Annotated in this window: 54 protein-coding genes, 1 tRNA gene and 2 riboswitches (2 of these 57 cut by a window edge); of the genes, 35 read left to right on the top strand and 20 right to left on the bottom strand. The window is 66.3% G+C overall.

Annotated elements, in window-relative coordinates; all coding sequences use genetic code 11:
* Positions 1–565, top strand: partial view of a threonine/serine exporter family protein gene (locus tag J2X42_RS16970; protein WP_310167011.1) — the end only. The gene continues 923 nt to the left of window position 1, outside the view; only the last 565 of its 1,488 coding nucleotides appear in the window; the start codon falls outside the window, past its left edge; its stop codon occupies positions 563–565.
* A 24-nt stretch (positions 566–589) separates the two neighbouring features.
* On the opposite strand, the gene J2X42_RS16965 is transcribed toward J2X42_RS16970, so the two are convergent.
* Together J2X42_RS16965 and J2X42_RS16960 are read right to left on the bottom strand one after the other, a co-directional pair.
* The gene (locus tag J2X42_RS16965; RefSeq protein ID WP_310167010.1) at positions 590–1,432 is read right to left on the bottom strand and encodes a siderophore-interacting protein; all 843 of its coding nucleotides are present in this window, start codon (positions 1,430–1,432) and stop codon (positions 590–592) included.
* Positions 1,433–1,446: 14 nt separating this feature from the next.
* The gene (locus J2X42_RS16960; RefSeq protein WP_310167009.1) at positions 1,447–2,217 is read right to left on the bottom strand and encodes a uracil-DNA glycosylase; all 771 of its coding nucleotides are present in this window, start codon (positions 2,215–2,217) and stop codon (positions 1,447–1,449) included.
* Positions 2,218–2,352: 135 nt separating this feature from the next.
* Here J2X42_RS16960 and J2X42_RS16955 point away from each other — a divergent pair, with 135 nt between their 5' ends.
* The 5 genes from J2X42_RS16955 to groL all read left to right on the top strand — a co-directional run bounded on the left by J2X42_RS16955 (position 2,353) and on the right by groL (position 6,917).
* Entirely contained in the window at positions 2,353–2,682 is a 330-nt protein-coding gene (locus J2X42_RS16955) for a DUF3263 domain-containing protein (RefSeq protein ID WP_310167008.1), read from the top strand.
* 51 nt (positions 2,683–2,733) lie between these two features.
* Complete coding sequence (locus tag J2X42_RS16950; RefSeq protein WP_310167007.1) at positions 2,734–3,369, top strand: LytR C-terminal domain-containing protein; 636 nt, start codon at positions 2,734–2,736, stop codon at positions 3,367–3,369.
* A 157-nt stretch (positions 3,370–3,526) separates the two neighbouring features.
* Entirely contained in the window at positions 3,527–3,733 is a 207-nt protein-coding gene (locus J2X42_RS16945; protein WP_131134153.1) for a cold-shock protein, read from the top strand.
* Entirely contained in the window at positions 3,730–4,995 is a 1,266-nt protein-coding gene (locus J2X42_RS16940; protein ID WP_396134099.1) for an ABC transporter substrate-binding protein, read from the top strand. Before J2X42_RS16945 ends, J2X42_RS16940 begins: the two co-directional genes overlap by 4 nt.
* 293 nt (positions 4,996–5,288) lie before the next feature.
* Positions 5,289–6,917: a chaperonin GroEL gene (groL, locus tag J2X42_RS16935; RefSeq protein WP_131134151.1), complete on the top strand. Its 1,629-nt coding sequence runs from the start codon at positions 5,289–5,291 to the stop codon at positions 6,915–6,917.
* Positions 6,918–7,040: 123 nt separating this feature from the next.
* Here the strand turns inward: groL and J2X42_RS16930 are convergent, their stop codons facing one another.
* Complete coding sequence (locus J2X42_RS16930) at positions 7,041–8,351, bottom strand: extracellular solute-binding protein (protein WP_310167004.1); 1,311 nt, start codon at positions 8,349–8,351, stop codon at positions 7,041–7,043.
* 211 nt (positions 8,352–8,562) lie between these two features.
* On the opposite strand from J2X42_RS16930, the gene J2X42_RS16925 reads away from it, so the two are divergent.
* Positions 8,563–9,663, top strand: coding sequence for a ribonuclease HI family protein (locus J2X42_RS16925; RefSeq protein ID WP_310167002.1), 1,101 nt, complete (start codon positions 8,563–8,565; stop codon positions 9,661–9,663).
* An 82-nt stretch (positions 9,664–9,745) separates the two neighbouring features.
* On the opposite strand, the gene J2X42_RS16920 is transcribed toward J2X42_RS16925, so the two are convergent.
* From J2X42_RS16920 to J2X42_RS16890, 7 genes are all read right to left on the bottom strand, one after another.
* Entirely contained in the window at positions 9,746–10,033 is a 288-nt protein-coding gene (locus J2X42_RS16920) for a WXG100 family type VII secretion target (protein WP_310167000.1), read from the bottom strand.
* A gap of 107 nt (positions 10,034–10,140) precedes the next feature.
* The gene (locus J2X42_RS16915) at positions 10,141–11,703 is read right to left on the bottom strand and encodes a HAMP domain-containing sensor histidine kinase (protein WP_310166999.1); all 1,563 of its coding nucleotides are present in this window, start codon (positions 11,701–11,703) and stop codon (positions 10,141–10,143) included.
* Positions 11,704–11,705: 2 nt separating this feature from the next.
* Positions 11,706–12,419 carry a response regulator transcription factor gene (locus tag J2X42_RS16910; RefSeq protein ID WP_131134146.1) on the bottom strand — a complete coding sequence of 238 codons (714 nt, stop codon included), beginning with the start codon at positions 12,417–12,419 and terminating at the stop codon, positions 11,706–11,708.
* 76 nt (positions 12,420–12,495) lie between these two features.
* Positions 12,496–12,996 carry a DUF427 domain-containing protein gene (locus J2X42_RS16905; protein ID WP_310166998.1) on the bottom strand — a complete coding sequence of 167 codons (501 nt, stop codon included), beginning with the start codon at positions 12,994–12,996 and terminating at the stop codon, positions 12,496–12,498.
* A gap of 53 nt (positions 12,997–13,049) precedes the next feature.
* Positions 13,050–14,696, bottom strand: coding sequence for a DNA repair helicase XPB (locus J2X42_RS16900; protein WP_310166996.1), 1,647 nt, complete (start codon positions 14,694–14,696; stop codon positions 13,050–13,052).
* Positions 14,697–14,709: 13 nt separating this feature from the next.
* Positions 14,710–17,247 (bottom strand): helicase-associated domain-containing protein, encoded by a 2,538-nt coding sequence (locus tag J2X42_RS16895; protein ID WP_310166995.1) that lies wholly within the window; start codon positions 17,245–17,247, stop codon positions 14,710–14,712.
* A gap of 10 nt (positions 17,248–17,257) precedes the next feature.
* On the bottom strand, positions 17,258–17,491 hold the full coding sequence (locus J2X42_RS16890; RefSeq protein WP_310166994.1) for a hypothetical protein: 234 nt from the start codon (positions 17,489–17,491) through the stop codon (positions 17,258–17,260).
* Between the two features lie 193 nt (positions 17,492–17,684).
* Between J2X42_RS16890 and J2X42_RS16885 the strand changes: the two genes are divergently transcribed.
* Positions 17,685–18,068, top strand: coding sequence for a cold-shock protein (locus J2X42_RS16885; protein WP_108597270.1), 384 nt, complete (start codon positions 17,685–17,687; stop codon positions 18,066–18,068).
* An 8-nt stretch (positions 18,069–18,076) separates the two neighbouring features.
* Positions 18,077–18,676: a DUF3027 domain-containing protein gene (locus J2X42_RS16880; protein ID WP_310166993.1), complete on the top strand. Its 600-nt coding sequence runs from the start codon at positions 18,077–18,079 to the stop codon at positions 18,674–18,676.
* Positions 18,677–18,826: 150 nt separating this feature from the next.
* On the opposite strand, the gene serC is transcribed toward J2X42_RS16880, so the two are convergent.
* A complete protein-coding gene (serC, locus tag J2X42_RS16875; protein WP_310166991.1) occupies positions 18,827–19,957 on the bottom strand; it encodes a phosphoserine transaminase in 1,131 nt (376 codons plus the stop codon).
* Between the two features lie 278 nt (positions 19,958–20,235).
* Here serC and J2X42_RS16870 point away from each other — a divergent pair, with 278 nt between their 5' ends.
* From J2X42_RS16870 to J2X42_RS16820, 11 genes are all read left to right on the top strand, one after another.
* Complete coding sequence (locus J2X42_RS16870) at positions 20,236–20,931, top strand: metal-dependent transcriptional regulator (RefSeq protein WP_131134139.1); 696 nt, start codon at positions 20,236–20,238, stop codon at positions 20,929–20,931.
* Between the two features lie 129 nt (positions 20,932–21,060).
* Positions 21,061–21,304: riboswitch (cyclic di-AMP (ydaO/yuaA leader) on the top strand.
* A gap of 10 nt (positions 21,305–21,314) precedes the next feature.
* The gene (locus J2X42_RS16865; protein ID WP_131134220.1) at positions 21,315–22,133 is read left to right on the top strand and encodes a M23 family metallopeptidase; all 819 of its coding nucleotides are present in this window, start codon (positions 21,315–21,317) and stop codon (positions 22,131–22,133) included.
* 147 nt (positions 22,134–22,280) lie between these two features.
* Positions 22,281–22,443: riboswitch (cyclic di-AMP (ydaO/yuaA leader) on the top strand.
* Positions 22,444–22,513: 70 nt separating this feature from the next.
* On the top strand, positions 22,514–23,173 hold the full coding sequence (locus tag J2X42_RS16860; protein ID WP_310166985.1) for an NlpC/P60 family protein: 660 nt from the start codon (positions 22,514–22,516) through the stop codon (positions 23,171–23,173).
* A gap of 133 nt (positions 23,174–23,306) precedes the next feature.
* On the top strand, positions 23,307–24,053 hold the full coding sequence (locus tag J2X42_RS16855) for an NlpC/P60 family protein (protein ID WP_310166983.1): 747 nt from the start codon (positions 23,307–23,309) through the stop codon (positions 24,051–24,053).
* A 238-nt stretch (positions 24,054–24,291) separates the two neighbouring features.
* On the top strand, positions 24,292–24,792 hold the full coding sequence (locus J2X42_RS16850; protein WP_131134136.1) for an HNH endonuclease: 501 nt from the start codon (positions 24,292–24,294) through the stop codon (positions 24,790–24,792).
* A gap of 31 nt (positions 24,793–24,823) precedes the next feature.
* The gene (locus J2X42_RS16845) at positions 24,824–25,462 is read left to right on the top strand and encodes an NTP transferase domain-containing protein (protein WP_310166978.1); all 639 of its coding nucleotides are present in this window, start codon (positions 24,824–24,826) and stop codon (positions 25,460–25,462) included.
* Between the two features lie 15 nt (positions 25,463–25,477).
* The gene (locus J2X42_RS16840) at positions 25,478–25,771 is read left to right on the top strand and encodes a DUF6457 domain-containing protein (RefSeq protein ID WP_310166977.1); all 294 of its coding nucleotides are present in this window, start codon (positions 25,478–25,480) and stop codon (positions 25,769–25,771) included.
* The gene (locus J2X42_RS16835) at positions 25,768–27,159 is read left to right on the top strand and encodes a molybdopterin molybdotransferase MoeA (RefSeq protein ID WP_310166976.1); all 1,392 of its coding nucleotides are present in this window, start codon (positions 25,768–25,770) and stop codon (positions 27,157–27,159) included. Before J2X42_RS16840 ends, J2X42_RS16835 begins: the two co-directional genes overlap by 4 nt.
* 124 nt (positions 27,160–27,283) lie before the next feature.
* Positions 27,284–28,174, top strand: a complete 891-nt coding sequence (gene fdhD, locus J2X42_RS16830; RefSeq protein ID WP_310166975.1) for a formate dehydrogenase accessory sulfurtransferase FdhD — start codon at positions 27,284–27,286, stop codon at positions 28,172–28,174.
* 114 nt (positions 28,175–28,288) lie between these two features.
* The gene (locus J2X42_RS16825) at positions 28,289–31,321 is read left to right on the top strand and encodes a glycoside hydrolase family 38 C-terminal domain-containing protein (RefSeq protein ID WP_310166974.1); all 3,033 of its coding nucleotides are present in this window, start codon (positions 28,289–28,291) and stop codon (positions 31,319–31,321) included.
* 82 nt (positions 31,322–31,403) lie between these two features.
* Positions 31,404–32,504 carry an LLM class flavin-dependent oxidoreductase gene (locus J2X42_RS16820; protein WP_310166973.1) on the top strand — a complete coding sequence of 367 codons (1,101 nt, stop codon included), beginning with the start codon at positions 31,404–31,406 and terminating at the stop codon, positions 32,502–32,504.
* Between the two features lie 175 nt (positions 32,505–32,679).
* Here J2X42_RS16820 and J2X42_RS16815 read toward each other — a convergent pair whose 3' ends face one another.
* Together J2X42_RS16815 and J2X42_RS16810 are read right to left on the bottom strand one after the other, a co-directional pair.
* The gene (locus tag J2X42_RS16815) at positions 32,680–33,417 is read right to left on the bottom strand and encodes a hypothetical protein (protein ID WP_310166972.1); all 738 of its coding nucleotides are present in this window, start codon (positions 33,415–33,417) and stop codon (positions 32,680–32,682) included.
* Complete coding sequence (locus J2X42_RS16810) at positions 33,414–34,145, bottom strand: hypothetical protein (RefSeq protein WP_310166971.1); 732 nt, start codon at positions 34,143–34,145, stop codon at positions 33,414–33,416. Before J2X42_RS16810 ends, J2X42_RS16815 begins: the two co-directional genes overlap by 4 nt.
* 286 nt (positions 34,146–34,431) lie before the next feature.
* Here J2X42_RS16810 and J2X42_RS16805 point away from each other — a divergent pair, with 286 nt between their 5' ends.
* Both J2X42_RS16805 and J2X42_RS16800 read left to right on the top strand, forming a co-directional pair.
* Entirely contained in the window at positions 34,432–36,096 is a 1,665-nt protein-coding gene (locus J2X42_RS16805) for an ABC-F family ATP-binding cassette domain-containing protein (protein WP_310166969.1), read from the top strand.
* Positions 36,093–38,006: an ABC transporter ATP-binding protein gene (locus J2X42_RS16800; protein ID WP_310166968.1), complete on the top strand. Its 1,914-nt coding sequence runs from the start codon at positions 36,093–36,095 to the stop codon at positions 38,004–38,006. Before J2X42_RS16805 ends, J2X42_RS16800 begins: the two co-directional genes overlap by 4 nt.
* A 57-nt stretch (positions 38,007–38,063) precedes the next feature.
* On the opposite strand, the gene J2X42_RS16795 is transcribed toward J2X42_RS16800, so the two are convergent.
* The 3 genes from J2X42_RS16795 to J2X42_RS16785 form a co-directional block, all read right to left on the bottom strand.
* A complete protein-coding gene (locus tag J2X42_RS16795) occupies positions 38,064–38,483 on the bottom strand; it encodes an NUDIX domain-containing protein (RefSeq protein ID WP_310166967.1) in 420 nt (139 codons plus the stop codon).
* Positions 38,484–38,502: 19 nt separating this feature from the next.
* Complete coding sequence (locus tag J2X42_RS16790; RefSeq protein WP_310166964.1) at positions 38,503–38,985, bottom strand: DUF6314 family protein; 483 nt, start codon at positions 38,983–38,985, stop codon at positions 38,503–38,505.
* Between the two features lies 1 nt (position 38,986).
* Positions 38,987–39,059 (bottom strand) — tRNA-Arg (locus tag J2X42_RS16785).
* An 83-nt stretch (positions 39,060–39,142) separates the two neighbouring features.
* Between J2X42_RS16785 and J2X42_RS16780 the strand changes: the two genes are divergently transcribed.
* Positions 39,143–39,910 carry a DUF998 domain-containing protein gene (locus tag J2X42_RS16780; RefSeq protein WP_310166963.1) on the top strand — a complete coding sequence of 256 codons (768 nt, stop codon included), beginning with the start codon at positions 39,143–39,145 and terminating at the stop codon, positions 39,908–39,910.
* Here the strand turns inward: J2X42_RS16780 and J2X42_RS16775 are convergent.
* On the bottom strand, positions 39,888–40,532 hold the full coding sequence (locus tag J2X42_RS16775; protein WP_310166962.1) for a hypothetical protein: 645 nt from the start codon (positions 40,530–40,532) through the stop codon (positions 39,888–39,890). The two genes, J2X42_RS16780 and J2X42_RS16775, sit on opposite strands and share 23 nt — an antisense overlap.
* 32 nt (positions 40,533–40,564) lie before the next feature.
* Between J2X42_RS16775 and J2X42_RS16770 the strand changes: the two genes are divergently transcribed.
* From J2X42_RS16770 to sucD, 6 genes are all read left to right on the top strand, one after another.
* The gene (locus J2X42_RS16770) at positions 40,565–41,395 is read left to right on the top strand and encodes an inositol monophosphatase family protein (RefSeq protein ID WP_131134124.1); all 831 of its coding nucleotides are present in this window, start codon (positions 40,565–40,567) and stop codon (positions 41,393–41,395) included.
* A 104-nt stretch (positions 41,396–41,499) separates the two neighbouring features.
* Positions 41,500–43,989, top strand: a complete 2,490-nt coding sequence (pcrA, locus tag J2X42_RS16765) for a DNA helicase PcrA (RefSeq protein ID WP_396134103.1) — start codon at positions 41,500–41,502, stop codon at positions 43,987–43,989.
* Between the two features lie 78 nt (positions 43,990–44,067).
* On the top strand, positions 44,068–45,366 hold the full coding sequence (locus J2X42_RS16760) for a nucleotide disphospho-sugar-binding domain-containing protein (RefSeq protein ID WP_310166960.1): 1,299 nt from the start codon (positions 44,068–44,070) through the stop codon (positions 45,364–45,366).
* Between the two features lie 18 nt (positions 45,367–45,384).
* Complete coding sequence (locus tag J2X42_RS16755) at positions 45,385–46,092, top strand: hypothetical protein (protein WP_310166959.1); 708 nt, start codon at positions 45,385–45,387, stop codon at positions 46,090–46,092.
* A 222-nt stretch (positions 46,093–46,314) separates the two neighbouring features.
* Positions 46,315–47,484, top strand: coding sequence for an ADP-forming succinate--CoA ligase subunit beta (gene sucC / locus J2X42_RS16750; protein WP_310166958.1), 1,170 nt, complete (start codon positions 46,315–46,317; stop codon positions 47,482–47,484).
* Positions 47,485–47,495: 11 nt separating this feature from the next.
* Positions 47,496–48,398, top strand: a complete 903-nt coding sequence (gene sucD, locus J2X42_RS16745) for a succinate--CoA ligase subunit alpha (protein WP_306921137.1) — start codon at positions 47,496–47,498, stop codon at positions 48,396–48,398.
* A 144-nt stretch (positions 48,399–48,542) separates the two neighbouring features.
* On the opposite strand, the gene J2X42_RS16740 is transcribed toward sucD, so the two are convergent.
* The 3 genes from J2X42_RS16740 to J2X42_RS16730 form a co-directional block, all read right to left on the bottom strand.
* Positions 48,543–49,025 (bottom strand): SRPBCC family protein, encoded by a 483-nt coding sequence (locus J2X42_RS16740; protein ID WP_310166954.1) that lies wholly within the window; start codon positions 49,023–49,025, stop codon positions 48,543–48,545.
* Positions 49,022–49,384: a metalloregulator ArsR/SmtB family transcription factor gene (locus J2X42_RS16735; protein WP_310166950.1), complete on the bottom strand. Its 363-nt coding sequence runs from the start codon at positions 49,382–49,384 to the stop codon at positions 49,022–49,024. Before J2X42_RS16735 ends, J2X42_RS16740 begins: the two co-directional genes overlap by 4 nt.
* A gap of 104 nt (positions 49,385–49,488) precedes the next feature.
* Positions 49,489–49,938, bottom strand: a complete 450-nt coding sequence (locus J2X42_RS16730; protein WP_310166948.1) for a MarR family transcriptional regulator — start codon at positions 49,936–49,938, stop codon at positions 49,489–49,491.
* A gap of 172 nt (positions 49,939–50,110) precedes the next feature.
* Here J2X42_RS16730 and J2X42_RS16725 point away from each other — a divergent pair, with 172 nt between their 5' ends.
* The 6 genes from J2X42_RS16725 to J2X42_RS16700 form a co-directional block, all read left to right on the top strand.
* Positions 50,111–51,322: an MFS transporter gene (locus J2X42_RS16725; RefSeq protein WP_310166946.1), complete on the top strand. Its 1,212-nt coding sequence runs from the start codon at positions 50,111–50,113 to the stop codon at positions 51,320–51,322.
* A 216-nt stretch (positions 51,323–51,538) separates the two neighbouring features.
* On the top strand, positions 51,539–51,943 hold the full coding sequence (locus J2X42_RS16720) for a tautomerase family protein (protein WP_310166945.1): 405 nt from the start codon (positions 51,539–51,541) through the stop codon (positions 51,941–51,943).
* Between the two features lie 205 nt (positions 51,944–52,148).
* Positions 52,149–53,150, top strand: coding sequence for a 5-dehydro-2-deoxygluconokinase (gene iolC / locus J2X42_RS16715; protein WP_310166944.1), 1,002 nt, complete (start codon positions 52,149–52,151; stop codon positions 53,148–53,150).
* Positions 53,147–54,097, top strand: coding sequence for a deoxyribose-phosphate aldolase (locus tag J2X42_RS16710; protein WP_310166943.1), 951 nt, complete (start codon positions 53,147–53,149; stop codon positions 54,095–54,097). Before iolC ends, J2X42_RS16710 begins: the two co-directional genes overlap by 4 nt.
* 39 nt (positions 54,098–54,136) lie before the next feature.
* Entirely contained in the window at positions 54,137–56,065 is a 1,929-nt protein-coding gene (iolD, locus tag J2X42_RS16705) for a 3D-(3,5/4)-trihydroxycyclohexane-1,2-dione acylhydrolase (decyclizing) (protein WP_310166942.1), read from the top strand.
* Between the two features lie 47 nt (positions 56,066–56,112).
* Positions 56,113–57,111, top strand: partial view of a CoA-acylating methylmalonate-semialdehyde dehydrogenase gene (locus J2X42_RS16700; RefSeq protein WP_310166941.1) — the 5' portion only. 516 nt of this gene lie beyond the right edge of the window; 999 of the gene's 1,515 nt are visible here — the first part of the coding sequence; the start codon lies at positions 56,113–56,115; its stop codon lies off the right edge, out of view.

The raw sequence follows: 57,111 nt of genomic DNA, 5'->3' as shown, positions 1-57,111 counted from the left end.
GTTCGGCGCACTCGTTGCCGGCATCGCCGTCGCGTTTGTGGTGGGGTCCATGACGGGAATGCAGGAGATTGACGTCACGGAAACCTTCGCCCCCGCGTACGACCTGTGGGTGCTGGTGATTCTGACTGCCCTGGCGGTGATGGCCATCGGCGTGACCGAGCAGACCGCGTGGAAACTCCTCCTGCCCACTGCGGCCGTGGGCGTCGCCGGCTACCTGGTGTTGCTGGGTGCCGCTGCCCTGGGCATCGGCGACAGGTTCTCGCCGGCACTGTCCGCAGTGGTGATCGGACTGCTGGCCCGGGTGGTGGCCCTGAAGATGGGAGCCCCGCAGCTGGTGGTCGCCGTGCCGGCAGCCCTGATCCTGCTGCCGGGCCTGACCATCTTCCGCTCGATGTATGTGCTGACCGTCGAGGAATCGGAGATCCTCCTCGGGGCCGGGGGCATGCTCAACGCCGGTGCCATTGTGCTGGGTGCGGCCGGCGGCATCGTGCTGGGCGATACCCTCGCCAGGCCGCTGACCCGCAGCCTGGCGAGCAACGAGCGCAGGCGCGCCCGCCGCCGCTAGGACCGCCGGACTCCATCTGAGCCGCTAGATCTGCCCGATGGGCAGTTTCTTTTCGGCCTGGAAATCGTCCTCGACCCGGCCCGCGGCCCAGTAACCGGACAGTGACACCTGCTTGCGCTCGAGGCCGCGCTGGACAAAAAACACGTCGCGCAGGCCCTTCATGTAGCCCCGCTCGCCGTGGGCAAAAACATCGACTTTGCCGGCGGCCGGCCAGTTGGCGTTGGCGACGGCCGACACCAGCAGGTCGCCGGCGCCGGCAGGAGCGCCGTTGCGGCGGAGCCACGTGAGCTCCACGCCGGCCGGGGCCGTGACGGGCTGGATGTCGGCGTCGCTGTCCACCTCCAGGAACGCCACTCCCTTGGCGTCAGCGGGCAGGGACTCCAATGAAGCCGCGATGGCGGGAAGCGCGGCTTCGTCACCGGCAAAGAGGTACCAGTCGGCATCCGGCGCCGGGTTGTAGGCGCCGCCGGGACCGGTGAAAGTCAGCGAATCGCCGGGCTGGGCAGAGGCCGCCCACGGGCCGGCCAGCCCCTCGTCGCCGTGGATCACAAAATCGATGGCCAGTTCCTGTGCCGCCGGGTCCACCCAGCGGACGGTGTAGGTGCGTGTGAAGGGCCACTGCTCGCGGGGCATGGTTTCCCGGATCTTCCAGAGGTCCAGCGGCTGTTCGTAGTCGACGCCCGGCTGGGGAAACGCGATCTTCACGTAGCGGTCAACAAAGTCGTTGTTGACGTAATCGGCGAAGCCGTCGCCGCCGGCGACGATCCTGACCATGTGCGGCGACAGCTCTTCGCGGCGGATCACGGTGAGGTTGATCTGGGGGCGGGTCTTTTTGGTGGCGCTGGTGGCGGCGGGAACTGTGCTCATAAGGCAAGCCTAAGCTAAGGGACCGGCGGGAGTTCCCAGGTTACGCCCGGGCTTCCCTGCTGCTCCAGCAATGCGTTCGCCTGGCTGAAAGGCCGGGAACCGAAAAAACCGCGCGACGCCGACAACGGGCTGGGGTGCGCGCTGGAGACTATCGCGGCGCCGGACAAAAGGGGCCGGACCGCCTCCGCGTCCTTGCCCCACAGCACTGCCACCAGCGGCGACCTGCTGCCGTCCGCGCGCTGCCGTCCGGCCACCGCGGTGACTGCCGCCGTCGTGATTTTCTCCCAGCCCTTCCCGCGGTGGGAGCCCGCGGCGCCGGCCCGTACGCTCATCACGCGGTTAAGGAGCAGCACGCCCTGTTCCGTCCAGGCGGTCAAGTCGCCGTGAACGCGTGCGGGAACCCCCAGGTCGGCCTCAAGTTCCTTGTAGATGTTGGCCAGGCTGCGCGGAATGGGGCGCGTCCCGGGGGCCACGGCGAAGGACAGGCCAACGGCGTGCCCCGGCGTCGGGTACGGGTCCTGCCCGACGATCAGTACTTTGACGTCCGCCAGCGGCTGCCGGAAGGCGCGGAGGACGTTCGACGGTGACGGCAGCACCTGGTGCCCGGCCGCGACGTCGTCGGCCAGGCAACGCAGGACAGCACGCAGATCCTCTTCCACCCCCGCCATGGCGGCAGCCCAGTCGTCGGCCATCAGGTCGTCGAGCGGCAGCATTGCCAGCTCGGCAAACCCGACGGCCTCGGCCGCTTCCGGCTCCAGCTCGAAGAGGGGCTCTGATTCAAACACGCCCCCATTGTCTCAGCCTGCCCCCCGGTCCGCGGAGGACGTAACGCGGCGTAAATGACAAGGCTGTTATTCGTCCGTAGCATGGGGGTGGGACTTTTTACCCTTATCCAGCGAAATCCAGCGAAGGAGTGTGCCGTGGCGGAACCAGCTCGGGAACACCTGCCGGAGCCCGAAGAACGTGGCTTGCTGCTGGCTGACTTTTCGCTCCGTGACTCGCCGTTGGGCGAGCGGGAGCAGCAGATGCTCGCCCTGGAGCGCCAGTGGTGGAAGTACGCCGGGGCCAAGGAGCAGGCCATCAGGGAGCTGTTCGACCTCTCGGCGACGCACTACTACCAGCTTCTCAACGCGCTGATCGACACCGAGGATGCGCTGGCCCACGATCCGATGCTCGTCAAGAGATTGCGTAGACTACGTACGTCGCGACAGCGGGCACGTACTGCACGCCGCCTGGGTTCGGACGCGTAACCACGCCCGTGCTGAGCCATCAGCAGCAATCAACAAGGATGTCTCGCCACTATGACCAGATACGCTCGGGATGAATTCGACAAGGTTCCGGAGACCGCCTCCCGCCAGGGCGTCCACCGGGCAGCTTCCGCGCCGTCGAGGCCGCGCCTGTGGCCGCTGCTTGCAGTTGGCATCGTAGCCCTGGCCATCGGCGTCGTCTCCTTCCTGTTCCTCCCGCAGCTGGGCTTCACCCAGGCAGGCAGCCAGGCCGCCACGAGCCTGGAGACTCCGGCTGCGCAGGAGGCAGGCACGGACCCCTCCGCCAGCGCAGAACCGTCCGCGAGCACCGAGCCTTCCGCCAGCACCGTGCCCTCTGCCAGTACCGAACCTCAGCCGAGTGCCACGCCCTCGGCTACTCCCTCCACCGCTGTCCTGAACAAGTCCCAGGGCCTCGCGGTCTTCAACGGGGCAGGTACAGCCGGCCTGGCGGGCCGGGTCAGCTCAATCGTCCAGGCGGACGGCTGGACCCTGGGACAGGTAGGCAACTGGGGCGGCACACCGCAGCAGACTTCCGTGATCTTCTATGCCGGTGCGGCCCAGCAGGCCAATGCCGAGGCACTCTCCAAACTCCTGAACATTCCCACTATCGTCAACAGCACCGAGTTCCAGGTGCCGCTCGTAGTGGTGCTGGGGCCAGGCTTCAAGTAGGCATCCGGGTTACACCTGAATAACTATTGACGGCCCGTCCGGCCCCGCCCCTCGGCCCGTCCGGCGGCCATTGGCTAGAGTGATTTCAGGCTTCGGTTCGTAATAAGCGGCACACAGTGGCGTGGGCCTTACGGACGCTACTGAAAGAGTGGGCATCATGGCACTGGGAACCGTGAAATGGTTTAACGCTGAAAAGGGCTACGGCTTTATTACCGTGGACGGCTCCGGTGACGACGTCTTTGTCCACTGGTCCGCGATCCAGGGCGAGGGCTACCGTGCACTCGACGAGGGCCAGCGCGTGGAGCTGGAAATCGGCGAAGGCGAGAAGGGCCCGCAGGCCGAAAGCGTCCGGCCGGCCGAGTGAAGTCCTTGAGTTTCCGCTCGTCCCTTCTCCGCCTGCCCGCAACGTCGGCCCTCCTGCTTGCGCTGGCCGGGTGTGGCGCCGCGGCGGGAAATGCCCGGCTGGATTCGGTGGAAGCCTCGGGCGACGGAACACTGCGCGTTGGCCTGATCCTGGACAGCACCGGAGCCCAGGACTTCCTCAACGACTCACAGCTTGCCGCGGCCAAACTTGCCGTGCAGGAAATCAACAGCACCGGCGGCCACAAGGGCAAGCCGGTCGAACTGCTGCCCCAGCCGGCAGGCGACTCCGACGCGCAGGCCAGGGAGCTGGCCGCCGCCAAGGCCGACGTCGTGATCGGACCCACCGATTCCAGCCACGCTGCCGCCGTCATAGACGTTCTGTCTGCCGCACGGATTCCGCTCATCTCGCCGGCCAACTCTGCGGCAGGGCTGAGCAAGTACAAAAGCGGCGGCTACTACTTCCGCACCGCAGCAGCCGACGTCGCCCAGGCTTCGGTGCTCGTGAAACTCGCCAAAGACGGCGGCGCGAAGACTCTGGCGATTGTCCACCAGGACAGCACCTACGGCAAGGAGGTCTCCGCCGCAGTGGCCAGTGCAGCCAAGGGGGCCGGCCTGGAGACCTCCAGCACGTCAGCGTTCAAGCCGGGTGAGGCGCGGCAGGCCGCCGCTGCGGCCCGGACGGCTGCCCCTGATGCGGTGGTGCTCATCGCGCGGGACGATGCACAGGGGGCCATCGCCGAACTGAACAATGCGGGCCTGTCCGGGAGCAAGATCATCCTCAGCGACGGAGCGTTCGGCCAGTATGGTTCGGGGCTGGGATCCAAGGCGCTCGACGGCGCCCGGGCGGTGGTGCCGGGCGTGTTCCCCTCCGTGGATTTCCAGGCCCGGCTCCTTGCAGTCGATCCGTCGCTGAAGGACCTCTCCTACGCTGCTGAGGCCTATGACGCCGTGACGCTGGCTGTCCTGGCGGCCGCGGCGGCAGACGACGACTCGGGCCGCTCCATCGCCGCACACCTGATTGCCGTCTCCGGCGGCACTGCTCCGGGGACGGAAACGAAGCAGGCTGCCGCCTGCCCGTCCTACAAGGATTGCGTGTCAGCGCTCAGGACCGGAGCCGGCGCCAATTACGACGGGCAATCCGGTCCGATCGGATTCGACGCCAACGGGGACATCACTTCCGCGAACTTCGTGGTGTTCACTTACGGCGCGGACAACAGGGCCAAGCTCAGCGGGCGTGAAGCGGCGGGGCGGGCCGCCGGCTGATCGCCCGGAGCGAAACGAGGGCCCGCAGACACTGGTTTCGGGGACTATTCGCTTGCACTCTCACCTATGGAGTGCTAATTATTGACTTAGCACTCTTACGCACCGACTGCTAAAGCGACGCCCGGCCCAGGCCGGTTCCGGAGCCCAGGCGCCGGTCGAGGAGCGAAAGAAACACCTTGCTGGAGTGAGATCCGGATCCTGCGGCGTACAGAGGCCGCCGGCGAAGGATCGTCCGTCGCGGGCACTGCAGTGGGTTCATTCTTAACGTCTGTCCCGAAAGGACTACTGCCGTTATGGCCAAGATCATTGCATTTGATGAAGAGGCACGCCGCGGCCTTGAGCGGGGCCTGAACATCCTCGCCGACGCCGTTAAGGTCACCCTCGGCCCGCGTGGACGCAACGTCGTCCTCGAAAAGAAGTGGGGCGCCCCCACGATCACCAACGATGGTGTTTCCATCGCCAAGGAGATCGAGCTGGACGATCCTTACGAGAAGATCGGCGCCGAGCTGGTCAAGGAAGTTGCCAAGAAGACCGATGACGTCGCCGGCGACGGAACCACCACGGCCACCGTCCTGGCCCAGGCACTGGTCAAGGAAGGCCTGCGCAACGTTGCGGCCGGCGCTGACCCGCTGTCCCTCAAGCGCGGCATCGAGAAGGCTGTAGAAGCCGTCACGGTGGAGCTGCTTGCTTCGGCCAAGGAAATCGAAACCAAGGAAGAGATCGCCGCCACGGCTTCCATCTCTGCCGGCGACGACGAAATCGGCGCCCTCATTGCCGAGGCCCTGGACAAGGTTGGCAAGGAAGGTGTTATCACCGTCGAGGAGTCCAACACCTTCGGCCTGGAGCTGGAACTCACCGAAGGCATGCGCTTCGACAAGGGTTACATCTCCGCGTACTTCGTCACCGACGCCGATCGCCAGGAAACGGTCCTCGAGGACCCGTACATCCTGATCGTCAACTCCAAGATCTCCAACGTCAAGGAACTGGTTGCTGTCCTGGAAAAGGTCATGCAGTCCAACAAGCCGCTGCTGATCATTGCTGAGGACATTGAGGGCGAGGCCCTGGCCACCCTGATCGTCAACAAGATCCGTGGCACCTTCAAGTCCGTTGCCGTCAAGGCTCCGGGCTTCGGCGACCGCCGCAAGGCACAGCTGGCCGACATCGCCGTTCTGACCGGCGGCCAGGTCATTGCCGAGGAAGTCGGCCTCAAGCTTGAGACCGCTGGCCTGGAGCTCCTGGGACGCGCCCGCAAGGTTGTTGTCACCAAGGACGAAACCACCATTGTTGAAGGTGCCGGCGACGCCGACCAGATCGCTGGCCGCGTTTCCCAGATCCGCGCCGAGATCGAGAACTCCGATTCCGACTACGACCGCGAGAAGCTGCAGGAACGCCTGGCCAAGCTGGCCGGCGGCGTTGCAGTCATCAAGGCCGGAGCCGCAACCGAGGTTGAGCTCAAGGAACGCAAGCACCGCATTGAGGACGCTGTCCGCAACGCGAAGGCTGCCGTTGAAGAAGGCATCGTCGCCGGTGGTGGCGTTGCACTGATCCAGGCCGGCGCCAAGGCGTTCGCGAACCTGAACCTGACCGGTGACGAAGCAACGGGTGCGAACATCGTCCGCGTTGCCATCGACGCCCCGCTGAAGCAGATCGCCTTCAACGCCGGCCTCGAGCCGGGCGTTGTCGTCGACAAGGTCCGCGGCCTGCCCGCCGGCCACGGCCTGAACGCAGCAACCGGCGAATACGTCGACCTGCTGGCTGCCGGCATCAACGACCCCGTCAAGGTGACCCGCTCTGCACTGCAGAACGCGGCCTCCATCGCCGGTCTGTTCCTCACCACCGAGGCCGTAGTGGCCGACAAGCCGGAGAAGAACGCTCCGGCCATGGGTGGCGGCGACGACATGGGCGGCATGGGCGGCTTCTAGTCCCCAGCGCCCGGACTGCGTTCCGCGCAAACCATAATGCGGCCCCCTCCACTGGAGGGGGCCGCATTATTTATTGTTGGTGACGGGTGCTTTGTTGCCAGGGTGGCAGGCTTCCGGGCTCCGCTATTTGCGGGCCGTTGCCAGCATTCCTTCGACTTCCTTCTTGAATGCCTCGGCGGCTGCCTTCGGAGACATCCGGTCATACAGGACTTCGTCGGTGAAGCGCTTGATGACGTTCTGGACGCTGCCTGCGCCGACGGGCGGGACGGGAGGCGCGTCGGCGACATCCGGCGCGATGTCCTTCAGGAAGGCCACCACGGTGGTGTCCGCGGGCTTGAGACTGGGCGTGATCTTCTCCACGATCTCAGAGTTGCTCGGCACCCCGCGGTCTGTCATGAGGATGGCGCCTGCCGCCGGGCTGTTGGCCAGGTAGTTGATGAATGTTGCAGCCGCTTCCGGGTGCTTGGACCGTGAGGACGCTGACCAGAACATCGTGGGCTTGTAGTACATGCCGTTGTCAGCAGACTTGCCGTCGACACTGGGGGCGCGGAGCATCTTGATGCCGCTCCCCGTGGTGGTTTCCAGCGAACCCAGCTGGTTGGTCCACCACCAGGCCATGCCGACCCGGTTGGTGCCGAACAGGCTCTCCTCAAGGCCGGCGCCGGAGTCCTCGGTGGCTACCGTGGCCGGCGGGCTGGCCTTGGAGTCACGCTGCTCCTTGAGGCGTTCCCAGAACGAGGCTGCCGTAGAGGTGTCGAAATCCAGTTTCCCGTCCTGGGAGTACAGGTTCTCGCCATGCTGCCGCAGCCAGATGATGAGGTCTGCCTCGTTGCTGCCATAGGCGGCACCATAGTTCTTCCCGTCACCGGCAGCGCTGAGCTTCGCTGCCGTGTCCATGAAGTCATCCCAGGTCCATTTGGTGTCGTCGGGGACAGGCACGTTGGCTGCCTCGAAGACCTTCGTGTTGGCCATGATGACGTACGCGTTCTTGCCGGTGCTCAGGCCGTACTGTGCGTTGTCGTATTGCCCGGACGCCAGGGATTCCTTGTCAAGCTTTGAGGTGTCGATGCCGCTTTGCTTGGACAGGTCCAGCAGTGCCCCGCGGCCGCCGTATTCGGCGATGTACTTCTGGTCCATCTGGATGACGTCAGGCGCGTCATTGGCCGCCGTCTTGGTGGCGAGCTTGTCCCAGTAGCTGGCCCATTCGCCGGGCTCGGATTCGATCTTGATGTTGGGATGTTCGGCCTCGAACGCGTCGATGACTTTTTCCGTCTGCGCGTTGAGGTACTCGTTGCCCCACCAGGCAAACCGCAGCGTAACCTGGTCGTTCTCACTGGAACCCCCGGATGCACCGCAGCCTGTGGCAAGCAGTGAAACAGCGACGGCGACTGCGCCGAACTGGAACTTCCTGCGGCTGATGGTCCGAATCTTCATTGATGTGCCTTCCTCAAAAGGGCGGAGGTCCACCCCGTCTGTGTTCCCGCAACGGCCTCGGTGCCGGTGGGACAGCTCAATCGAGAAAGCGCTTTCTCGGTTAGGATTCCGATTCTGCCGCGCTTCGACTTCGACGTCAAGAGTATTCGGTAAGCGGTTTCCCGGAGGCTGTGCGAAACGTGCTGTCGGCGCTGTCTGGCAGGATGGTTCCGTGACGATTACTGCAGCAGCCGACGGTTCGGCTTTAGGAAATCCAGGCCCGGCCGGCTGGGCCTGGTACGTGAATGACGACTGCTGGCGGGCTGGCGGGTGGCCGCACGGGACGAACAACCAGGGCGAGCTGATGGCTGTCCTGGACCTGTTCCGCGCCACCGCCCACGTTCCCGACGAAGACCTGCGGGTCTTGTGCGACAGCCAGTATGTGATCAACTCCATCACCAAATGGATGCCCGGGTGGAAGCGCAAGGGATGGCGGAAGGCGGACGGCAAGCCCGTCCTGAACGTCGAGCTGCTCAAGGAACTGGACCGTGAAATCGCGGGCCGGAAATACACGTTCGAATGGGTCAAAGGGCATGCAGGCCACGACCTCAATGAGGCCGCCGATGACCGGGCCAGGGCCGCCGCCACGGCATACCAGCAGGGCGTAGCGGCACGTTCGGGGCCGGGTTTCGCCGGAGCCCCGGGCCACCCGGAAGCGGCTGCCAATGCCACTGCGCCTGTGCGCGCCGCAGCCAATGCCTCCGGTTCCGCCAACAGCCCGGCCAACGCCTCCGGCGCCGCCAAAGCTGCTATAGGAGGCTCCGGTCCCGGAGCCTTCGGTGCGGCGGCGGACGGCGTCGGACCCGATCTCTTCAGCGAACAGGCCCTGTTTAATGACCAGGACCTGCTGAATGAGCCGGATCGGTTCAGCGAGCCGGATCTGTTCAGCGAGCTGGAGGGGGACCCGCTGGGCACCTCCGGTGCGGCCGGAAAATCGCCGGAAGAACTCGTGGAGGGCCTCGAACGGGAGCTGCTTGGCCCCGAGGTACGTGGCGACATCGGCCGAACCGGCGTGCTGCTGCATCCCGACTTTATGGAGATCGGAAGCTCGGGGCGGGTCTGGACCCGCGATGCCATGATGATGGCGCTGGAGGAGGACCCCGGTGAACGGACGGAACTGGAAATTCTGGGCGCGGACCGCATCGGCACCGGCGCGGTCCTGCTGACATACCGGAGCTACGCACGCTCGGGCACGATCCTCCGCAGCTCGCTGTGGGTCCTCGATAACGGCAGGTGGCGGCTTCGCTTCCACCAGGGCACCCCCGAAGCCTGACAGCTGCCAACCAGCCAGCCGCAATCGGCACGGGGGAGCGACTCTGGTCAATACCGGTGTCCGCCACTGCCTCGCGTCACCGTCAGCTGAAACGCTGGGTGTTGCCCTGCTCGGCCTGCGCGTACGTCGCCGCGGCCGAAGCCAGGGCGAGGTTGATTGAGGCCAGCGAGGCTTCGACCTTGCCCTGGGTCAGGGTCCATTCGGTCACCAGCGCCTGGAAGTTGGTGGCCGCCGAACCCCGCCAGGTGGACTGCAGCTCGTCCAGGCCGCGCTTCATGGTCTGGACGTCGGCGCTGATCCGGTCCACGGTCGCCTTGACGTTGGCGGATTTGAGCTGGAGGAGTTCGGTGTCGACGGAAATGATGCTCATGGCTGCTGCCTCTCACGGTGGTGGACAGCCAGGCTGTCCGGTCCGGCGGCTCCGGACCTCTGCAAGGAGCCTATGGAGCGGGGCACCGGGAGGGCCACGGAAAGTTCCTATATGTGGATAACGCGGCCGTCGTTGGCGCTTCCGCCGTCTCCCTGGTCCCGAGGCCCGTCGTCCCAAACTTCGTGGTCCGGCACTTCGCGGATCTCCGCTTCACCGGGAGGGGCATCAGGGTTCCGCCCATCGCCTTCCTCCTCCCGGACCGGAAGGCTGACCACCAGGGTGGCCCCGCCGCCATCGGTTGCCTGGACCCTGACGCTGCCGCCGTGTGAGCCCACGATGGCCGCCACGATGGCCAGTCCGAGGCCGCTGCCGCCCGTTTCGCGGGTCCGTGACGTATCCGCCCGGTAGAAGCGCTCAAAGACCTTTGCGGCGTCGTCCTCGGAAATCCCGGGGCCATGGTCCCGGACTTCGATCACAGAGGCCGGAAGGCCGCCGTCGGACCTCCGGACGCCCACCGCCAGTTCGATCGGGCTGCCCTCCGGGGTGTAGCGCAGGGCGTTGCCCACCAGATTGCCCAGGACCTGGCGGAGCTTTGCCTCGTCGCCGAGGACGGGCGCCGGAGCCGCGCTGCCGCCGTCGAGACCTGTCAGGGTGATGCTGCGGGTACGGTCGCTGGCCTGCGTATCCACCACGGCATCGTGGGCGATCAGCTGAAGGTCAACGGGCTTCTGCTGGAGGGGCCGCTGTTCGTCGAGGCGGGCCAGGAGCAGGAGGTCCTCCACCATGGAGCCCATCCGCTTGGCTTCGCTTTCGATCCGGCCCATCGCCGTGGCCACGTCCTCGTCGGTGGCCAGCGCGCCGTGGCGGTAGAGCTCGGAGAAGCCCCTGATGGTCACGAGCGGGGTGCGGAGTTCGTGCGAGGCGTCGGCAGCAAACCTGCGCATCCTTCCCTCGGATGCCGTCCTGGCGGCAAAGGCTGTCTCGATGTGCGCCAGCATGGCGTTGAGGGAACTGGCAAGCCGCCCCACTTCCGTACCGGAATTCTCCACTTCGACGCGCCGGGACAGGTCGCCGGCGGCGATCGCGGCAGCGGTCTTCTCCACGCGGGCGAGCGGACGGAAGGAGCGGGACACGGTCCAGCTGGCAATCAGGGAGGCGAGCAGGAGGGTCAGCAGTCCCACGCCTGTGACCACCAGTGTGGCGTGCTTGAGGACGTCGTCCACGCTTTGCAAGGGCAGGCCGATGACAACCACCGCGCTGCGTCCGTTGTCCAGGACGGGCACGGCCACCACCCGCCAGTTCTGGCCGTCGGTGCCGCGGACCTGGTAGGGACGGGTGCCCAGATCCTGTGCTTCATCCGAGGTGATGTTGCTGATGTCCGGGCGGTTGATGGCATCACCGCCGAACGGGTAGGGATCCTCGCCCGGGGTGTAGAGAATCAGTGAGTAGTCGGTGGGCACCGGATTGGGGGCCTGCAGCTGCGTGAAGGACCGCTGTTTGTGGGCCAGTTCGACGGCGGCATTGAGTTTGTCGTCCACCTGGCCCTGGAGGTAACTATGGAGCAGCGTCAGCGTGCCCGCGCCGGTCACCGTCAGCGCAACGATCAGCAGCGCCATGATGATGGCGACGAGCTGGGACCTCAGTGAGGCCGATTTCCACCGCTCCAGCAAGGTCAGCGCTTCTCTGCTGTCCGGAGCACGTAGCCCACGCCGCGCTTGGTCTGGATCAGGGCCGGGGCGTCCGGATCAATGTCCACCTTGCGGCGGAGGTAGGAGATGTAGGACTCCACAATGGAGGCGTCGCCGTTGAAGTCGTACTCCCAGACATGGTCCAGGATCTGTGACTTGGAGAGCACCCGGTTGGGGTTGAGCATCAGGTACCGGAGGAGCTTGAACTCCGTGGGGGAGAGCTCGATGACGGTCCCGCCGCGGCGGACTTCGTGGGCGTCGTCGTCGAGCTCCAGGTCATCGACCCGGATGACGGCATCGTCGTCATCGAGCAGTGGCTGGGTGCGGCGCAGGACGGCACGGATCCGGGCCACGACCTCGTCCAGGCTGAAGGGCTTGGTGACGTAGTCGTCCCCGCCCACGGTGAGGCCGGTGACTTTGTCCTCGGTGTCGTCCTTGGCGGTCAGGAAGAGCACCGGGAAGTGTTTGCCGGACGCGCGGAGGCGGCGGGTGACCGTGAAGCCGTCCATGTCCGGCAGCATCACGTCCAGCACGGCAAGGTCCGGCGAGTGGAGCTCGGCAGCCGCCAGGGCATCACGCCCGTTGCCTGCCGAGACGACCTCGAAGCCTGCGAACCGCAGGGAGGTGGACAGCAGTTCGCGGATGTTGGGTTCGTCATCAACAACAAGGAGCTTCGCCTCTGGGCCGTTCTTTTTCATACTCCCATGATGCTCCCAGAGTCTGGGAGTTTTCTGGATGGATGGTGGGTGTTCCATGCGGGGCCCGGACGAAGCATCACCAACCCAGCGTGCCTGGCTCGCCCTTGAACGGCCCCGTCACGCGGCCGGTGATCCATCCGCCATAAAAGCCGCCGGCCTGCGGAAGCACCCGCTCGCCGTCGACCTCGCAGTAGTCCATCCGGCCGGCATAGACAGCCACCCGGTCCAGCAACTGTTCATAGCCCCGGACCGGTTTCGGGTAGAACCAGGCGGCATTCTCGGCAACCTTTGGCCCGCCACGCACCGTCAGGTATTCGGCGACGCCCTTGAATTCGCAGAAACTGCTGCCGGCCGCCGGCGCAAATGTTCCGGGGCTGAAGGCCGACCGCGGCAGGTAGTAGACGGGCGGATGGCTCGTCTCCAGCACCCGCACGGCGTCCTCCGTGTCGAGGATGATTTCACCGCCCAGGACGATCAGCACACGTTCTGTGGTGGGTTCGACGCGCGGTGGACGCGGATAGTCCCCCACGGATTCCTGGCCTGGCAGGGGAACGGCGGGGCGGAGTTTGGGGCGCATTCCAACAGTGTGCGCTCCGGCGCGGCCGTGCGCGAGCTGACCTGCTGTAATGCCTAGCCGGGCTGTCCTACATCCTTCGCGTCCATGATCCGGTAGGCGTAGCCCTGCTCGGCCAGGAAGCGCTGGCGTTTGGCCGCGAAATCCTGGTCCAGGGTGTCCCGTGCCACCAGGGAGTAGAAGCGGGCGGCCCGCCCGTCGTTCTTGGGACGGAGCAGCCGGCCCAGCCGCTGGGCTTCCTCCTGGCGGGACCCGAACGAGCCGGAAACCTGGATGGCCACGGACGCTTCGGGCAGGTCGATGGAAAAATTGGCCACCTTTGACACCACCAGCGTGTGCACGTCGCCGGCCCGGAAGGCATCGAACAGCTTCTGCCGTTCCTTGACGGACGTCTCGCCCTTGATCACCGGAGCGTTCAGGCGCTCGCCGATTTCATCCAGCTGGTCGATGTACTGCCCGATCACCAGCAATTGCTCGCCCTGGTGCCGGGCCACGAGCTGCTCCACGATCCGGGTCTTGGTCTCCGACGTGGAACACAGCCGGTACTTGTCCGCGTCCTCGGCCATCGCGTAGGCCACACGCTCGTCCCGGGGAAGGTCCACGCGGACCTCCACGCAGTCCGCCGGCGCGATGTAGCCCTGCGCTTCGATGTCTTTCCAGGGCGCGTCGTACCGTTTGGGGCCGATCAGGCTGAAGACTTCCCCTTCGCGGCCGTCCTCGCGGACGAGGGTGGCGGTGAGGCCCAGCCGGCGGCGCGCCTGCAGGTCAGCGGTCATGCGGAAGATCGGGGCGGGCAGCAGGTGGACTTCGTCGTAGATGATCAGGCCCCAGTCGTTACCGTCGACGAGTTCCAGATGGGGGTAGAGGCCGCCGCGTTTGGTGGTGAGGACCTGGTAGGTGGCGATGGTGACGGGCCGGACTTCCTTGACTGCACCGGAGTACTCGCCGATTTCGTCCTCGGTCAGGGAGGTGCGCTTGAGCAGCTCGTCCTTCCACTGCCGGGCCGCCACAGTGTTGGTCACCAGGATCAGCGTTGTTGTCGAACTGACGGCCATCGCCGCCGCGCCCACGAGCGTCTTACCCGCGCCGCACGGCAGCACCACAACACCGCTGCCGCCGGCCCAGAAGTTCTCCGTGGCCAGCTGCTGGTAGGGCCGGAGCTTCCAGCCGTCCTCGTTCAGCGCGATCAGGTGCGGAGTTCCGTCCACGTACCCTGCGAGGTCCTCCGCCGGCCAGCCGATCTTCAGCAGCAGCTGCTTGAGCTGGCCCCGCTGGGAGGAATGCACCACAATCGTTTCGCCGTCGATCCGGGGCCCCAGCAGGGGCTGGATTTTCTTGGCCCGGATGACCTCTTCCAGCACCGGATAGTCGTCGGTCCGCATGACAAGCCCATGCTGCGGATCCTTCTCCAGGCGCAGCCGCCCGTACCGCGACATGGTCTCTTCGACGTCGATCAGGAGGGAATGCGGCACCGGGAAGCGCGAATACTTCAGCAGCGTGTCCAGCACCTTCTCCGCATCCAGACCCGCGGCGCGGGCGTTCCACAGGCCCAGCGGCGTCAGCCGGTAGCTGTGCATGTGCTCCGGGGCGCGTTCCAGCTCGGCGAAGGGGGCAATGGCGTGGCGGGCCTCGGTGGCCAGCTCATGGTCCACCTCCAGCAGTATGGTCTTGTCGCTCTGGACAATCAGCGGTCCGTCGTTCACGCGGTGGTGTCCTTCACTGGCGCAGTTCCTCTGCGGCCTCAATATCAATGATCCGGTGGATGGAGACCACCCGTTCGGTCTCCCGCGCAGGATCGAAGACCCTGACCCGTCCGCCACTGACCGACAGGGGAACAACGGTCTCCCGGTTGGCGTTCCCGCCGCCGTCCACCACGTTCATGCACACGGTCTGCTTGAGCCGGATGGCCCGCTGCAGGGTCTCCAGGCCGAGCTGGGTCGCTGTTTCGCCGGACCCGGACAAAGACACGGACGACGGCGGGGTCCCCACTCCCGGTGCCCCGACCGCCCCATGGCCGTCCGGGCCGCCGGAGTGGGATGTTCGAAGGTGGCGCAGCACGGCCAGCTGGGAATCCATGTCTGCTTCGGCGGGCGCGGTCCGCGGCGCGGTGTAGACCGGCCGCGCGCTGGCCGGGGCCGGCATGGTCCGGCGCAGCCGGATCAGGGATGGCTCGGATTCCTCCACCGACGGGGACAGTCCGAGGCCGCGCAGGACCTGTGCCGTTTCGCGCGGCGGCGCCGTGGAAATCAGGACCGTCGGGGCGATCCTCACCAGGCCAAGCCCGGATGCCTTCGATTCCGCGGCAAGCTCCAGCACGGCCGTTTCATCGTCGCTCTGGACGAAGCTTGCCGCCGTGCCGACCCGCAGCCGGCCGTGGCGTGAGGCCGTGTCCTCCACCAGGTATTCGAGGGGCTGCGGCACGGCGGTGGCGGAGTGCTCCCGAAGGAAGGCCAGCAGGCTTGAAGCATCCTGTCCGGCCTCCAGCGCCCGCCGGACCGAGGCGGTGGAAAACCGGTAGATCGTGGCCGGGCCCTGCCCCTCGGCGTCGGCCATCAGCAGCAGTTTTTCACTGAGTTCGGGACTCAGGTAGCCCGGCGCGACGGCTGTGAGATCGGCCTGGAGCAGCACGTGGTTCAGCGCCGCAGGAAGGTGCTCGCCCAGGATCCCCAGCGCTTCGTCGGGGTTGTCCTCGGCGATCGCGCTGCCCAGCTGGCTGAGCGCCCCTGAACCGGTCAGGCCCAGCATGTCGGCCTCCGCCAGGACGCCCCGGATCAGCGAACTGAACCGGCGCGCCATCCGGGGCTGTTCCCACTCGGCCCGCTGCAGCACGGCGGCAGCGTCCAGGACGGGGGCATGGGCCTCCGGCGCCGCGGCCTCTTTCGTCAGGTGGTTCAGGATTTCGAGGATCCGCTTCCTGACAACAGGCGCGTCCGGCCGCTGGGCCTCTGCCGAGAGCGCATTGATGGTGGTTCCGGCCGCACCGCGATGAACGGCCGGCGTGTTTTGCTGGCCATTGACCGGCTGGCCCACCATCGACGGAACACGTTCACTGGCCAGCCAGGCGTTAACAAGCCACAGCCACTGCTCCTGCCGCGGCAGGACCAGCCATTCCAGCTCCGGTGGCTGGACCCAGGCCGAGGAATCGACGTCAAGCCGGATCAGGCCGGACAGCGCGCACAACTCCACCATGAGGCCCGTGCGGTGCTGGTCAAGCCGGAGCCCTTCCGCCAGCCGCCGCATTTCCCGGACCCCCACACCGCCTGTACGCAGTGTTGCCAGCGGCTGCTCCCTGACCGCGTAAAGGAGCTCGCCCACCAGCCGAAGCGTTTCCGCGATGGCCCCCAGCGCGGCATTGCGGCGGAGCGCGGCAGTGGTGTGGCCAAGTTCGGGAACCGGCGGCGACAGCGTGAAGTCCTCAATAATCGCGCCGCCCCGCAGGGAAACACCCACACTGTGGGGCAGCTCCACGTGGGCTGCGTCCAGGGGCACCAGCAGGCCGCGCGCCAGCAGCCAGTCAACAGGCCCGACGTCGGCGGCTTCGGTGGCCACGGAGGCTTTCCGTTGTGCCTGGGGGACGGCACCCATGGCCCAGTTCCCGAATCGGGCGAGCAACGCCGTCGTACGTTCCGGAGCGCCGGCAAGGATGCCCTGCAGCGCCTCCGGCGAGGACGTCCAGTGCTGCAGCGCAAGCGCCGCCTCCATGGGCGTGGTGGCCTCCTGGACGGCCACCCCGCTGCGGTGCAGCTCGGCGACCAGCTGGACCACGCGCTGCGCGAACGCGGGCTGCAGGCGGACCAGCTCCGTGTAGCTCCGTCCCAGCCCTGCCGGGTAGATGCCCACAACATCCCGAAGTGTTCCCACCGGGAGGTAGAAGTGCTGGCGGTGGCCCGTGGGGGCGGTGCCGTGCGGAGGTTCCGCCCGGTGCACGAGCGCGAGCTCCTGCAGGGAGGCCAGGATCCGCTCAATGGCCGCCACCGACGCGCCCGGGATGAATTTCCGCAGGCCGGCCGCGCAGGCACTGTGTGCGGTGTCGGTGTTGGTGCAGAGATGCAGCGTTTCCAGGACCTGCATCTGTGGTTTGTTCAGGCGCTCCAGCGCACGCTGCACGCTGACCCTGGCGCTGGCACGCGCGGCCAGCGCGGAAAAGTCCGGAACTGCGGGCGAAATGAGGTCCGGCCGCGCGGCGAACAGCGCACGCAACGACTCGTCGCTGCGTGCCTCCAGCTCTTTGCTCAGCGCGCGGATAAGGGACATCAGTCCAACGTTACCGCCCGCCGGGCTTTCCTGCCCGGCGCCGCCCTGCCACGCTGTCCAGGATCAGGAAGAGCATCAGCAGGAAGGCAACCGGCAGGCCGTACAGGGCGGTGGAGGTGACCCACACGGGGGCGGCGGAACCGGCAAAGGCCAGTGCCATCACAGCGCCCACTGCCGCGAGCGAGAGCAGGGCGACCGCAGCCGCGCAGATCATCAGGAGGCGCCGGTAACGCGAGGGTGTCATGGACGTAACGCTAACAGTCCTTCGGCAGGCGTTCGTATAAAGGCCGTAAAGCAGGATTCGGGCGCGCGGCAGGATAACCTTGAAGCAACAGACCAACTCGGCCCGGGCAGTCATACCCTGAACCCGCATATCAATGCGGATGCGGTGACTGCCGGCCGTGTCTCAAGACGTCAGAACGAAGAAGGTTGATTACGTGCCTACCGGCAAGGTCAAGTGGTATGACAAGGAAAAAGGTTTCGGATTCCTCGCGGGCGAGGACGGCCAGGAAGTTTTCCTGCCCAAATCATCGCTCCCTGAGGGCGTTACCGAGCTAAAGGCCGGAACCCGGGTGGAGTTCGGCGTGGCCGACGGCCGCAAGGGGGCACAGGCCCTGGGCCTCCGCGTCCTGGACAAGACGCCGTCCATTGCCAAGGCCAAGCGGCCCAGCGCCAAGGACCTTGCACCCCTGGTGCAGGACCTCGTCAGCGTGCTGGACAACCTCTCCGGCACCCTGTCCGCCGGCAAGTACCCGGAAGGCAACAAGGGCAAGGCCATCGCCGCAGCCCTGCGTAAGGTTGCCGACGAGCTGGACGTTTAGGCCTGCTGATGAACCCGGAAGCTGAACAGCCGGACCAAACGGCAACGGAGCAGGTGAAGGCCCCGGCCGTCACGGCCGCGGCGGTCGAAACCAAGCGCCCTGCGGGTGTGCCCGTCTGGCGCATCGGCAAACCGGATGCCTTCCTTGCCGGAGCGGTTGATGTGGCCCGCTCCGCCGTCGAAGGCATCACGCCGGCGTCCACCATCGGCACCCACCTCGGCGCCAAGAGTGAAGGCGACCGGCTGGTGACGCATCTCTTTGAGTCGCGCCTGCCCGGTTACCAGGGGTGGCAGTGGTTCGCGGTCCTGACCCGGAACTCGCGCTCCAAGGTGGTCACCATCAGCGAGCTTGGCCTGCTGCCCTCCGAGGAGTCCATCCTTGCCCCCGAGTGGGTGCCCTGGGCTGAACGCGTACGCCCCGAGGACGCCCAGGACGAGGAGGCGCTGGACGCCGGATATAGGGCAGCCGGCGTCGAGGCAGTGTCCGACGCCGAAGAGCAGGACACTGACGAGCCGGACACCGAAGAGCCGGACACCGAAGAGCCGGACACCGAAGAGCCGGACACGGACGAGCCGGACACCGAAGAGCCTGCCGAAGACTCCGAGTAAGACAGCAGACGGCGCCGCCAGGACCAAGGTCCGGACGGCGCCGTCGAACGTTAACGCCCCTGCCACGCCTACCCGTCGATTGCTCCAACAGCGCCCTTTAGCACTCCCAAAAGGGCGCTGTTGGAGCAATCGATGAGGTGTGGCGGGAAGTTACTTGCGCAGTTCGCCCACCACAAAGTCGATGCTGGCCAGCAATGCGGTGACATCAGCCGGTTCGATGGCCACGAACGTTGCGATCCGGAGCTGGTTGCGGCCCAGCTTGCGGTAGGGCTCGGTGTCCACAATGCCGTTGGCACGCAGCACCTTGGCAACAACAGCCGCGTCCACGGAGTCGTCAAAGTCGATCGTGGCGATGACGTTGGAGCGTTCCTCGGCCTTGGCCACAAACGGCGTGGCGTAGTCGGAGGCCTCGGCCCAGGAGTAAATCCGGCCGGCGGAGTCTGCCGTGCGGGCCGACGCGAAGTCCAGGCCGCCGTTGGCGTTCAGCCACTGCACCTGGGAGTCCAGGGTCACCAGGGTGGACAGCGACGGTGTGTTGTAGGTCTGGTTGAGGCGGGAGTTGTCGATCGCCGTCTGCAGGTCCAGGAAGTCCGGGATCCAGCGGCCGCTTGCCTTGACCCGGGCGGCGCGCTCCAGCGCGGCGGGGGAGAAGAGGCCAAGCCACAGGCCGCCGTCGGATGCAAAGTTCTTCTGCGGAGCGAAGTAGTACACGTCCGCTTCGGCAACGTCCACGTCCAGGCCGCCGGCGGCCGACGTCGCGTCCACCAGGACCAGGGCGCCGTCGTCGGCTCCGGACACGCGCTTAACCGGCGCGGACACGCCAGTGGAGGTCTCGTTCTGCGGCCAGGCGTAGACGTCCACGCCGGCCTCGGCCTGGGCAACGGGGCGGGTTCCGGGCTCGGACTTGATGATGGAGGAGGCGTCCAGGAACGGCGCCTTGTTGGTGGCGGAGGCAAACTTGGAGCCGAATTCGCCGAAGGACAGGTGCTGGGCCTTCTTTTCCACCAGGCCAAAGCTGGCAATGTCCCAGAACGCGGTTGAGCCGCCGACGCCCAGTACCACTTCGTAGCCCTCGGGGGCCCGGAAGAACTGGCTGAGGCCCTCGCGGACAGAACCGACGAGGTTCTTGACCGGGGCCTGGCGGTGGGAGGTGCCCAGGATGGTCTTGGACGCGGCTGAGAGTGCTTCAATCTGTTCCGGCCTGACCTTGGAAGGTCCTGCGCCGAACCGTCCGTCCTTTGGCAGGAGGTCGGCAGGAATAGTGATGCTGGTTTCGCTCACAGGGGCTCCAATTTCGGCGTGGACGTAACTCACGTCCGGGACGGTGGGATGGCCGGCAGTCGACGATGGCTGCAACACGGACCTCCCTTATTCTGCCTGAACCGCCGATTGGGCGGGAACCGGCACCGTCATAGTCCAGCCATTGAGACAAGCCTCCGGCAGCCCAGGAATTATCCGGACAAACTCAAAATAGGCTAAGCTTTTCAACGGACTACGTCGCTGTCGGTACGCGATACGGTGGGACAACGCAAGGTACTGCGCTCGAGGAGCTGAGCTGGATGACGGATCTGATCGATACCACGGAGATGTATCTTCGGACCATTTTGGAGCTTGAGGAAGAGAACATCGTTGCTCTTCGCGCACGCATCGCCGAGCGGCTCCGGCACTCCGGTCCCACGGTGTCCCAAACCATCGGCCGGATGGAACGTGACGGCCTCGTGGTGGTCTCCGGAGACCGCCACCTGGAGCTGACAGAGGCAGGCCGTAAGCGGGCCACGGAAGTCATGCGCAAGCACCGGCTCGCGGAGCGCCTCCTGGCGGATGTCATCGGCCTGGACTGGGCTTACGTCCATGACGAGGCGTGCCGCTGGGAGCACGTGATGAGTGAACGCGTCGAGCGGCGCATCTACGAACTGCTGAACCACCCCACGGAATCCCCCTATGGCAATCCCATTCCGGGCCTCGCGGCGCTGGGCGGCCAGGCGTCGTCGCCCTTTACGGACGGCGTGATCAATCTCCTCGAAGCGATGAAGGGCTACGGCCCGGGCTCCAGCGTGGTTGTCAGCCGGCTGGCGGAACCCATCCAGGTGGAGCCGGAGTTGCTCATCCAGCTTGACGAGGGCGGGATCCGGCCCGGTGCCGCGGTCTCGCTGGAGCGCGTGGGCGACTACATCTCGGTCCGGGTGGCCGGGATCGAAGGGGCGCTGGAGCTCCCGCCGGAAGTCGCCGCGCACGTATTTGTATCCGTCGCCTGACGCCTGTTCAGGGGAGGCGCTGAACGGCGTATTTACCCCATTCGTTGGGGTTTACGCAAAGATAACGGAATTGTTACTGTCCGGCTTAATCGCCTATAGTTAACGCCAAGCGTCGATACAAAAGCGTTACCTGATCTGGAGCCGAGCTCTGCCAGCAGATCGGAGTACGAGTCACCAACTGGCAGAGGCGGGGGAACCACAACCGGCGGTCGCAAGGCCGCCTTGGGGTGAAGTCCGTCAGCAGCAAGCCTCTTCCAGCGAAGGATCCTACGGGATATCTCTCTGCGCCGAAGCTTGCTTACGGCGGACCGGGTCTTTGAACTCTCTGACCCGAATCCGACAGCTAACTTCGCAGGCTATCCAGAGAGGAACCGTTCTTGACCATGCAGAATTCCAGGGGCCGCCGCCGCGCGGCAGGCCCCGCAGCAGCGCCCCGCGTTGCCGCAGCAGTGGCCGCGGACAGGCCCCGGGATCCACAGCGCGATGCGCGCCGCCGCCGGGGCCCCTTCCGGCAGATCACCGATTTCGCGGCCGCCAGCGGCGTTGGCCAAAAGGCAGGCATTGCCCTTGCCGCCACCGGCCTGGTGCTCACTGTCACGGTGCCGGCCACCAGCCCCGTGCTGGCCACTCCCGACGCCGGCCAGCAGGCGTCGGCTGTTTCCGCAGCTCCGCAGCCTGAAATCTCCGCCGAAGCAGCCGCAAGAATCGACTTCAGCCGCTCCTCCGTGGTCACCCAGGGCGATCCCGACGGCAAGCTCAAGCAGCTCCTGAGCGCCCAGTCCGCGGGCTCGATCACCAGGGCCGCATCCGCAGGCAGCCTGGGCGCCCCGCTGGCCAGCCTCGTCACCGCTTCGCCGTTCGGCTACCGCGTCAGCCCCATCACCGGCGGCACCGGCGACTTCCACCGCGGCCAGGACTACGTGGCCCAGTGCGGCACCTCTGTCCTGGCAGCAGCCAGCGGCACCGTGACTTTCGCCGGATGGCACCAGTACGGCGGCGGCAACCGCGTGGTGGTGGATCACGGCAACGGCCTTGAAACCACGTACAACCACCTCTCGTCGTTCAACGTCAAGGTTGGCCAGACGGTCAGCCGCGGCGACGTGGTGGCGCTCAGCGGCACCACGGGAGCCTCCACCGGCTGCCACCTCCACTTCGAGGTCCAGGTCAACGGTGAAGTCGTTGACCCCACCGGCTGGCTCTAGCCAAATGATGGCAAGCTCTCACATTCGCGTGACATCCCGTGACCTGAATGTGACATTCGATCTGAACTCCTGTAACGTCTAACGTGCGTCAACTTTTCCGAAGTTGACGTTCTTGAGTGGATTGCCTAGCTCTGCCACCGCTCAAGGTCCGTTCGCATGACATCGTCTGGCAGGGGCGGGGGAACCAATTTTGGTCTTCGAAGTCTGAAGGCCTTGGGGTTAAGTCGCAAAGCTTCCTAGGAAGCGGCGTGGCCGGGTGAACTCCCATCCGAATCCGACAGCTCACCTCGTAGGCATTGGGAGAGGCTACCTTCGTGTCTTCACGCCATAATTCCGCGCGTCACCGCGCGCAAACGGTTCGCACCAACCCTTTGGGCCCCGTGTCCAAGGCTGTCAGTGCGAATGCCGGGACCGTAGGTCGCCAGGCTGCTGTCATCGCAGCTGCATCAGGTCTGATCCTGAGCATGGGGCTTCCGGCCAACGCGGCGGACACCACCGCCGGCGTATCCGCATCCACCGAGTCCGGCTCGCAGACTGCCCTTGCCGTCACCGCTGCCCCCACGGCCACCGTCTCCTTCGAGCGTCCCGTGGTCAAGACCACGCCGGCCCCGAAGGTCGAAACGGTCCGTGCGCAGTCCACTGACACGGAACGGACTTCCGAGGCAACGGCCACCAAAGCCAGCAAGCTGACGGACGCCGTATCCTCTGCGGCCGCATCCGGCCTGGCAGCCATCGCCTACACCGGCATCGGCCACCCCTACGTCTGGGGCGGCACCTCTCCCAGCGGCTGGGACTGCTCCGGATTCACCCAGTGGGTCTACGCCCAGGCCGGCATCAGCATTCCGCGTGTCAACGCCTGGACGGCCATGACGCCCACCGCAACACCCTCTCCCGGTGACCTCGTTGTACAGAATGGCGGCGCGCACGTAGGCATCTACGTTGGCAACGGCATGATGATCAGCGCCCTGAACCCGTCACAGGGAACGCTGCTGCACTCCGTGGCCTCCACCGGCGGCGGATCCTTCTACACCATGAAGTAGAAGAACCCTTCCCCGCTAGAACACTTTTCGCTAAATCCCCGTTCGGGGTGTGCCGGCGTACCCCCAAGATGCCGGCGCACCCACAGCCCTTGGCCTGCCTGCGCGGTCCTAAGGAAAACGAAAGAGAGAAATAATGACTACACGTGCAACTGTTGCACGGCACCGCGCGGAGGTCACCAAGACCAACTCGCTGGCTGTCATTGCCAAGGCCGTCGGCGACAACGCCGGTGGCATGGGTCGCCAGGCCGCGGTTATCGCTGCTGCCTCCGGCCTGGTCCTGACCAGTGGTATCGCAGCCAACGCTGCAGACACCAACGTCCAGCGTGAATCCGCCTCCGCTTCCAACCTTGAGGTTGAGGTTTCCGCTCCGGCCGTCATCTCGGCCGCTTCCACCATTGCCATCTCCTACGAGAAGCCCGCCGTGACCACCACGCCGGCTCCCGTCGTGGAAGCACCCGAGCCCGTAGCTGAGGCTCCGGCTCCCGCAGCCCAGGCTGTTGCCACCGTCAAGGTAGCCGCAGCCGTAGCACCGAAGGCCCCGGTTGCTGCCAGCAGCAAGGGCCAGGCCATCCTGTCCGCAGCCTACGCGCAGCTCGGCGTTATGCAGGACTGCACCATGCTGGTGACGAACTCCCTGGCTGCCGTGGGTATCAACTTCCACGACTGGCCCGCCGGCTACCTGTCCCTGGGACAGACCGTGAGCGCCGCCGAGGCCCAGCCCGGCGACCTGATCTACTACGCCGACGGCGGCGCTGGCGTTGCCCACATCGCTGTCTACGCCGGCAACGGCCAGGCAGTGCACGGCGGCTACAACGGCAACCAGACCGTTGTTTTCAGCGCCAACGTAGGCTCCGGCCCGGTTTTCATCCGCGTCCGCTAATCTCCACGGCAACGCTTCGCAAGGACCCCCGCCCTACGGCGGGGGTCCTCTGCTTTAACGGCTTCTTCGCCGTCACGACCCCGGCAGCGGACCGTCGACACGGGCACACCCCAAAACCGCGGATTAGTTGATCCCGGCTTTCTTTGTTTACTCTTGTGGTGTCGATCCATAGCCCGGACATGCCGGGGGCAGCCGGCCCTCGCGCCCCTGACGGGTGCGGCCGTGAAGAGGTACGTGCATGCGCACTCTCGTTCTGAATGCTGGATATGAACCGCTGGCGGTAATCACCTTCCGCCGGGCGCTGGTCCTTGTGCTCACAGGGAAGGCAAGCGTTGTAGCGGAAGGCGAGGACCCTGTAGTGGGGCCGCAGGAGATTCTGGGCCGCCCGTCCGTGATCCTCCTGAACCGCTACATCCGCCCCCGATACAACCAGTCCACTGCCGTGAGCCGCCGGGGAGTGCTGCGCCGGGACGGGCACAGGTGTGCATACTGCGGCAAAGCGGCGCACACCATTGACCATGTCCAGCCCAAGTCCCGCGGCGGCGCCGATTCCTGGGAAAACCTGGTCGCTGCATGCCTGCGCTGCAACAACGTCAAAGGTGACCACACACCGGGGGAGATGGGCTGGAAGCTCCGTTTCATCCCGGAACCACCGCACGGCACCATCTGGCAGATCAAGGAACTGGAAAAGCCCACGCCCGCGTGGGACCCCTTCCTCCTGCCTGAAAAAGCTGCCTGACCAGTTCCTCCCGGCCCGCTAGGCTGGGATTGTGCTTTCTGATGCCTTCGAATTCGACGCCGTCGTCCTGGCGGGTGGCCGCTCGTCGCGGCTGGGTGGCGTGCCCAAGCAGGCGCTGACGTACGACGGCGCCACCCTCCTGCAGCGGTCCCTGGCCGCGGCGGCAGGCGCGCGTTCGGCCGTGGTGGTGGGCCCGGACCCGGGCCGGTTGCCCGGTGGAGTGATCACCTGCCGGGAGGAACCGCCGTTTGCCGGACCGGCGTCGGCAATTGCCGCGGGGCTGGGCGCGCTCGGTGGAACGGACGGGCCGCGTCCGCCCTTCACCCTGCTGCTGGCCTGCGACATGCCGAACGTGGGTGCTGCGGTCCAGACCCTTCGTCTGGCCCTTCGGCCCGGCGACGGCGCCATGGCCGTCTCGCCGGACGGACACCGCCAGCCCCTCGTGGGTTTTTACAGCACTGCGGCACTGCAGCGTTCGGTGCAGGACCTGGTCTCGCGCGGTGCCTTAATGAACGGCTCTGTGTCCGCTCTCCTTGCTAGGCTGGACGTGCAGCTTGTCACCGTCCCGGCGGGCTCCACTGATGACGTGGATACCTGGGATGATGCCGCCGCGCTTGGAGTGGCCGGCCGGGACCATGACCAGGTTCCGGACCTGCGTGGCCGCAGTTGAATTGGGAGGCAGTCAGTGAAGAGCCAGGATGAGACGCTGGAAGAATGGTGCAGGGCGCTCCTTCAGGCCTACGAGCTCGAAGACGTCCAGGTAGACGTTAACGCCATCCTTTCGCTTGCCGGAGTGGCTGCGCATTCGGTGGTGCGGCCGGCCGCGCCGCTGACCACATTTATTGCGGGCTTTGCCGCAGGACTTGCCTCAGGCTCGGGCCGTGCCACGGACGCCGCGTCCATGTCGGCGGCCATGGACGTGGCCCGCACCCTGGCCGCGGACTACGATTCTGCCTCCGCCGGGACCCCCGGCGAATGACGGCTGCCCCCGGCGACAACGACGACGCACCCAAGCAGGACACGCAGGACGAACCCGCCAGGCACCTCGCCCATACCTGGGAGGAAGCCCGCCAGGCTGCCTTCGGCTGTGCCGCGCCGATACCGGCCGGGCGGGTCCCGTTGCAGCAGGCCCTTGGCCGGACCCTTGCCGGGGACATCACCGCGCTCCAGGACATGCCGCACTACGCCTCGTCCGCCATGGACGGCTGGGCGGTTAACGGCACCGGCCCCTGGATCCTGGCCGAGACCGGCCAGCGGCTGGCGCCGCATGAGGCCAGCCCCATCGTCACCGGCGGGCTGATACCAGCCGGGGCCAAAGCTGTACTCCGCAGCGAGAGCGCGGTCCTGGGCAAGGACGACGACGGGCTGCCGGTCCTGATGGTCGGCGGCGGCGCACGCCCCGGCGAACCGAAGAACGGCCAGCACATCAGGAAAGCCGGCGAGGAAGCGTCCATGGGCGACATCCTGGTCAAGGCAGGAGCCACCCTCAACCCGGCGCACCTCGCAGTGGCTGCCCTGGCCGGCCACGATGACCTGCTGGTGGAGGGCAAACCGGTGGTGAAACTGCTGCTGACCGGATCCGAGGTGGTGACCCACGGGATGCCGGCGCCCGGGCAGGTCCGTGACACATTCGGCCCCCAGCTGGCCGCCGTCGTCGACATGCTGGGCGGCATCCCCGCCGGGCAGGAAAAGATCGGCGACTCCTACGAGGAATGGCTCGCAGCCCTGGAAGACGTGGCCGAGCCCGGCGGCGAGGTTCCCGCCGTCCCGCCTGCCGACGTCGTCATCACCACCGGCGGCACCGGCCGCTCCGGAACCGACCACCTTCGCCAGGCCGTCGCCGACCTGGGCGGCCGGCTGGTCATTGACGGGATCGCCATGCGTCCGGGCCACCCGGCCGTCCTCGCGGAACTGCCGGACGGCCGGTTTGTCCTCGGGCTGCCCGGCAACCCGCTGGCCGCCATGATGGCACTGTCCACAGTGGGTGCCCCGTTGCTCGCGGCCCTCGGGCACGGGTCCATGCCGGCGGTCCAGGAAATGCCCTCCGGAACCACCATCGAGCCGGATCCCGGACGGACCCGGCTGATGCCGTTCCGGCTGCTCTACGGCATGGCATCGCCGGCCCAGCACACCGGCCCCGGCATGATGCGGGGGCTGGCATCGGCCGACGGCGTGATGGTGGTGCCTCCCCACGGAGTGCAGCTCGGTGAAACAGTCCAGGCCTTCGCCCTGCCCTGGGGTCCGCCGCTCGCCACCCCCGCACCACCCGGCACCAAAGCCAAAACCCCTGCGCGGGCTGCCCGGAAGGCAGGATCCAAGCCCGCGGCACCGGCAGGCCCTGTGGACTGGAGTGCGCTCCTGGGCTGACCGTGGCGTGGCTGGCTTAGTGCCCCTGCCCTTGCAATGATGGACTCATGAACAGGCTCCCTGCCCACCGCCGGCACGTACGGAACACGCTGCAGGGCTTCCGCTCCCAACCCAAGGAACAGCCATGGGCCGCGTAACGCAGCGCCGCAAGGTCCACCGCTACGTGCTGGACGGGTCACCCCAGGCCCTCGAGTTCCCCGTGCGGCACCGTGAGGACACCCTCGCCGTGGAGGAACCCCTGGAAATCCGGCTGGGCTCCCTCTCCTTTTCGGTCACGATGCGCACTCCCGGCGACGACTTTGACCTCGTGGCCGGATTCCTGGTGTCCGAAGGCATCATTTGGACCCCCGAACAGCTGGTGTCCCTGCGGTTCTGTGCCGGTGAGGACGAAAACGGCGTGCAGACGTTCAACGTCGTGGAGGCCCAGCTGCGCCCCGACGTCGAGGTCCCCACCATAGGCCGGAATGTCTATACCTCAAGCTCGTGCGGAATCTGCGGCACTGATTCGATCGAGGCGGTCCGGAAATCGTCGCACTACAGCCCCGCAGCTGACCCGGTCTCGGTGCCGGCAGCCATTCTCGCGTCGCTGCCTGACCGCCTTCGCGAGGCCCAGGCGGTCTTTGACGTCACCGGGGGAGTACATGCTGCCGGACTGTTCAGGATAGGTGACGACGGCGGCGTGGAGCTTTTGTGCCTCCGCGAGGATGTGGGCCGGCACAACGCCGTGGACAAGGTGGTGGGCTGGGCACTGCGGGAGCGGATGCTTCCGCTGTCCGGCCTGGTGCTCCAGGTCTCCGGGCGGGCGTCCTTCGAGCTGGTGCAGAAGGCTGCGCTGGCCGGCATCCCCGTACTGGCCGCCGTCAGTGCACCCTCCAGCCTCGCCGTGGAGCTCGCGGAGGCGAGCGGACTGACCCTGGCGGGATTCAGCCGTGGGACAAGCCTGAACGTTTATGCCGGGCAGCACAGGATTACTGTGCCTGCTCCGGCTGGGAATCCGGCGCAGGTCCGGGGATAAAAAACTGGTATGGAACCGGGCCCGCGGAGGCTTGGTTATTACGCTACTAAGCAGTAGATTTTATCCATCGAATGGACACTTTGATCCAGTTTCAAGCGTTAAAGAGGGCTTACATTGCATGACGACCGACGGATCACGGAAGTCCGCCTGGACCGTTTCGTCCGCGAACGGATCATCCCCGCTGTCTACACACGCAGCGTCCCACTGACCCTGAGCAGCTGGGATGTGCCGGACGAACCGGTGACCGTGATGGAGGCCCTGCGGCACGACTTTGTGCCCCAGGAGCCGGCTGCCGCCTGGGGCAAGCCCTGGGGAACCAAATGGCTGAGGCTGCAGGGGGACGTCCCGGAATCCTGGGGCACCGACCCAGACACCGCAGTGGAAATCGTGGTGGACCTTGGCTTCACCAACGAGACCCCGGGCTTCCAGTGCGAGGGGATCGCGTGGCGCCCGGACGGCACCATCATCAAGGCCATCTCGCCGCGGAACCAGTACATCCCGCTGAAGCTGCTGGGCAGCGGCATGGCCGTGGACTTCTACGTCGAGGCAGCAGCCAACCCCGACGTCGCCCAGGGCTGGACGTTCGCCGCCACCCCGTATGGTGACAAGGCCACGGCCGGAACGGCACCCCAGTACCGGCTGGGCAGCATCGCCATCGCGGAACTCAACCAGACAGTGTGGGAGCTCCAGCAGGATATCTGGACCCTTGCCGGGCTGATGCATGAGCTCCCGATGGAGCAGCCCCGGCGCCACGAAATCCTCCGCGCGCTCGAGCGGATGATGGACGCCATGGACCCGGACGACATCGCCGGCACCGCCGCCGCCGGGCGCCGGGTGCTGGCGGAGGTACTGTCCAGGCCGGCCTACGCCTCCGCGCACCAGCTAGTGGCCACCGGCCACGCCCACATCGACTCCGCCTGGCTCTGGCCGGTGCGCGAAACCATCCGCAAGTGCGCCAGGACTTTCTCCAACGTGGTGGCCCTGATGGATGAGGACCCCGGCTTTGTGTTCTCCTGTTCCTCGGCCCAGCAGCTGGCCTGGATGAAGGAGTTCTATCCGGAGCTGTTCGGCCGCATCCGGGAGAAGGTCAAAGCCGGACAGTTTGTGCCGGTGGGCGGCATGTGGGTGGAATCAGACACCAACATGCCCGGCGGTGAAGCCATGGCCCGGCAGTTCGTAGAGGGCAAGGGATTTTTCCTCAACGAGTTCGGCGTCGAGTGCCGCGAGGCCTGGCTGCCGGACTCCTTCGGCTATTCCGCCGCCCTGCCGCAGATCGTAAAGTCGGCCGGCAGCCGCTGGTTCCTCACGCAGAAAATCTCCTGGAACCAGGTCAACCGGATGCCGCACCACACCTTCAACTGGGAAGGGATCGACGGCACCCGGCTCTTCACGCATTTCCCGCCCGTGGACACGTACAACTCCGAACTCAGCGGCCGGGAGCTGGCGCACGCCGAACGCAACTACCGCGACCACGGGCGCGGCACTACCTCGCTGGTCCCGTTCGGTTATGGCGACGGCGGTGGCGGACCTACCCGCGAGATGCTGGCTGCCGCACACCGCACTGAAGACCTGGAAGGATCGCCCAAAGTCCGGGTGGGGTCCGCCGAAAGCTTTTTCACCCAGGCTGAAGAAGAGTACACCGCCCTGCCGGTGTGGGTGGGCGAAATGTACCTGGAACTCCACCGCGGGACCTACACCAGCCAGGCCCAGACCAAACGCGGCAACCGCCGCAGCGAGCACCTGCTCCGCGAGGCCGAACTCTGGTGTGCCACCGCAACCGTCCGCACCGGCGGGTCCTTCGCCTACCCGGCGGCAGAGCTCAAGCGGCTCTGGCGCCTGGTCCTGCTCCAGCAGTTCCACGACATCCTGCCGGGCAGCTCCATCGCATGGGTCCACCAGGACGCCGAACGGAATTACGCCGCCATCAGCGCGGGCCTTGAAACCCTCATCGCGCAGGCCTCGGCCGCCCTGCTCGGTGAGGGCACGCAGGAGTTCCTGCTCAACGCAGCGCCGCACACCCGCGACGGCGTCCCAGCGCTGGGTGCCGCCATCCGGCAGCCAGCCGGACAGCCCGTCAATGCATTGGAGCAGGACGGCGGATATGTGCTGGACAACGGCGTGATCCGTGCCGTCCTGGATGCTGACGGACTCATCGTGTCCCTCTCGGATTACGCCAGCGGACGCGAAGCCATAGCGCCCGGCCAGCGCGGCAACCTGCTGGAGCTCCACCGGGACACACCCAACGAATGGGACGCGTGGGACATTGACGAGTTCTACCGCCGCAACGTCACCGCACTGAGCCAGGCGCAGGCGGTGCGCCTGGAGACTGACGGCCCGTCCGCCGTCGTGGTTGTGGAGCGCCTGGCCGGTTCGTCGCCGCTGACACAGCGGATCACGCTGGCACCAGGCAGTGACTCGTTGGCCATCACCACGTCGGTCGACTGGCAGGAGAGCGAAAAGCTCCTCAAGCTGGGCTTCGCTCTGGACGTCCGGGCGGACCGGTCAGCCGCTGAGACACAGTTCGGCCACGTCTTCCGCCCCACCCACGTCAACACCTCGTGGGAAGCCGCCAAGTTTGAAATCTGCGCCCACCGCTGGATCCATGTCGCCGAACCGGGCTACGGCGTGGCCGTGTCCAACTCGTCCACATACGGGCACGACGTCACCAGGAACATCCGGGAGGACGACGGCGGGACCACCACCACCGTCCGGCTCTCGCTCCTGCGGGCCCCCAAATTCCCTGACCCCACCGCCGACCGCGGGCACCACGAGCTGACGGTCACCATCCGCCCCGGCGCCGGCATCGCCGAAGCCGTGGAGGAGGGGTACCGCACCAACCTGGCGCCGCGGATCGTGCGGGGGGCCAACCCGGCGGAACCGCTGTTCACAATCGGCAACACGGCGCTGGTCATCGAGGCCGTGAAGCTTGCCGAGGACGGCTCGGGAGATGTTGTTGTCCGGCTCTACGAATCCCTGGGCCAGCGTTCGGCCGGGCACATTAAGGCCAACTTCCCGGTCCGGGACGTCTACGCCACGGACCTGCTGGAACGGCCCGCCGAAGCTCCCGGAGTCACACAGGACGAACAGGGCCAGGCCGGGCTGTCCCTGCGTCCGTTCCAGCTGGTCACGCTGAGGTTCGTCCGCTGACACCAGGGCCTTCCGTGCACGGGCCCGCTGAGATTCCCGCCCTTCCGGGAATATGCATATGCATCTATTGCTTGGATAGGGCATGGAACTAGGAATCTTCAGCTTCGGGGACATCCACCGGGATCCCGTGCGCGGCACCACGGTGTCACCGGAACAGAACACCCAGGACCTCCTGGAGCGTGCCCGGCTCGCGGACCAGGTGGGACTGCACTACTTCGGGGTGGGCGAGCACCACCGCGCTGACTACTCCGTCACGTCGCCTGCAACCGTGTTGGCGGCTGCGGCGGCGCAGACCCGGCAGATCAAGGTGGGCAGCGCGGTCACCGTCCTCAGCACAGAGGACCCGGTCCGGGTGTTCCAGCAGTTCGCCACCATCGACCTCATCAGCCAGGGACGTGCGGAGCTGACGGCCGGGCGGGGCAGCTTCATTGAGTCCTACCCGCTGTTCGGCGCCCGCCTGGAGGATTACGACGCCCTCTACGAGGAGAAGCTGGAGCTGCTGCTCCGGCTCAACGCCCGGGAGCGGATTACCTGGAGCGGCGAGTTCCGTTCCGGGCTGGATGATGCCCTGATCCTGCCGCGTCCGTTCCCGGCGGCGGACGGCAGCCGCGAACTGGATATCTGGATCGCCACCGGCGGCACGCCGCAGTCGACCGTGCGTGCCGCGGCCCTGGGCAAGAACGTGATGTACGCGCTGCTGGGCGGATCCTTGCGGAACTTCGAGCGCCATGCCGCGCTGTACCGGCAGACCGCCGTCGAACATGGATTCGGTGCCGCAGGGCTAAAAGTGGGCGTCAGTGCCCCGGGGCTGGTCCTGCGGGACGCGGCGTCAGGAACGGGCCGGGCGAAGGAGGCCTTCCGGCCGTACTGGATGGACAGCATGCGCCGGATCTCGGCGGAGCGGGGATTTCCCACCCCCAGCGGTGTCACGTACAACATGGAGGCGGCGCCCGGCGGGGCGTTGTTCGTGGGCAACCCGGAGGAGGTTGCCGAAAAGATCGTCAGGATGCATGGGCACATGCAGCACGACCGGCAGATTTTCCAGCTGGACCTGTCCTCGGTGCCGCAGGAAACGGTCCTCGAAGCCATTGAATTGCTGGGCACCGAGGTGCTTCCCCTGGTGCAGCAGGAGCTGGGGTCCGGGGTTGCAACAGAAGCCCGGGCCGGCCAAAAGACGCCTTAAAACAGGCTGAGTGGGGGCGGTCCCCAACGGCCGCCACCACTCATCCCCCCAATGTGTGCAAAGGACCCTGAGGCGCAACGTCACAGAATTTATCCCCGTTCGTAGACGCCCCGCGCCTCGCCTTCACACATTCATGATTGTTTCACATTCTAATGATTTTGTGAATTTACGGAGGTTACTTTTCAGTAAAAGTCCCAGGCTTCGCCGCGCTGCGGCCGTAGCGGACCCTGGCCGCCCAGATGAGCGCCAGTCCCACAACGAAGCAAAGCACCGCGGTGTAGTTGACCACGAACTTTGCCGGCCCCCAGCTGGGGGGAGCTGCGGGGAAGAACAATGTCAGGGCAATGGCCACCGCACCCACGGCGAGCAGGAACGCTGCACTGCGGATTGCCACCGGGAGCGAACTGCGGAGGGCACGCACCATGGCCGGCAGCAGCACCAGGGAGACATACGCGGGGTACGCCCTGCCGGCCGCACCGTAGTATTCCACCAGCATGGCGTCAACGCCGCCCTTGATGGAGATTTGTGCCAACCCCGAAGACGAACCGCGTGTGTCGATCAGGATGAACACGCCAACAACGGCGAGTGAGACCAAGGCAAGGACCGCCATCCCAGTGCGGCCGGTCAGCAGCCGGTAGCCATCCGTGGCGCCGAAACCGCGGGTGACACGGATGCCGACGCAAAAGATGGCGGCGAAGATAACAAAGCGCAGGATGAGGTTTGCCAGGTTGAAGCCGCCCAGTGCCTGGTCAATGGTGACGTAGGGCGCTTCGATGCTGAGGAGGATGGCCACGGTCATCAGTGCAAAGATCCAGAACAGGGTCCGGTTCTCTCCCCGCACTGCGCTGGGAACCCGGGCAACGGCAATCAGGCCGCAAATGGCCAGGGTGGACCACTGAAGGATCTCGATCATCCCAGGTTCTCCCAGATTTTGTTGGTTTGTTCTTGGTCGTGTTCCTGGCGTTTCAGGGTCTTGCCCAGGGCCTGCAGCCGGTCTCCCGCCAAAGTGGTCAGCTCGCCGTCGGGCAGGCCGTCCAGGGCGGCCTGGCGGGCGTCAGGCGGCCAGCCGGCTTCGGCCTCAGTGATCAGTCCCGTGGCCACCAGCCCGCCGGCAGGCCCGACGCCGGCGGCCAGTGAGGTGGCAATGGCCAGTTCGGGCGACAAGCGGTTCGCCGTCAGCTGTGCCGAATAGTTTTGCGGCGCCACGCCGGTGGCGGCCGAGACACGGTGCCGCAGCTCGCCGTCGTCGATCGCCTCAACCCAGTTCTTGACCGAGGTGGCGTGCGGCGCAAGGCTCAGCGGCGGCCGCTCAGCAGACTTGCCGGCCGGATCCACGGCCGAGCGTGACAGCACGGCCCGCAGGAGGTCCGGGGTGGAGATCTGGCTGACCAGTTCACAGCGGGTGGGCGGGGCCGGGACCGCCAGCTGGCTGTAAGCCTCGAAGCCGGCGAGGGCGGACACGGGATTGACGCCATAGGCGCGGCTGATGCTCACCACGGTGGTCTCCGCGACCTTCCCGCGGACCAGCTGCTGCGCCAGGGTGGTGCGTTTGATCCCGGAGACCCGGCAGACGTCGGCTGTGCTGGCGTCGGGCGCAATGCCGTGCAGCCAGCGCTGGAACGCCTTGGCGGGGAGGGGCATGGAGTGCTCTCTTCAGAACGGATGGATACCACAATTTTAGCCTGCCGGGCGTGTGGGGATTTTACGCCGACTACCGATTCGACTATGCTTGATGGTCGAGCCCGTTGGTCCGTACACCCCCCAAGTCCGGACCAGCGGGTTCTTTTATGCCCTGCCGCGCGCGGGGCGGAATCACCCGGGTTTACCGCGAATTACCGCGGTTTCCTGCGGCTGTCCCGGAGGAACGACCGGGCCGCCGCCCCAGCGGGATTCCCCGCGGTCCGGCAGCATCGAGAGGATGGACCCCATGACTGCAACCCTTGTTGCCAAAGACCTTTCCGGAGGCCATGACCACCGGACGCTCTTCTCCAAGCTATCGCTGACAGTCTCCCCGGGTGACGTAGTCGGTGTGGTGGGAGCCAACGGTGCCGGCAAGTCCACCCTGCTCCGCCTGCTCGCCGGTGTGGACCAGCCGCAGGGCGGTTCCGTCAGCCTCGCCCCGGCCGACGCCTTCGTGGGGTGGCTGCCGCAGGAGCACGAACGGGTGGCGGGCGAGACCGTTGCCGCCTACATCGCGCGCCGGACCGGCTGCGCCCAGGCCACGGCAGAGATGGAATCCACCGCCGAAGCACTCGGATCGGGCGCCCCCGGGGCAGACGATGCCTATTCGCTGGCCTTTGACCGCTGGATGGCCTCGGGCGCGGCGGACCTCGACGAACGCATCCCGCCGGTTCTCGCGGACCTGGGCCTGGACACCGGCCCGGACGCTCCCATGACCGGGCTCTCCGGCGGCCAGGCCGCCCGGGTGGCCCTTGCTGCCCTGCTGCTGAGCCGGTTCGACATCGTGCTGCTGGACGAGCCCACGAACGACCTGGACCTCGCCGGGCTGGCCAAACTCGAGGCGTTCGTGCAGGGCCTCCGCGGCGGTGTGGTGCTGGTGTCTCATGACCGTGAGTTCCTGGCCCGCTGCGTCACCACCATCGTGGAACTTGACCTGGCCCAGAACTCGGTTGCCGTCTACGACGGCGGCTACGAGGCGTTCCTGGAGGAACGCGCCGTGGCACGCCGCCACGCCCGGGAACGGTTCGAGGAGTTCGCCTCCACCAAGGCGGACCTCGTCTCCCGGGCCCGCACCCAGCGTGAGTGGAGCTCCCAGGGCGTACGGAACGCCATGAAGAAAAGCCCGGACAACGACAAGATCCGCCGCGCCGCAAGCACCGAATCCTCGGAGAAGCAGGCGCAGAAAGTCCGGCAGATGGAATCCCGGATCGCCCGGCTGGACGTGGTGGAGGAACCGCGGAAGGAATGGCAGCTGCAGTTCACCATCGGCCAGGCGCCCCGGTCCAGCGCCGTGGTGGCAACCCTGCGTGACGCCGTCGTGAACCAGGGCGACTTCACCCTGGGACCGGTCAACCTCCAGCTCAACGCAGGGGAGCGGATCGGCATCACCGGCCCCAACGGAGCAGGCAAATCAACGCTGCTTCGGCTCCTCCTGGGAGTCCAGGCCCCGGACGCCGGCAACGCGGCCATGGGCGCCTCGGTGGCCGTCGGCGAAATCGACCAGGCCCGCGGACTGCTGGCGGGCCAGCTCAAGCTGGGTGACGCCGTCGAAGCCGTACTCACGGACATGACTCCCGCGGAGGTCCGCACGCTGCTGGCCAAATTCGGGCTGAAGGCGGACCACACGGCACGCCCCGTGGATTCGCTCTCACCCGGCGAACGCACCCGGGCCGCCCTGGCCCTCCTTCAGGCCCGCGGAGTGAACCTGCTGGTCCTTGACGAGCCCACCAACCACCTTGACCTGCCCGCCATCGAGCAGCTCGAGGAGGCCCTGGAAAGCTACGAAGGTGCCCTTCTGCTGGTCACCCATGACCGGAGGCTGCTGGAGAACGTGCGGCTGGATGTACGGTGGAATGTGGACAACGGGACGGTAACTGAGCTTATGACCGGCGCAACGGAGCAACAGCGATGAGCATGGAACGCGTGGCCTGGGGATCCCTCTACAACATCACCCGGGCCAAGAGCGGCTCCAAGCCGTTCTCCAAGGAAACCCTGAAACGGGTCCTGGGCTTCGCCCGGCCGCACCGGACAAAACTGATCGCGTTTGTGGCGCTCTCCATCGTGATGGCGTTCCTCGCCGTCGCCACGCCGGTCCTGGCCGGCCAGGTGGTGGACGCCATCGTGGCCAAGGCCGGCACCGGGGAGGTCATCCGCCTTGCCGTGCTGATCGCCGTCGTTGCGGTGGCCGAAGCCGGCCTGGGGCTGGTGAGCCGCTGGCTTTCCTCCACGATCGGCGAAGGCGTGATCGTGGACCTTCGCACCAGGGTCTTTGACCACGTGCAGAAGATGCCCATCGCGTTCTTCACCCGCACGCGCACCGGCGCGCTGGTCAGCCGCCTGAACAACGACGTCATCGGGGCACAGTCCGCCTTTGCCGGCACCCTGTCCGGTGTGGTCAGCAACGTCGTGGCGCTGGTCCTGACGCTGATCGTGATGCTGGGCACCTCCTGGCAGGTCACCGTGCTCGCGATGGTCCTGCTGCCGATCTTCCTGATCCCCGCACGGCGGATGGGTTCCCGGCTCGCGGACCTGCGGCGTGAGGCTGCCGAACACAACGCCGCCATGGGCACCCAGATGACCGAGCGGTTCTCCGCCCCCGGCGCCACGCTGGTCAAGCTTTTTGGCCGGCCGGACGAGGAATCCCGCGAGTTTGCCGTCCGGGCCGGCCGGGTCCGCGACATCGGCGTCCGCACCGCCATGCTGCAGTTCACCTTCGTCACCGCGCTGACGCTGGTATCGGCGCTGGCCCTGGCGCTTGTCTACGGACTGGGCGGCTGGCTGGCCATCGGCGGCCAGCTCGCTGCCGGTGACGTGGTGGTGCTGGCGCTCCTGCTGACCCGCCTGTACGCACCGCTCACGGCCCTGTCCAATGCCCGCGTGGAAATCATGAGTGCCCTGGTCAGCTTCGAGCGGGTCTTCGAAATCCTGGACCTCAAGCCGCTGATCCAGCAGAAGCCCGACGCCGTGGAGGTGCCGGCCGGACCGGTCTCCGTGGAGTTCGATGACGTCCGCTTCGCCTACCCCTCGGCGGACAAGGTGTCGCTGGCCTCGCTGGAAGAGGTGTCCACCCTGGACACCCGCGGCGGCGAGGAAGTGCTGCACGGCATCAGCTTCCGGGTGGAGCCGGGCCAGACCGTGGCCCTGGTGGGGTCATCCGGCGCGGGAAAGTCCACCATTGCGCAGCTGCTTTCGCGGCTGTACGACGTCGACTCCGGCGCCGTACGGCTCGGCGGCACCCTGCCGGGCTCCGGGCTGGACGTCCGGGATGCCACGTTCGACTCGGTGCGCGACACCCTGGGCATGGTGACCCAAGACGGCCACCTTTTCCACGAAAGCATCGCCTCCAACCTCCGGCTCGCCAAGCCGGACGCCACCGACGACGACATGTGGGAAGCCATCCGGCAGGCCCGGCTCGAGACGATGATCCGGTCCCTGCCCGACGGGCTGGACACAGTGGTGGGGGAGCGGGGATACCGGCTTTCCGGCGGTGAACGCCAGCGCCTCACTATCGCCCGGCTCCTGATTTCCCAGCCCCGTGTGGTGATCCTGGACGAGGCGACTGCCGCGCTCGACTCCACCAACGAAGCGGCCGTGCAGGCGGCCCTGGGCGCCGCGCTCGAGGGTCGTACCGCCGTCGTGATTGCCCACCGGCTGTCCACCATCCGTGCCGCCGACGTGATCCTGGTGGTGGAGGACGGGCAGATCGTGGAGCGCGGGACACACACTGAGCTGCTGGCGGCCGAGGGACGTTACGCGGAGCTGTACCGGACGCAGTTCGCCGAGGCCACGGCCGTGGCTGAGGAAGCCGTCCCGGAGTTCTAGCCCCCACGGGTTAGCTTTCGGCACTTAGGCGGGGCCATGACGCCGGGATCCCACCCCTCAGCGGCGGAGCGCGGCCAGTTCCGGCAGGATGTGGTCCGTCAGGAGCGGTGCGAGGTCCCCCGGCAGCGGGGCGCCCTGATCCAGTGCGGCTAGGTCCAGCCATCGGATCTCGGCGATCTCCGCTGATGGGTGGGCGGTCCAGGTCCCCGGCGCCGTGAACACTGTGGCTTCAATGTCCGTGGCGGCCTCGTTGGCGGCGTCGGCGATCCACACGCCCATCAGCTGCAGGTCGGCCGGATCGACGGTGATGCCGACCTCCTCCTGGAGTTCCCGGGCTGCGGCGTGGACGGCACTTTCGCCCGGTTCAGGCTTGCCGCCGGGGTGCATAAACATGCCGGTGCCTCGTTTGCGGACGGTCAGGAGCCGGCCGGCGGCGTCGAAAACGCAGACGGCGGAGACAACAATGCGGGCTTTCACGGCTCCGAGCCTAGCCGCTTCAGACCACCCGCCGCAGCGCCGAGGCCAGCAGCAGGTCCTTGCGCGGCCCGCTGACGTCCCAGGTGTAGCTGAACGCATCCGGACCCTCCAGCGCATACGCGACGCGGTATGTATCGGGGTCGCACCAGTGGTTGTCCAGGTTGGCTTCCGGTGTGAAGCTCATCCGGTGGAACGGCCGCCCGTCGGCGAAAAACACGTCCATCGCATCGGGATGTTCGGCGGGTTTGAGGAGGTATTCGCGGGATGCCGGGCCGGTGAACGTGGGCCAGCGCATGGTTCCTTCTTCGCGGAAGGCCAGGCCGCCGTCGTCCGTAGGAGAAAAATGTACGACGCCGGAAAAGGTTCCGTGAGTGCCTGCCGCGCGGTCCAGCAGTTGCCGTTCAACGGCCCAGTGCCCGGCCTGCGAAGGACCGAGCAGGTAGGCGCGGAGGTCGAAGTCCGGCCCCGCCTGCCCGGCAGCCTGGGGTTCGGGAAGGTTCAAGTGCCCTCGATTGGAATCGAACCAACGACACCGGCTTTAGGAGAGCCGTGCTCTATCCACTGAGCTACGAGGGCGCGTATCCGCTGTTCCGGCAGGGCCGGTCCGTCCGGACACGGATATAAGCATACAAGGTGGGAGGCCGTACTACGCTCTTGGCATGAGATCAGGCCCGACGTCCGCTCCAGCCACCGCCCTCATCCCGGACACGGCCTCCACCCGGCAGTACATCGGGGCGTGGTCTGTCCTGAGCGTGCTGCAGTACTTCGCCGCGGAAACTGCGGTGATCGGGGCGTGGGCCGGTCCGCAGCCCTACGACCGGCGGACCGGGTACATCAGCGACCTGGGCGCGGTTAACTGCGGTATCTACGACGGCAGGGACGTGTGTTCGCCGCTGCATTGGCTGATGAACGCCTCCTTTGTCATCCAGGGGCTGGGCATGCTCCTCGGGGCGCTGCTGCTGGGTTCCGGGCTGTTGTGCGTCGCGGCCAGGGCCGGAGCACGGGTCCAGCCAGGACGCGGGAAGCCGTGGCTGGCGGCTGCCTGGGTACGGACCCTCACCGGAGCTGCCGGTGCCGGGACCATGGTGGTGGGCCTGGTTCCGGAGGACGCCGGATCGGCCTTCCACTTCATCGGCGCGGTGGCGTATTTCCTTGCCGGCGCGGGTGCCCTCGTGGTGCTGGGCGTCCTGTGGCTGCGGCAGACCCCGCTGGGATGGTTCATCCTGGCGTGCGGCGTGGTGTCCCTCGCCGCGCTGGCAACGGGCGGGCTGACGGGCATGGACGTGCCGGAGCCGGGCACGCTCGAACGGCTGATGGGCTACCCGGTCACGCTGGGCGTGGCGGCCACGGGCCTGGTGATCGCGCAGCGGGTGCACCGGCACCGGAAAGAGCTGCGCGCCCGGGCTACTGCGGCGGGGCGGCCGTAGCGGATCCTGCGGCCGGCTTCTTCCCCAGGAACACGGCCGCCGCCCCGGCCAGCAGGCTGAGGACGAACAGGACCCACCCCGCAACGGTGAGCGCCGACGCCAAGGCGACCTGGCCGGCGTCGGGCGTTCCCGCGGCCAGCGCCGCATCGATGGCGACATTGCCCCACAGCCGGACCACCACGAACAGCAGAGGCACGGCCCAGAGGATCCAGCGGAGGGACTTCGTGGCCACATTGGTCCCGATCAGCAGCAGCCACGTGAAGCCGAAGATAAGCGGGAACAGGGTCCCGGCGGTCTTGTGGACGTAGTTGAGCTGGCCGCGGGCGTCGTCGTTCATGGCGGCGTGCAGCTCGCCAACGTAGCTGGTGTCGAAGCCGCCGACCAGTGAGTCCGGCATGGCTAAGCCGGTGAGGTCCCGCAGCTGGTCAAGGGTCAGCAGGTGGACGTACCAGAACAGGAACAGGCTGGCCGCCACGCCCGCGATGACGATCAGGTTGCTGTTGTTCCGGGCCTTCTGCGGCGACCGGCCAGTGGTGGGGTTGATGACCGGCGGGAGGTGGTGCTGCGGAACAGCTGCCTTGGAGCCGTGCTTCTTGATCCGCTGCGCAGGAGTTTTGGCCATGGCACCATTATCGCGCCCCATAAACTGGGGTCATGACCATAGGCCGGCACAGCGCTGTTGAACTTGACCCCTCACTGGACGACTACCAGCTCGCGTCGGCGCTGGTCCGGGAGGCGGGCCAGCTGGCCCTGCTGATGCGGATGGCCGGCCTGCAGTCACAGCAAAAAACCTCTGTCTCGGACGTCGTCACCGCCGCGGACCACGCGGCGGAGGCCTACGTGCTGGAACAGCTCCGGCGCTGCCGGCCCGAGGACGGCATCCTCGGTGAAGAAGGCGCGTCGGTCCAGGGGACCAGCGGCCGGACCTGGGTCATCGACCCCGTGGACGGCACTTACAACTTTCTGCATGGCTCCACCTACTGGTGCTCTGCGATAGCGCTCAAAGACTCCTCGGACGTGCTGCTCGGGGCGATTTTCCAGCCTGAGGAGGACAAACTCTGGCTGGGCGGCAGCACCCGGCACGCCACCCTGAACGGCGAGAGCCTGGGCGTCTTCCGCGACAACCACGGGTCCCGCAACGGCACCCCCGTGGCTGAACTCGGTGCTGCCACGTACATCCATCCCACCTGGCTGATGGATCCGCTGTGCGCCATGCCCTGGCACGCCGCAGCCACGTCCGCAGCCGCCCTGCGGATGCTCGGCTCGGGATCCTGCGACCTGGGACGGGTGGCAGACGGCCAGCTGGGGTGCTGGTTCCAGCACAGCTGCCCCGAGTGGGACTGGCTGCCCGGCAAGGCAATCGTCCGCGCCGCAGGCGGCGCCACGGACACGGTCCGGATCAACGGACTGGACTGGTTCATGGCCGGAGGCACGACGGCGGTACGCGAGCTGCGTGCGGCCCTTGAGTCCGGCTCGGTGGCCTGAGCCGCACGCCCCGGGAGCAGGGGAACCGCCGGGCGGACCTGCAGTAATCCACAGGCCGGAACTGAGTGTCGGCCCCACCGCCTAGACTTGTAGGCACCATGGATATGTTGTTTGACCCGTACTCTGACGGACCGTTCAAGGCCGCCCCCGCGGCCGCCGCCCGCACCAAGTCGCGCCCCGAAGGCCTCGCCCAGGCCTCCGAAATGGGAGGCGGCGGGGGAGGCCGGAGCACGGACAACCACCAGGCCGCGCACCACCGGCCGGACGCCGCGGAGCTGCTGCAGGGACTCAACCCGCAGCAGGAAGAGGCCGTCAAACACGCCGGCAGCGCCCTGCTGATTGTGGCCGGCGCCGGTTCAGGCAAAACCCGGGTGCTCAGCAACAGGATCGCGTACCTCATCGCCACACGCCGGGCACACCACGGCGAGATCCTGGCCATCACGTTCACCAACAAAGCCGCCGCGGAAATGCGGGAGCGCATCGAAGTCCTGGTGGGCGGCCGTGCCAAAATCATGTGGATTTCCACCTTCCACTCCTCCTGCGTGCGCATCCTCCGGCAGGAAGCGGCCAACATCGGCCTGAAGTCCAACTTCTCCATCTATGACTCCGCGGACTCGCTCCGGCTGGTCACGCAGGTGTCCAAAAGCCTGGACCTGGACCCCAAGAAGTTCGCGCCCAAGGCCATCCAGCACAAGATCTCGGCACTCAAGAACGAGCTCATCGACGCCGACTCCTACACGTCCTCCGCGAACCACAACGATCCGTTCGAGTCCGCCGTCGCCGACGTCTTCAAGGGCTACACCCAGCGGCTGCGGCAGGCCAACGCCATGGACTTTGACGACCTCATCGCCGAGACCGTCTACATGTTCCGGGCCTTCCCGGCGCTCGCCGACTCCTACCGGCGGCGGTTCCGGCATGTCCTGGTGGACGAGTACCAGGACACCAACCACGCCCAGTACGCGCTGGTGCGCGAAATCGTGGGCGAGGGTCCCGGCGCCTCCGAGCTCACCGTCGTGGGCGACTCCGACCAGTCCATCTACGCGTTCCGCGGCGCCGACATCCGCAACATCGTGGAGTTCGAAAAGGACTACCCGGACGCGCGCACCATCAAGCTGGAACAGAATTACCGCTCCACGCAGAACATCCTCAGCGCCGCCAACTCCGTCATCTCGCGCAACCCCAACCGCCCGGACAAGCGGCTGTGGACGGCCGAGGGCGAAGGCCACAAGATCATCGGCTACGTCGGCGAAAACGAGCACGACGAAGCCCAGTTCATCGCCAAGGAAATTGACCGGCTCCAGGACGAGGACAACCTCCGCCCAGGCGATGTCGCCATTTTCTACCGCACCAACGCGCAGTCCCGCTCCATTGAGGACGTGCTGGTGCGGGTAGGGCTTCCGTACAAGGTGGTTGGCGGCACCCGCTTCTACGAACGCAAGGAAATCAAGGACGCGCTGGCGTACCTCCGCGTGCTGGTCAACCCCGACGACGACGTCAACCTGCGCCGCGTGCTGAACGAACCCAAGCGCGGCATCGGCGACCGCGCCGAGGGCGCCGTGGCTGCGCTGGCGCAGCGGGAGCGGATGTCCTTTATGGCCGCCGCCCGCCGCGCCGAGGAAGCCCCCGGCATGGCCACCCGTTCCGTCAACGCGGTGCTGGGGTTCGTGAAACTCCTGGACGATCTCGCCGAAGTGGCGGCCGGTTCAGGCGCGGCGGCTGCCCTCGAAGCGGTGCTGGAGCAGACGGGTTACCTGGCCGGCCTGCGTTCGAGCACCGATCCTCAGGACGAGTCCCGCGTGGAAAACCTGGCGGAACTGGTCGCCGTCGTCCGTGAATACGAACAGGAAAACCCCGAAGGGTCGCTGGGCGCCTTCCTGGAACAGGTGTCGCTCGTCGCGGACGCCGACCAGATCCCGGACGCTCCGGGCGCCGATATCGACGCCGCCGTGGCGGAAGCCAAACGGCTGGGTGTGGTCACGCTCATGACCCTCCACACCGCCAAGGGCCTCGAGTTCCCCGTAGTGTTCCTGACCGGCATGGAGCACGGGCTGTTCCCGCACCAGCGTTCAGCCACCGACCCCAAGGAACTCGCCGAGGAGCGCCGGCTCGCCTATGTGGGCCTGACGCGCGCCCGCAAGCGCCTCTACGTCACGCGTTCAGAGGTCCGCAGCATGTGGGGCCAGAGCCAGTACAACCCCGCCAGCCAGTTCCTTGAGGAAATCCCGGCCGAACTGCTGGAGTGGAAACGCGAAGGAACCAGCCGGCAGACCGGCGGCTGGGGCAGCGGATCCATCGCCTCCAACCGGTACAGCGGATCCTTCTGGGGTGCCGGCACGGCCCGTGGCGCGGCGGCTGACTCCTCGGCCGGGTTCAACTCGGATGTTCCCGCCATCATCGCCAAGAACCGGGTGCAGCCGCAGAAGGAGATCGTTGCGGTCAGCGTGGGGGACAAGGTCAACCACACCAGCTTCGGCAACGGCACGGTGCTGGCGCTTGAAGGCGCCGGTGACAAGACGGTGGCAAAGGTCAAATTCGACGTGGGGGAGAAGCGGCTCCTGCTGCGCTACGCGCCGCTGACCAAGCTCGACGCCTAGGACCGGCTGCCCTTGTCCGGGGACCCGGGCTGGCATACAGTTCAGGAAAATTGAGTACGGCAGATTCGGGGCACTACCGTGAAGATCCTGTTCGCCAGCCAGGCCATTGACGGCCATTTCAACCCGATGACAGGCGTCGCGATGCGCCTGAAGGACCGCGGCCATGACGTCCGCTGGTACACCGGCCCGATATTCGCCGGGAAGCTCCAGGGCCTTGGCATTGAGCACTTCCCGTTCCGCCGGGCGATCGAGCACCGAGCGGACAACCTGAACGAGCTGTATCCGGAGCGGGCCAAGCTCAAGGGGCCCCTGGCCATCGGCTTCGACGGGGAAAAGATCTTTGCCAGCAACATCAGCAATTTCTTTGAGGACATCCGCGAACTGAACGCGGATTTTCCATTCGACGTTGCCGTGGCGGACAGCTCCATGTTCATTCACCGATTGGTTTCCCACTTGTTGGGCAAACCCCTGGTGAATTTTGTGGCGATCCCCAACATGGAAAGCGATCCGATGGTCCCCCCGCTGTTCTTTGGGTTCAAGCCGCCCCGGAACCCGGTGGAGCGGGCAGTGCAGGCTGCAGCGGGGTTCCTTTCCGACAAAGTCATCCTCAGGCCCGCCAGCCAGAGCTACCGGCGGCAGCACGCCGTGTACGGGCAGGACGTGCCCCGCGAGGGACGGCTGACCGACGAGCCCTACCGCTGCTCCGAAGCCATCATTCAGACGGGTCCGGAGTCGTTCGACTATCCCCGCCGGAACGTCAACACGAAAGTGCACTATGTGGGAGCCCTCCTGCCGTACAGGCCCGCCGCTTCAGCCGGAACGGCCGCCGAAGGCGATGATGTCTGGCCGTCCCATCCCGCGACCCTGCTGGTGACGCAGGGGACCGTGGACAACCTGGATCAAAACAAGCTGATCATCCCGGCCCTCGAAGCCGTGAAAGACATGGATGCGCTGGTGATCGTTGCCACCGGAGGTCGCAGCACCGAGGCACTCAGAGCCCGCTACCCACAATCCAACGTCGTCGTGAGAGATTACGTCGACTTCGCCAAGGTCCTCGAGTTCACCGATGTATTCATCAGCAACGGCGGGTTCGGCGGCGTGCAGCTCAGCCTGTCCAAGGGTGTCCCCTTGGTGGTGTCGGGCATCAACGAGGGCAAAAGTGATGTCAACGCCCGGGTGGAATACGCGGGCGTCGGCATCAACCTGGGAACGGAGTCACCCAAGCCTGCCGACATTGCCAAGGCAGTCGAAAGAGTCCTGACGGAGCCCGGCTGGAAGGACCGCGCAGGGAAGATGCGTGAACAGCTTAATGCCGCAGATCCGGCTGAGGCTGCTGCCGCCGTCGTGGAGGGCGTGGTGAAGCAGTCCGCGGGTTGAAGCCGGCATCCGGGCATAATGGAGCCCATGCGACGGACTGTATTGGGGATCCTGGCCGCCTTCTTCCTGCTGGCGGTCACGGCGTGTTCCATCACCACCGAGGACCCCGGCTACGTGGCTCCGCCGCCGCTGCCCGCACTGGAACAACTGGAGCAGGCAGCCCTGGCTGATCCGGCCCCCTTCGCTGCCGGCGACGACATCCTCTCCTTCGTGACTGAGGACCGCTCCATCGTGTGTTCACTGACCTCGGCCAAGGGCGAGCACATCAAGCTTCCCTATGAGCAGAACAACTTCAGCGACAGCGCGAACACCAAGCTTGCTACGGTTCCCGTGGCGCACTGCGAGCTCGCAAGGTATCCCAAGCCGGCAGCCGCCGATGTGAAGGACGACTGCGCCGGTACCGGCCTGGGGTACCTCGGCGGTACAGCCTTGCTGACTCCTGAGTCGGCAACCTACGGCGGGTGCCGTTCCGGCGTCACACAAATGGAGGCGGCCTACGGACCCGAGGGGAACAAGGCCGGCCCGATCACCCAGCTTCCGGCCCTTCCGGAAGGGCAGAACCTGGAGCGGAACGGGCTGCGCTGTTCGGCCTACAACGGCGGCGTGGCGTGCGGAAACGTGTCCGCAGGCGTCGGATTCTTTGTTGCACGGGACCGCTACGAACTTATTTCCAAGGCGTCCGAACCCGCTTCCATTGCCCCGTCAGAGGCCCCAAAAACCCCGTAATCTAGGGCTTTTTCTACGCTCCATAGAATAGTGTCCTTACTCACATAAGCGGTAGTCTGGGACGGGCCGGTCCCCAGAAAGGACTAGAGTTCCGAAAGGAGCATTGCGCCGCGTGGCTCGTTTCCAACCAGTCGCAGGTGCTTGCAATTCCGCAGCCCGGTCACCGTCTTCGATGGTGCCCGACTGTACAGAAACTACTTCGACGTAGAAGGACACTAAACCGTGGACCTGTTTGAATACCAGGCGCGCGATATGTTCGAGGCGCACGGTGTACCCGTGCTTGCTGGCATCGTGGCGTACACCCCAGAAGAAGCAAAGGCAGCTGCCGAGAAGATCGGCGGCGTAACTGTCGTTAAGGCCCAGGTTAAGGCCGGTGGCCGCGGTAAGGCCGGCGGCGTCAAGGTTGCCAAGACCGCCGACGAGGCACTTGAGCACTCCACCAACATCCTGGGCATGGACATCAAGGGCCACACCGTCAACAAGGTGATGATCGCCCAGGGTGCTGACATCGCCGAGGAGTACTACTTCTCCGTCCTGCTGGACCGGGCAAACCGCAACTACCTGGCCATGTGCTCGGTAGAGGGCGGCATGGAGATCGAGCAGCTCGCCGTCGAACGTCCGGAAGCGCTGGCCAAGATCGCCATCGATCCCGCGGTCGGCATCGACCAGGCCAAGGCTGACGAGATCGTTGCAGCCGCAGGCTTCGCTGAGGAACTGCGCGGCAAGGTCGCCGCTGTGATCCTCAAGCTGTGGGACGTCTTCAATAAGGAAGACGCCACCCTGGTTGAGGTCAACCCGCTGGTCAAGACCGGCGCCGGCGACATCGTGGCACTGGACGGCAAGGTCTCGCTCGACGAGAACGCCGACTTCCGCCACGCCAAGCACGCACTCCTTGAAGACAAGGACGCAGCGGACCCGCTCGAGGCCAAGGCCAAGGCGCAGGACCTGAACTACGTCAAGCTGGACGGCTCCGTAGGCATCATCGGCAACGGTGCAGGCCTGGTCATGTCCACCCTGGACGTCGTTGCCTACGCCGGTGAAAACCACGGCAACGTCAAGCCCGCCAACTTCCTGGACATTGGCGGTGGAGCTTCCGCAGAGGTCATGGCAGCAGGCCTCGACGTCATCCTCGGCGACGAGCAGGTCAAGTCCGTGTTCGTGAACGTCTTCGGTGGCATCACCGCGTGTGACGCCGTCGCCAAGGGCATCGTTGGTGCGCTGGCCGAGCTGGGCCACTCCGCGAACAAGCCGCTGGTAGTCCGCCTCGACGGCAACAACGTTGAGGAAGGCCGCCGCATCCTGGCCGAGGCCAACCACCCGCTGGTTACCCTGGCCGCCACCATGGACGAGGGCGCCGACAAGGCCGCCGAGCTCGCCAACGCAGCTAAGTAAAGGGACGCACCATGTCTATCTATCTGAACAAGGACTCCAAGGTCATCGTCCAGGGCATCACCGGCGGCGAAGGCACCAAGCACACCGCCCTGATGCTGAAGGCCGGCACCAACATTGTTGGCGGCGTCAACGCCCGCAAGGCCGGCACCACGGTCCTGCACGGTGAGAACGAAATCACCGTTTTCGGCACCGTCAAGGAAGCCATGGCTGAAACCGGCGCCGACGTCTCCATCGTCTTCGTGCCGCCGGCATTCACCAAGAACGCCGTTGTGGAAGCCATCGAGGCAGGCATCGGCCTGGTCGTTGTCATCACCGAAGGCGTGCCGGTCCAGGATTCCGCCGAGTTCTGGGCCCTGGCCCAGTCCAAGGTTGACGCCGACGGCAACCAGGTCACCCGCATCATCGGGCCGAACTGCCCCGGGATCATCACCCCGGGTGAAGCCCTGGTGGGCATCACCCCGGCCAACATCACGGGCAAGGGCCCCATCGGCCTGGTTTCCAAGTCGGGCACCCTGACCTACCAGATGATGTACGAACTGCGCGACCTGGGCTTCTCCACCGCCATCGGTATCGGCGGCGACCCCGTCATCGGCACCACGCACATCGACGCCCTGGCTGCGTTCGAAGCTGACCCCGAAACCAAGGCGATTGTCATGATCGGCGAAATCGGCGGCGACGCCGAAGAGCGTGCGGCTGACTTCATCAAGGCCAACGTCACCAAGCCGGTTGTTGGCTACGTTGCCGGCTTCACCGCTCCCGAAGGCAAGACCATGGGCCACGCCGGCGCCATCGTCTCCGGTTCCGCAGGAACCGCCCAGGCCAAGAAGGAAGCACTTGAGGCTGCAGGCGTGAAGGTCGGCAAGACGCCGTCCGAGACCGCCAAGCTGCTGCGCGAAGTCTACGCAGCGCTCTAGTCGGTAATACCGCTACGCGGGGTCACTCCCTGCCCGTTCCAGAGGTTGGATCGGGTATGGAGTGACCCCGCGTTGCTGTTTAAGTACGACGGCGGACGGTCACCTTCTCCGGAAAGTGACCGTCCGCCGTCGTACTTTTGTGCCCTAGACCTTTGCGCCGCTCAGCAGCTCATCCAGCCGCTCGTAGCCCTCCGTCATGCCGCCCTCCATGCCGGACTGCGCCATGCCGTCCCGCGCCTCCTGGGTGGGGTAGACAGAGTGGCCCCGCAGGCGGGTGCGTCCGTTGCCAAGGTCCTCAAAGGTCATGAATTCGAGGCTGACAACATCCGGGTAGCCGCCGAACTCGAAGGTCTGGATGGCGAATTCGTTTTCCCGGACGGTGTGGAAGACTCCGCTGAATTCGTAGGCGACGCCGTCGGGCCCCGTGTGCAGGTAGCTGTAGGTGCCGCCGGTGCGGAAGTCGTAGTGGTCGATGTCCATCTTCAGTCCCCGCGGGCCGAGCCACTGGACGATCAGGTCAGGGTCCTTATGCGCGCGGAACACGTCCGCGACCGGGAAATCGAACTCGCGTTCGTAATCGATGAAGGGGAGTCCTTCGGGAACGCTGAGTTTCAGGGAATTGCTCATGATGACTCCTTAGGGATGCTCACCGCTGGCGCGGTGCTGGATCGAAGCACGGCATCGAGGCTGCGGAACTGCCCCTCGCGGACCAACCGGTACTGGTCAATCCAGGCGGTGAGCGCCTCCAGCCGTGCGGGGTTCAGGTGGACGGGCCGGCGTTGCGCGTCACGCGTACGCGTGACCAGCTGTGCCTGCTCGAGGACCTGGATGTGTTTCGAGACCGCCTGTTTGGTGATCGCGAAGGGTTCTGCCAATTCATTGACCGTGGCCGGGCCCCGGCTGAGCCGGGCGATGATGAGGCGGCGCACGGGATCGGCCAGTGCCATAAAGGCCGAGTCCAGTGATGCATCGTCGGTGGAGCTCATCGTGCTGCGAGGCCTTCCTGCTCTAAATCAATCAAATCATTGATCAATGAGTTGGTTGATTACAAATCTATGCCTGATGCACTCTCCGGTCAAGAGGCTTTGAGTTAGACGCTGGCGTGGAGTCCGGGGAGCGCGTCCACCAGCGCGGTCAGCTCCGGAATCGCCTGGGCCTCGGCCAAGGCGCGCTCCAGCGTCGCGTCGTGGACCGGCCGGACGCCCTCCAGGAGGGCCACGCCGCTGGTGGTGAGTTCGGTGTAGATTCCGCGGCGGTCGTCCGCGCAGAGGATCCGCGTGAGCAGGCCGCGGTCCTCAAGGCGGTTGACCAGGCGGGTGGTGGCGCTGGCGCTGAGGGCGGTGGCGCGGGCCAGTTGCTGCATCCGCATGTGCCAGCCGTCCTGCCGGCTGAGAGCGTCCAGAACGGTGTACTCCACGACCGATAGCTGTGACTCTGCCTGGAGTGAGCGTTCCAGTTCGCCTTCGATCAGCCCGTGCAGCGCCGCGAGGGTGCGCCAACCCTGTGCGCGGACTTCCACGGCGTCATCCTTGATACCCATTCTCTTGTCCTCTTCCGGTGGCCATCCCAGCGGCACGAGGGCCTGCACGTGGATCTAGCCAGTAATAGTTGCTTGCGCGGTGTATTTGCGTGTGCAACAATAAATAACGCGTCTGCAACTAATAGCTTACGCGTCCTATCTTCTCCCGTACAGTTTTCAAAGGAGCACCCCTATGCCCATTGGCCTGATAGCCCTCGCGCTCGGCGGGTTCGGCATTGGACTCACCGAGTTCGTTATCATGGGCCTGTTGCCCGAGGTGGCCGCCGACTTCCGGGTCAGCGAGGCCACGGCGGGCTGGCTGATCTCTGGCTACGCCCTCGCCGTTGTGGTTGGTGCCCTGCTGCTGACGGCGGCCGTGACCCGCTTTGAACGCAAGCCCGTCCTGGCCGTACTGCTGGTGCTGTTCGTCGCCGGCAACCTCATCTCGGCCATCGCCCCCGGCTACGGCGTGATGATGGCCGGCCGCATCATCGCCGCACTGGCCCACGGCGCCTTCTTTGGAATCGGCGCCGTAGTGGCGGCGGACATGGTGGCCCCCACCAAAAAGGCCGGCGCCATCGCCATTATGTTCACCGGACTCACCGCTGCCAACGTCCTGGGCGTGCCCTTCGGCACCATGCTGGGACAGGCAGCAGGCTGGCGCTCCACCTTCTGGGCCATTACCGTCATTGGCGTTATCGCCCTGGCTGGAATCATCACCCTGGTTCCCAGGACCGGCCACGGGGACACTGTCCCCGGAACCTTGCGCAGCGAACTGAGGGCCTTCCGCTCCGGCCAGGTCTGGCTCTCCATCCTGGTCACGATCCTCGGCTACGGCGGCATGTTCGGCGCGTTCACTTACATCGCTTATACGCTCACCGAAGTCTCCGGCTTCGCGGCATCCGCCGTGCCGTGGCTGCTGATCGTCTTCGGCGTGGGCCTCTTCATCGGCAATACCATCGGCGGCAAGGCCGCGGACCGCAACGTTGACCGTACCCTCATCGTGGTCCTCGCGATCCTGGTGGTTGTCCTCGTGGCTTTTGCCCTGACCGCCGGCAACCAGGTGCTCACTGTCGCCTCCATCGTCCTGATGGGCGGCTTCGGCTTCGCCACAGTCCCCGGCCTGCAGATGCGTGTGATGACATACGCGGCCGGCGCACCCACCCTCGCTTCCGGTGCCAACATTGGGGCCTTCAACGTCGGCAACGCCCTTGGCGCCTGGCTCGGCGGCGTGACCATCACCGCCGGTCTCGGGTATACCTCACCCATCTGGGCCGGTGCCGGCATCACGCTGCTCGGGCTGGCCGTGATGGTCATCGCCGCCGCCCGGGCCAAGAGGCCTGCCGCGCAGCAGGTATCCATCGGCAGCGAAGTTGCCGCCTATCCCGTCACGGCCCTCATGTAGGCCTCCTGGCCGTACGCGTAACCGGCCAATGAGGTTCCGCTTATTCTGCACAAGTACGACGACGGACGGTCACCATCGCAGCGATGGTGACCGTCCGTCGTCGTACCGCTTTCCGGCCGGTCCTTGGGGCTGTCCCCGGAGGCGCAGTTGCCGGAATGCTTGCACCCACCTGAATGAGTTTGTTAGTATGTCAGGACAAAGTTCAAGGAGATTGAAATGCCACTCGTGCGAATCGATGTTAACCAGGGACGCAGCGCCGAAGGCTTGCGCCGCCTTAGCCGGGGGATCCATGACGCGATCCTCGCGGAATACAAAATCCCGGAACGGGACTATTTCCATGTGCTCACGGAGCATCCGCAGGGCCAGATTGTGGCCCAGGATGCAGGGCTCGGTTTCCAGCGCACGCCGGACGTGGTGATGATCCAGATCTTTACCCAGGGCGGGCGCAGTCGGGAATCGAAGCAATCCCTCTTTGCGGCCATCGCGGAGCGCTTGGCGGAGCTGGACATCGCCGGTGAGGATGTTTTTATCGGCTACGTGGAGAACTCCGCCGATGACTGGTCCTTCGGCTTTGGCCGGGCGCAATATGTCACCGGTGAGCTGGCCGTGCCCCGAAAATAGCGCCAATTCCGGCGGCTGCGGGCGTCCAATGTTCCCATCCTCGCAGTCTTTGGCAAGTTGTAAACATGTCAGTACAAACCTTTGACAGGACATTGATTCTAGGGCAGAGTAGTGGATGTGACCCCGCTCATGGAGGGGCCAGCCAGGCACCGGGCTCTAGCTGTTTTGAGGTACAGAGTTCAAACAAGAAAGGTCCGCGATTACCGTGACCCACGAACTGCTCACGATCGGGCGCATCAGCGTTGATATCTACCCGAATGACATCGGCGTGGATCTGGAGGACGTGACCTCCTTTGGAAAGTACCTTGGCGGATCGCCGTCGAACGTTGCCGTGGCGGCTGCCCGGCATGGCCGCCGGACCGGCGTGATCACCCGCACCGGCGATGACGCGTTCGGAACGTATCTTCACCGGGAACTGAAGAAGTTCAATGTTGATGATTCCTTTGTCACGCCCGTGAAGGAGTGGCCCACCGCGGTGACCTTCTGCGCGATCAAGCCGCCCGAAGACTTCCCGCTGTACTTCTACGGACGTTTCCCCACAGCACCCGACCTCCAGATCAGGGCCGAAGAGCTGGACCTGGACGCCATCCGGGACGCGCGGATCTTCTGGTCCACCGTTACGGGTCTGTGCCAGGAGCCCAGCCGCGAAGCCCACATCAAAGCACATGAAGCCCGCCCGCAGGCCGGCCTCCAGGAAGGCCAGTTCACCATCCTGGACCTGGACTACCGCCCCATGTTCTGGGCATCGGAAGAGGAGGCACGGGCCCAGGTCGCCAAGATCCTGCCGCATGTCACGGTAGCCATCGGCAATGACAAGGAATGCGCCGTCGCGGTGGGGGAGGGGACCCCTGACGAGCAGGCCGACCGCCTGCTCGCCGCCGGAGTGGAGATAGCCGTCGTCAAACTCGGCCCGGAGGGCGTCATGGCGAAGACCCGCACAGAGCGTGTGGTGTCCGCCCCTGTCCCGGTGGAAACCGTCAACGGCCTCGGTGCCGGAGATTCCTTCGGCGGAGCGTTCTGCCACGGGCTGCTGTCCGGCTGGCCGCTGGCCCAGGTCCTGGATTACGCCAACGCGGCAGGCGCGATTGTTGCCTCCCGTCTGTCCTGTGCCGATGCGATGCCGACGCCGGATGAGGTCACCTCGCTGCTGGCCGAACGCGGCCGCCCGGTTCCCGGCACATCAGTCCCCCAAGGAGCAGCGCTGTGACACTCACTCCCCTCGCCTCGAACAATGCCCTGGACGACGATCCTCGCCGCTACGCGCACCTGAGCACCATCCGGCTCGAGGATCCGGACGCCATTGCCCGGGCCGCCGCGGCTCGGCGCCGCCATCCCGGCCTGAAGTACGGCCGGCAGAACTTCATCGTCGCGGCGGACCACCCCGCCCGGGGAGCCCTCGCCGTCGGAAATGATCCCGTGGCCATGGCCGACCGCCGCCAGCTCCTGGACCGGCTGCAGATTGCGCTGGCCAACCCGGACGTGGACGGCGTGCTGGCCTCGCCGGACATCATGGATGACCTGCTCCTGCTCGGCGCCCTGGAGGGCAAACTCGTTTTTGGATCGATGAACCGTGGCGGGCTCGCCGGGCTGGTCAATGAATTCGATGACCGGTTCACCGGCCACACCGCGGCAGCCTTGGAAGCCCTCGGTGCCGATGGCGGCAAGATGCTGACGCGCATCTGCCTCGGCGACCCGGACACGGTGTCGATGCTGGAGGCTACGGCCAAGGCCATCGATTCGCTTGCTGAGCGCAGGCTGATCGCCATGGTGGAACCGTTCCTCTCCGTCCGGGAAAACGGAAAGGTCCGCAATGACCTCTCCACGGACGCCGTCATCAAGTCCATTGCCATTGCCGAGGGCCTCGGATCCACCAGCGCCTACACCTGGATGAAGCTGCCCGTGGTGGCAGAGATGGAACGGGTCATGGCGGCCACCACCATGCCCACCGTGCTGCTGGGCGGGGACCCGGACGGCACCCAGGACGAGGTGTTCGCCAGCTGGCAGGCCGCCCTTGCCCTCCCGGGCGTGCAGGGCCTCACCGTCGGACGGACACTGCTGTATCCGGCCGACGGCGATGTAGCCGGCGCCGTGGGCACCGCCGCCTCCCTCCTTCACCACACCGCACCAGCCCACACCGCAGAAGTATCGGAGTAACTTCCCATGGGGACGACAACAGCAACGGGGACCCGCCGGATGACGGTCGCACAGGCCGTGGTGGAATACCTGTCCAAGCAATACACCGTTGACCGCATCGGCAACGAGGACTACCGGGAACGGCTCATCCCGGGCACGTTCGGCATCTTCGGGCACGGCAACGTCGCCGGCGTCGGGCAGGCTTTGAAGCAGTACCAGCAGCTTGATCCGCGGATCATGCCGTATTACCAGGGCCGCAACGAGCAGGCGCAGGCGCACCAGGCCGTGGGCTATGCCCGGCACACCCGCCGCCGGCAGACGTTCGCGATCAGCACCTCGATCGGGCCGGGCTCCTCGAACCTGCTGACCGGGGCCGCGCTGGCCACCACCAACCGGCTGCCGGTCCTGCTGCTGCCCTCCGATACCTTCGCCACCCGCGCCGCGGACCCGGTCCTGCAGCAGCTCGAGCAGCCCTACGCCTACGACATCACCGTCAACGACGCGTTCCGGCCGCTGTCCAAGTTCTTCGACCGCGTTACCCGGCCGGAGCAGCTGTTCTCGGCGTTCCACCACGGCCTGCGGGTCCTGACCGACCCGGCCGAAACCGGTGCGGTGACCATTTCGCTGCCGCAGGATGTCCAGGCCGAGGCTTTTGACGTGCCCGAGGAGTTCCTGGCCGAGCGTGAGTGGCGGATCCGCCGCCCTGACGCCGACGACGAGGACATCCGCCGCGCAGCCGTTGCGATCCGTGCCGCGAAGCGCCCGCTGATCATCGCCGGCGGCGGCGTGCTGTACGCCTACGCCAACGACGAACTGGCGAAGTTCGCCGAGCTGACCGGGATTCCTGTGGGCAACACGCAGGCCGGCGTCGGCGTCCTGCCGTGGGACCACAAGTTCTCCCTCGGCGCGATCGGGTCCACGGGCACGACGGCGGCGAACGCCATCGCCGCCGACGCGGACCTGATCATCGGGATCGGCACCCGGTACGAGGACTTCACCACCGCGTCCCGGACCGCATTCCAGAACCCGGACGTGCGTTTCATCAACATCAACGTCGCCCCGATCGACGCGTACAAGCACGGCACCTCGCTGCCGATCGTGGCCGATGCCCGCAAGGCACTGGTCAAGCTGAACCAGGCCCTCGGCGGCTACCGCGTGGGCGCGGACCTGGAACAGCAGGTCGCGGCCGAGAAGAAGCGCTGGGACGCCACCGTGGACGAGGCATTTGATACGCGGTTCACGCCGCTGCCGGCGCAGAACGAGATCATCGGCGCCACGTCCCGGGCCATGGACGCCCCCGACGTCGTCATCTGCGCTGCCGGGTCCCTGCCCGGTGACCTGCACAAGATGTGGCGCGTGCGGGACCCGTTCGGTTACCACGTGGAATACGCGTACTCCTGCATGGGCTACGAAATCCCGGGCGGCCTCGGCGTCAAACGCGCCGCGCTGGCAGAAGCCTCACGCGGTGGCGAGCAGCGCGACGTTGTGGTCATGGTGGGGGACGGCTCCTACCTGATGATGCACACCGAACTGGTCACCGCCGTCGCCGAACGGATCAAGCTGATTGTGGTCCTGATCCAGAACCACGGCTACGCTTCCATCGGCTCGCTCTCCGAGTCCCTCGGCTCCCAGCGGTTCGGCACCCAGTACCGGGCCCTGGACGAGGAGCAGCACAGCTTCGACGAGGGCGAGACCCTCCCCGTGGACCTGGCCCTGAACGCCGAAAGCCTCGGGGTGAAGGTGGTCCGGATCGAACCGGGGGAGAAGGTCATCGCCGAACTCGAGCAGGCCATCCGGGACGCCAAAGCCGCCCCGGAACGCGGCGGGCCCATCCTGATCCACGTTGAATCAGACCCGCTGCTGGACGCACCGAGCTCCGAGTCGTGGTGGGACGTTCCCGTCTCCCAGGTCTCCGATCTCGGCTCCACCCAGCAGGCCTTCCAGACCTACACCGACCACAAGTCCCGCCAGCGCAAGCTGCTGGGCTGACCCCCTCCTCGACCCCTCTCACGCTCACAACTCAAGGAAGAGTCGCCATGACTGCCACCACCACTCAGACCACCACCATCAACCACTTCATTAACGGGGCCGAAACCGCAGGCGAGGGCACCCGCACCCAGCCGGTCTACAACCCGGCCACCGGCGCCGTGTCCGCTGAGCTTCGGCTGGCCAACCGGGCCGACCTGGACGGCACCGTCGCCGCTGCCCGCGCCGCCGCGGACAGCTGGGGCGATATTTCCCTGGCCAAGCGCACCAACGTGCTGTTCAAGTTCCGCGAACTGGTCGCGGCCCACGTGGACGAGCTCGCGCAGCTGATCACCGCCGAGCACGGCAAGGTCCTCTCCGACGCGAAGGGCGAGATCGGCCGCGGCCTGGAGGTCATCGAGTTCGCCTGCGGCATCCCGCAGCTGCTCAAGGGCGACTACTCGGACCAGGTCTCCACCGGCATCGACGTCTTCTCCTTCCGCGAACCGCTCGGCGTCGTCGCGGGCATCACCCCGTTCAACTTCCCCGTCATGGTGCCGCTGTGGATGGCCCCGATGGCGATTGCCACCGGCAACGCGTTCATCCTCAAGCCCTCCGAGCGTGACCCCTCGGCGTCGATGCTGCTGGCCAAGCTGTTCAAGCAGGCCGGCCTGCCCGACGGCGTGTTCCAGGTCCTGCACGGTGACAAGGAAACCGTGGACGGACTCCTGACCCACCCGGACGTGGACGGCATCTCCTTCGTCGGCTCCACCCCGATCGCCCAGTACGTCCACGAAACCGCCACCAGGCACGGCAAGCGCGTCCAGGCCCTGGGCGGGGCCAAGAACCACGCCATCATCATGCCCGACGCCGACCTGGACAACGCCGCCGACCACCTCGCCGCCGCCGCATTCGGCTCCGCCGGGGAGCGCTGCATGGCCATCTCCGTGGCCGTCGCCGTCGGGGACGCCGCGGACCTGATCGTCAAAAAGGTCGAGGAACGCGCCCTGGCCGTGAAGGTCAACAACGGCACCGCGCCCGGCGCCGAAATGGGCCCGGTCATCACGCCG

The organism is Arthrobacter sp. BE255 (assembly GCF_031457335.1).
GTDB lineage: Bacteria > Actinomycetota > Actinomycetes > Actinomycetales > Micrococcaceae > Arthrobacter.
The sequence above is the reverse complement of the archived record's forward strand: the minus strand, read 5'-3'. Positions and strand labels throughout refer to the sequence as shown.

Excerpts from the sequence above, each read along its gene's own strand:
- J2X42_RS16865 (WP_131134220.1), top strand. The coding sequence starts at position 21,315 with ATGCAGAATTCCAGGGGCCGCCGCCGCGCGGCAGGCCCCGCAGCAGCG.
- J2X42_RS16890 (WP_310166994.1), bottom strand. The coding sequence starts at position 17,491 with ATGACACCCTCGCGTTACCGGCGCCTCCTGATGATCTGCGCGGCTGCG.
- J2X42_RS16835 (WP_310166976.1), top strand. The coding sequence starts at position 25,768 with ATGACGGCTGCCCCCGGCGACAACGACGACGCACCCAAGCAGGACACG.
- J2X42_RS16735 (WP_310166950.1), bottom strand. The coding sequence starts at position 49,384 with ATGAGCTCCACCGACGATGCATCACTGGACTCGGCCTTTATGGCACTG.
- J2X42_RS16930 (WP_310167004.1), bottom strand. The coding sequence starts at position 8,351 with ATGAAGATTCGGACCATCAGCCGCAGGAAGTTCCAGTTCGGCGCAGTC.
- J2X42_RS16870 (WP_131134139.1), top strand. The coding sequence starts at position 20,236 with ATGACGGATCTGATCGATACCACGGAGATGTATCTTCGGACCATTTTG.
- iolD (WP_310166942.1), top strand. The coding sequence starts at position 54,137 with ATGACGGTCGCACAGGCCGTGGTGGAATACCTGTCCAAGCAATACACC.
- J2X42_RS16965 (WP_310167010.1), bottom strand. The coding sequence starts at position 1,432 with ATGAGCACAGTTCCCGCCGCCACCAGCGCCACCAAAAAGACCCGCCCC.
- J2X42_RS16740 (WP_310166954.1), bottom strand. The coding sequence starts at position 49,025 with ATGAGCAATTCCCTGAAACTCAGCGTTCCCGAAGGACTCCCCTTCATC.
- J2X42_RS16950 (WP_310167007.1), top strand. The coding sequence starts at position 2,734 with ATGACCAGATACGCTCGGGATGAATTCGACAAGGTTCCGGAGACCGCC.
- J2X42_RS16895 (WP_310166995.1), bottom strand. The coding sequence starts at position 17,247 with ATGTCCCTTATCCGCGCGCTGAGCAAAGAGCTGGAGGCACGCAGCGAC.
- J2X42_RS16820 (WP_310166973.1), top strand. The coding sequence starts at position 31,404 with ATGGAACTAGGAATCTTCAGCTTCGGGGACATCCACCGGGATCCCGTG.
- J2X42_RS16855 (WP_310166983.1), top strand. The coding sequence starts at position 23,307 with ATGACTACACGTGCAACTGTTGCACGGCACCGCGCGGAGGTCACCAAG.
- J2X42_RS16805 (WP_310166969.1), top strand. The coding sequence starts at position 34,432 with ATGACTGCAACCCTTGTTGCCAAAGACCTTTCCGGAGGCCATGACCAC.
- J2X42_RS16945 (WP_131134153.1), top strand. The coding sequence starts at position 3,527 with ATGGCACTGGGAACCGTGAAATGGTTTAACGCTGAAAAGGGCTACGGC.
- sucD (WP_306921137.1), top strand. The coding sequence starts at position 47,496 with ATGTCTATCTATCTGAACAAGGACTCCAAGGTCATCGTCCAGGGCATC.
- J2X42_RS16725 (WP_310166946.1), top strand. The coding sequence starts at position 50,111 with ATGCCCATTGGCCTGATAGCCCTCGCGCTCGGCGGGTTCGGCATTGGA.
- J2X42_RS16920 (WP_310167000.1), bottom strand. The coding sequence starts at position 10,033 with ATGAGCATCATTTCCGTCGACACCGAACTCCTCCAGCTCAAATCCGCC.
- pcrA (WP_396134103.1), top strand. The coding sequence starts at position 41,500 with ATGTTGTTTGACCCGTACTCTGACGGACCGTTCAAGGCCGCCCCCGCG.
- J2X42_RS16905 (WP_310166998.1), bottom strand. The coding sequence starts at position 12,996 with ATGCGCCCCAAACTCCGCCCCGCCGTTCCCCTGCCAGGCCAGGAATCC.
- J2X42_RS16720 (WP_310166945.1), top strand. The coding sequence starts at position 51,539 with ATGCCACTCGTGCGAATCGATGTTAACCAGGGACGCAGCGCCGAAGGC.
- J2X42_RS16810 (WP_310166971.1), bottom strand. The coding sequence starts at position 34,145 with ATGCCCCTCCCCGCCAAGGCGTTCCAGCGCTGGCTGCACGGCATTGCG.
- J2X42_RS16800 (WP_310166968.1), top strand. The coding sequence starts at position 36,093 with ATGAGCATGGAACGCGTGGCCTGGGGATCCCTCTACAACATCACCCGG.
- groL (WP_131134151.1), top strand. The coding sequence starts at position 5,289 with ATGGCCAAGATCATTGCATTTGATGAAGAGGCACGCCGCGGCCTTGAG.
- J2X42_RS16880 (WP_310166993.1), top strand. The coding sequence starts at position 18,077 with ATGAACCCGGAAGCTGAACAGCCGGACCAAACGGCAACGGAGCAGGTG.
- J2X42_RS16815 (WP_310166972.1), bottom strand. The coding sequence starts at position 33,417 with ATGATCGAGATCCTTCAGTGGTCCACCCTGGCCATTTGCGGCCTGATT.
- J2X42_RS16775 (WP_310166962.1), bottom strand. The coding sequence starts at position 40,532 with ATGGCCAAAACTCCTGCGCAGCGGATCAAGAAGCACGGCTCCAAGGCA.
- fdhD (WP_310166975.1), top strand. The coding sequence starts at position 27,284 with ATGGGCCGCGTAACGCAGCGCCGCAAGGTCCACCGCTACGTGCTGGAC.
- J2X42_RS16730 (WP_310166948.1), bottom strand. The coding sequence starts at position 49,938 with ATGGGTATCAAGGATGACGCCGTGGAAGTCCGCGCACAGGGTTGGCGC.
- J2X42_RS16755 (WP_310166959.1), top strand. The coding sequence starts at position 45,385 with ATGGAGCCCATGCGACGGACTGTATTGGGGATCCTGGCCGCCTTCTTC.
- J2X42_RS16780 (WP_310166963.1), top strand. The coding sequence starts at position 39,143 with ATGAGATCAGGCCCGACGTCCGCTCCAGCCACCGCCCTCATCCCGGAC.
- J2X42_RS16910 (WP_131134146.1), bottom strand. The coding sequence starts at position 12,419 with ATGAAAAAGAACGGCCCAGAGGCGAAGCTCCTTGTTGTTGATGACGAA.
- J2X42_RS16850 (WP_131134136.1), top strand. The coding sequence starts at position 24,292 with ATGCGCACTCTCGTTCTGAATGCTGGATATGAACCGCTGGCGGTAATC.
- J2X42_RS16770 (WP_131134124.1), top strand. The coding sequence starts at position 40,565 with ATGACCATAGGCCGGCACAGCGCTGTTGAACTTGACCCCTCACTGGAC.